General features: G+C 65.1%; 56 protein-coding genes and 1 riboswitch (2 of these 57 only partly in view). Of the genes, 35 read left to right on the forward strand and 21 right to left on the reverse strand.

Going from position 1 to position 54,978, the window contains the following annotated elements; all coding sequences use genetic code 11:
• A protein-coding gene (locus GEV02_RS10845) for a DUF2461 domain-containing protein (RefSeq protein WP_152837981.1) crosses the window boundary here: on the forward strand, nucleotides 1–169 show its final stretch. The gene continues 521 nt to the left of window position 1, outside the view; 169 of the gene's 690 nt are visible here — the last part of the coding sequence; its start codon lies off the left edge, out of view; its stop codon occupies nucleotides 167–169.
• 88 nt (nucleotides 170–257) lie between these two features.
• On the opposite strand, the gene GEV02_RS10850 is transcribed toward GEV02_RS10845, so the two are convergent.
• From GEV02_RS10850 to GEV02_RS10870, 5 genes are all read right to left on the reverse strand, one after another.
• The gene (locus GEV02_RS10850) at nucleotides 258–1,298 is read right to left on the reverse strand and encodes an NAD(P)H-dependent glycerol-3-phosphate dehydrogenase (RefSeq protein ID WP_152837982.1); all 1,041 of its coding nucleotides are present in this window, start codon (nucleotides 1,296–1,298) and stop codon (nucleotides 258–260) included.
• Between the two features lie 38 nt (nucleotides 1,299–1,336).
• On the reverse strand, nucleotides 1,337–1,780 hold the full coding sequence (locus GEV02_RS10855) for an SH3 domain-containing protein (RefSeq protein WP_152837983.1): 444 nt from the start codon (nucleotides 1,778–1,780) through the stop codon (nucleotides 1,337–1,339).
• Between the two features lie 111 nt (nucleotides 1,781–1,891).
• Nucleotides 1,892–2,374, reverse strand: a complete 483-nt coding sequence (gene secB, locus GEV02_RS10860) for a protein-export chaperone SecB (RefSeq protein ID WP_152837984.1) — start codon at nucleotides 2,372–2,374, stop codon at nucleotides 1,892–1,894.
• Nucleotides 2,375–2,526: 152 nt separating this feature from the next.
• Nucleotides 2,527–2,787, reverse strand: coding sequence for a glutaredoxin 3 (gene grxC / locus GEV02_RS10865; RefSeq protein ID WP_008443950.1), 261 nt, complete (start codon nucleotides 2,785–2,787; stop codon nucleotides 2,527–2,529).
• Nucleotides 2,788–2,797: 10 nt separating this feature from the next.
• Complete coding sequence (locus GEV02_RS10870; RefSeq protein ID WP_408014846.1) at nucleotides 2,798–3,334, reverse strand: rhodanese-like domain-containing protein; 537 nt, start codon at nucleotides 3,332–3,334, stop codon at nucleotides 2,798–2,800.
• Between GEV02_RS10870 and gpmA the strand changes: the two genes are divergently transcribed.
• The 18 genes from gpmA to GEV02_RS10960 all read left to right on the forward strand — a co-directional run bounded on the left by gpmA (nucleotide 3,308) and on the right by GEV02_RS10960 (nucleotide 23,437).
• Nucleotides 3,308–4,054, forward strand: a complete 747-nt coding sequence (gpmA, locus tag GEV02_RS10875; RefSeq protein ID WP_070360583.1) for a 2,3-diphosphoglycerate-dependent phosphoglycerate mutase — start codon at nucleotides 3,308–3,310, stop codon at nucleotides 4,052–4,054. The genes GEV02_RS10870 and gpmA overlap by 27 nt on opposite strands.
• Nucleotides 4,055–4,115: 61 nt before the next feature.
• Nucleotides 4,116–5,564 carry a peptidoglycan DD-metalloendopeptidase family protein gene (locus tag GEV02_RS10880; RefSeq protein ID WP_152838087.1) on the forward strand — a complete coding sequence of 483 codons (1,449 nt, stop codon included), beginning with the start codon at nucleotides 4,116–4,118 and terminating at the stop codon, nucleotides 5,562–5,564.
• Nucleotides 5,565–5,578: 14 nt separating this feature from the next.
• On the forward strand, nucleotides 5,579–7,147 hold the full coding sequence (locus GEV02_RS10885) for a S41 family peptidase (protein WP_152837985.1): 1,569 nt from the start codon (nucleotides 5,579–5,581) through the stop codon (nucleotides 7,145–7,147).
• 28 nt (nucleotides 7,148–7,175) lie between these two features.
• On the forward strand, nucleotides 7,176–7,931 hold the full coding sequence (locus GEV02_RS10890; RefSeq protein ID WP_152837986.1) for a HesA/MoeB/ThiF family protein: 756 nt from the start codon (nucleotides 7,176–7,178) through the stop codon (nucleotides 7,929–7,931).
• Nucleotides 7,932–7,952: 21 nt separating this feature from the next.
• Entirely contained in the window at nucleotides 7,953–10,082 is a 2,130-nt protein-coding gene (locus GEV02_RS10895) for an amidohydrolase family protein (RefSeq protein WP_152838088.1), read from the forward strand.
• Between the two features lie 143 nt (nucleotides 10,083–10,225).
• The gene (gene gspG / locus GEV02_RS10900; RefSeq protein WP_152837987.1) at nucleotides 10,226–10,669 is read left to right on the forward strand and encodes a type II secretion system major pseudopilin GspG; all 444 of its coding nucleotides are present in this window, start codon (nucleotides 10,226–10,228) and stop codon (nucleotides 10,667–10,669) included.
• Between the two features lie 20 nt (nucleotides 10,670–10,689).
• Complete coding sequence (locus tag GEV02_RS10905) at nucleotides 10,690–11,157, forward strand: GspH/FimT family pseudopilin (protein WP_008443966.1); 468 nt, start codon at nucleotides 10,690–10,692, stop codon at nucleotides 11,155–11,157.
• Complete coding sequence (gspI, locus tag GEV02_RS10910; RefSeq protein WP_070271480.1) at nucleotides 11,158–11,529, forward strand: type II secretion system minor pseudopilin GspI; 372 nt, start codon at nucleotides 11,158–11,160, stop codon at nucleotides 11,527–11,529.
• Entirely contained in the window at nucleotides 11,526–12,149 is a 624-nt protein-coding gene (locus GEV02_RS10915; RefSeq protein WP_152837988.1) for a PulJ/GspJ family protein, read from the forward strand. The genes gspI and GEV02_RS10915 overlap by 4 nt, the downstream gene beginning before the upstream one ends.
• On the forward strand, nucleotides 12,149–13,075 hold the full coding sequence (gene gspK, locus GEV02_RS10920) for a type II secretion system minor pseudopilin GspK (RefSeq protein WP_152837989.1): 927 nt from the start codon (nucleotides 12,149–12,151) through the stop codon (nucleotides 13,073–13,075). Before GEV02_RS10915 ends, gspK begins: the two co-directional genes overlap by 1 nt.
• 27 nt (nucleotides 13,076–13,102) lie before the next feature.
• Nucleotides 13,103–14,353, forward strand: coding sequence for a type II secretion system protein GspL (gene gspL / locus GEV02_RS10925; protein ID WP_152837990.1), 1,251 nt, complete (start codon nucleotides 13,103–13,105; stop codon nucleotides 14,351–14,353).
• The gene (gene gspM / locus GEV02_RS10930; protein WP_152837991.1) at nucleotides 14,350–14,868 is read left to right on the forward strand and encodes a type II secretion system protein GspM; all 519 of its coding nucleotides are present in this window, start codon (nucleotides 14,350–14,352) and stop codon (nucleotides 14,866–14,868) included. Before gspL ends, gspM begins: the two co-directional genes overlap by 4 nt.
• Before the next feature lie 16 nt (nucleotides 14,869–14,884).
• Complete coding sequence (locus tag GEV02_RS10935) at nucleotides 14,885–15,658, forward strand: type II secretion system protein N (protein WP_152837992.1); 774 nt, start codon at nucleotides 14,885–14,887, stop codon at nucleotides 15,656–15,658.
• Nucleotides 15,659–15,679: 21 nt separating this feature from the next.
• Nucleotides 15,680–17,926, forward strand: a complete 2,247-nt coding sequence (gene gspD / locus GEV02_RS10940; protein ID WP_152837993.1) for a type II secretion system secretin GspD — start codon at nucleotides 15,680–15,682, stop codon at nucleotides 17,924–17,926.
• Between the two features lies 1 nt (nucleotide 17,927).
• Complete coding sequence (gene gspE, locus GEV02_RS10945) at nucleotides 17,928–19,349, forward strand: type II secretion system ATPase GspE (protein WP_152837994.1); 1,422 nt, start codon at nucleotides 17,928–17,930, stop codon at nucleotides 19,347–19,349.
• Between the two features lie 10 nt (nucleotides 19,350–19,359).
• Entirely contained in the window at nucleotides 19,360–20,580 is a 1,221-nt protein-coding gene (gene gspF, locus GEV02_RS10950; protein ID WP_152837995.1) for a type II secretion system inner membrane protein GspF, read from the forward strand.
• Nucleotides 20,581–20,599: 19 nt separating this feature from the next.
• Nucleotides 20,600–21,175 carry a type II secretion system protein N gene (locus tag GEV02_RS10955; RefSeq protein ID WP_152837996.1) on the forward strand — a complete coding sequence of 192 codons (576 nt, stop codon included), beginning with the start codon at nucleotides 20,600–20,602 and terminating at the stop codon, nucleotides 21,173–21,175.
• Between the two features lie 9 nt (nucleotides 21,176–21,184).
• Nucleotides 21,185–23,437, forward strand: a complete 2,253-nt coding sequence (locus GEV02_RS10960) for a patatin-like phospholipase family protein (RefSeq protein WP_152837997.1) — start codon at nucleotides 21,185–21,187, stop codon at nucleotides 23,435–23,437.
• Here the strand turns inward: GEV02_RS10960 and GEV02_RS10965 are convergent.
• The 10 genes from GEV02_RS10965 to GEV02_RS11010 all read right to left on the reverse strand — a co-directional run bounded on the left by GEV02_RS10965 (nucleotide 23,427) and on the right by GEV02_RS11010 (nucleotide 32,472).
• Nucleotides 23,427–24,185, reverse strand: a complete 759-nt coding sequence (locus tag GEV02_RS10965; RefSeq protein WP_152837998.1) for a helix-turn-helix domain-containing protein — start codon at nucleotides 24,183–24,185, stop codon at nucleotides 23,427–23,429. The genes GEV02_RS10960 and GEV02_RS10965 overlap by 11 nt on opposite strands.
• 186 nt (nucleotides 24,186–24,371) lie before the next feature.
• Nucleotides 24,372–24,578, reverse strand: coding sequence for a hypothetical protein (locus GEV02_RS10970; protein WP_152837999.1), 207 nt, complete (start codon nucleotides 24,576–24,578; stop codon nucleotides 24,372–24,374).
• 12 nt (nucleotides 24,579–24,590) lie between these two features.
• On the reverse strand, nucleotides 24,591–25,931 hold the full coding sequence (gene hslU / locus GEV02_RS10975) for an ATP-dependent protease ATPase subunit HslU (RefSeq protein WP_174999051.1): 1,341 nt from the start codon (nucleotides 25,929–25,931) through the stop codon (nucleotides 24,591–24,593).
• Nucleotides 25,928–26,470 (reverse strand): ATP-dependent protease subunit HslV, encoded by a 543-nt coding sequence (gene hslV, locus GEV02_RS10980; RefSeq protein WP_152838000.1) that lies wholly within the window; start codon nucleotides 26,468–26,470, stop codon nucleotides 25,928–25,930. The genes hslU and hslV overlap by 4 nt, the downstream gene beginning before the upstream one ends.
• A 70-nt stretch (nucleotides 26,471–26,540) precedes the next feature.
• Nucleotides 26,541–27,890, reverse strand: a complete 1,350-nt coding sequence (locus tag GEV02_RS10985) for an STAS domain-containing protein (protein WP_152838001.1) — start codon at nucleotides 27,888–27,890, stop codon at nucleotides 26,541–26,543.
• A 55-nt stretch (nucleotides 27,891–27,945) separates the two neighbouring features.
• Nucleotides 27,946–28,392 (reverse strand): RNA polymerase-binding protein DksA, encoded by a 447-nt coding sequence (dksA, locus tag GEV02_RS10990; RefSeq protein ID WP_152838002.1) that lies wholly within the window; start codon nucleotides 28,390–28,392, stop codon nucleotides 27,946–27,948.
• A gap of 89 nt (nucleotides 28,393–28,481) precedes the next feature.
• Entirely contained in the window at nucleotides 28,482–29,546 is a 1,065-nt protein-coding gene (locus tag GEV02_RS10995; RefSeq protein WP_152838003.1) for a CobW family GTP-binding protein, read from the reverse strand.
• Between the two features lie 132 nt (nucleotides 29,547–29,678).
• The gene (locus tag GEV02_RS11000) at nucleotides 29,679–30,614 is read right to left on the reverse strand and encodes a tyrosine recombinase XerC (RefSeq protein ID WP_152838004.1); all 936 of its coding nucleotides are present in this window, start codon (nucleotides 30,612–30,614) and stop codon (nucleotides 29,679–29,681) included.
• Nucleotides 30,615–30,625: 11 nt separating this feature from the next.
• On the reverse strand, nucleotides 30,626–31,294 hold the full coding sequence (locus GEV02_RS11005) for a DUF484 family protein (protein WP_070271462.1): 669 nt from the start codon (nucleotides 31,292–31,294) through the stop codon (nucleotides 30,626–30,628).
• A gap of 122 nt (nucleotides 31,295–31,416) precedes the next feature.
• On the reverse strand, nucleotides 31,417–32,472 hold the full coding sequence (locus tag GEV02_RS11010; protein WP_152838005.1) for a porin: 1,056 nt from the start codon (nucleotides 32,470–32,472) through the stop codon (nucleotides 31,417–31,419).
• Nucleotides 32,473–32,895: 423 nt separating this feature from the next.
• Here GEV02_RS11010 and GEV02_RS11015 point away from each other — a divergent pair, with 423 nt between their 5' ends.
• The gene (locus GEV02_RS11015; protein WP_174999053.1) at nucleotides 32,896–34,473 is read left to right on the forward strand and encodes an SEL1-like repeat protein; all 1,578 of its coding nucleotides are present in this window, start codon (nucleotides 32,896–32,898) and stop codon (nucleotides 34,471–34,473) included.
• Nucleotides 34,474–34,491: 18 nt separating this feature from the next.
• Here GEV02_RS11015 and dapF read toward each other — a convergent pair whose 3' ends face one another.
• From dapF to GEV02_RS11030, 3 genes are read right to left on the reverse strand one after another with little or no spacing between them, the layout of a single operon-like run.
• The gene (gene dapF / locus GEV02_RS11020) at nucleotides 34,492–35,355 is read right to left on the reverse strand and encodes a diaminopimelate epimerase (protein WP_152838007.1); all 864 of its coding nucleotides are present in this window, start codon (nucleotides 35,353–35,355) and stop codon (nucleotides 34,492–34,494) included.
• Between the two features lie 13 nt (nucleotides 35,356–35,368).
• Entirely contained in the window at nucleotides 35,369–36,247 is an 879-nt protein-coding gene (locus tag GEV02_RS11025) for an LpxL/LpxP family acyltransferase (protein WP_152838008.1), read from the reverse strand.
• Nucleotides 36,244–37,107 (reverse strand): lysophospholipid acyltransferase family protein, encoded by an 864-nt coding sequence (locus tag GEV02_RS11030; RefSeq protein WP_152838009.1) that lies wholly within the window; start codon nucleotides 37,105–37,107, stop codon nucleotides 36,244–36,246. The genes GEV02_RS11025 and GEV02_RS11030 overlap by 4 nt, the downstream gene beginning before the upstream one ends.
• Before the next feature lie 195 nt (nucleotides 37,108–37,302).
• Between GEV02_RS11030 and metK the strand changes: the two genes are divergently transcribed.
• Nucleotides 37,303–38,469, forward strand: coding sequence for a methionine adenosyltransferase (metK, locus tag GEV02_RS11035; protein WP_070271456.1), 1,167 nt, complete (start codon nucleotides 37,303–37,305; stop codon nucleotides 38,467–38,469).
• Between the two features lie 58 nt (nucleotides 38,470–38,527).
• On the opposite strand, the gene GEV02_RS11040 is transcribed toward metK, so the two are convergent.
• On the reverse strand, nucleotides 38,528–38,833 hold the full coding sequence (locus GEV02_RS11040) for a hypothetical protein (protein WP_152838010.1): 306 nt from the start codon (nucleotides 38,831–38,833) through the stop codon (nucleotides 38,528–38,530).
• A gap of 122 nt (nucleotides 38,834–38,955) precedes the next feature.
• A riboswitch (S-adenosyl-L-homocysteine riboswitch) is annotated at nucleotides 38,956–39,024 on the forward strand.
• Nucleotides 39,025–39,052: 28 nt separating this feature from the next.
• Between GEV02_RS11040 and ahcY the strand changes: the two genes are divergently transcribed.
• From ahcY to metF, 3 genes are all read left to right on the forward strand, one after another.
• A complete protein-coding gene (gene ahcY, locus GEV02_RS11045) occupies nucleotides 39,053–40,480 on the forward strand; it encodes an adenosylhomocysteinase (RefSeq protein ID WP_152838011.1) in 1,428 nt (475 codons plus the stop codon).
• A gap of 77 nt (nucleotides 40,481–40,557) precedes the next feature.
• Entirely contained in the window at nucleotides 40,558–40,908 is a 351-nt protein-coding gene (locus tag GEV02_RS11050; RefSeq protein WP_008444023.1) for a phage holin family protein, read from the forward strand.
• Nucleotides 40,901–41,728 carry a methylenetetrahydrofolate reductase [NAD(P)H] gene (gene metF / locus GEV02_RS11055; RefSeq protein WP_152838012.1) on the forward strand — a complete coding sequence of 276 codons (828 nt, stop codon included), beginning with the start codon at nucleotides 40,901–40,903 and terminating at the stop codon, nucleotides 41,726–41,728. The genes GEV02_RS11050 and metF overlap by 8 nt, the downstream gene beginning before the upstream one ends.
• On the opposite strand, the gene GEV02_RS11060 is transcribed toward metF, so the two are convergent.
• Nucleotides 41,720–42,259, reverse strand: a complete 540-nt coding sequence (locus GEV02_RS11060; RefSeq protein ID WP_152838013.1) for a 5-formyltetrahydrofolate cyclo-ligase — start codon at nucleotides 42,257–42,259, stop codon at nucleotides 41,720–41,722. The two genes, metF and GEV02_RS11060, sit on opposite strands and share 9 nt — an antisense overlap.
• Before the next feature lie 92 nt (nucleotides 42,260–42,351).
• Here GEV02_RS11060 and GEV02_RS11065 point away from each other — a divergent pair, with 92 nt between their 5' ends.
• From GEV02_RS11065 to dsbD, 11 genes are all read left to right on the forward strand, one after another.
• Entirely contained in the window at nucleotides 42,352–44,331 is a 1,980-nt protein-coding gene (locus GEV02_RS11065) for a lytic transglycosylase domain-containing protein (RefSeq protein WP_152838014.1), read from the forward strand.
• Nucleotides 44,332–44,356: 25 nt separating this feature from the next.
• The gene (locus tag GEV02_RS11070) at nucleotides 44,357–45,073 is read left to right on the forward strand and encodes a glutathione S-transferase family protein (RefSeq protein ID WP_152838015.1); all 717 of its coding nucleotides are present in this window, start codon (nucleotides 44,357–44,359) and stop codon (nucleotides 45,071–45,073) included.
• Nucleotides 45,074–45,078: 5 nt separating this feature from the next.
• Nucleotides 45,079–46,350, forward strand: coding sequence for a multifunctional CCA addition/repair protein (locus GEV02_RS11075; RefSeq protein ID WP_152838090.1), 1,272 nt, complete (start codon nucleotides 45,079–45,081; stop codon nucleotides 46,348–46,350).
• Nucleotides 46,347–47,018, forward strand: coding sequence for a GNAT family N-acetyltransferase (locus GEV02_RS11080; RefSeq protein ID WP_152807808.1), 672 nt, complete (start codon nucleotides 46,347–46,349; stop codon nucleotides 47,016–47,018). The genes GEV02_RS11075 and GEV02_RS11080 overlap by 4 nt, the downstream gene beginning before the upstream one ends.
• 95 nt (nucleotides 47,019–47,113) lie before the next feature.
• Nucleotides 47,114–47,470, forward strand: a complete 357-nt coding sequence (gene mrtJ, locus GEV02_RS11085; protein WP_152838016.1) for a JDVT-CTERM system glutamic-type intramembrane protease MrtJ — start codon at nucleotides 47,114–47,116, stop codon at nucleotides 47,468–47,470.
• Between the two features lie 33 nt (nucleotides 47,471–47,503).
• Nucleotides 47,504–49,645 carry a choice-of-anchor D domain-containing protein gene (locus GEV02_RS11090; RefSeq protein WP_152838017.1) on the forward strand — a complete coding sequence of 714 codons (2,142 nt, stop codon included), beginning with the start codon at nucleotides 47,504–47,506 and terminating at the stop codon, nucleotides 49,643–49,645.
• Between the two features lies 1 nt (nucleotide 49,646).
• Nucleotides 49,647–50,147 carry a TlpA family protein disulfide reductase gene (locus tag GEV02_RS11095; protein ID WP_152838018.1) on the forward strand — a complete coding sequence of 167 codons (501 nt, stop codon included), beginning with the start codon at nucleotides 49,647–49,649 and terminating at the stop codon, nucleotides 50,145–50,147.
• Nucleotides 50,144–50,359 carry a DUF4266 domain-containing protein gene (locus GEV02_RS11100; RefSeq protein WP_152838019.1) on the forward strand — a complete coding sequence of 72 codons (216 nt, stop codon included), beginning with the start codon at nucleotides 50,144–50,146 and terminating at the stop codon, nucleotides 50,357–50,359. Before GEV02_RS11095 ends, GEV02_RS11100 begins: the two co-directional genes overlap by 4 nt.
• Nucleotides 50,360–50,367: 8 nt before the next feature.
• On the forward strand, nucleotides 50,368–51,510 hold the full coding sequence (locus tag GEV02_RS11105; protein WP_152838020.1) for a DUF3570 domain-containing protein: 1,143 nt from the start codon (nucleotides 50,368–50,370) through the stop codon (nucleotides 51,508–51,510).
• A 7-nt stretch (nucleotides 51,511–51,517) separates the two neighbouring features.
• Complete coding sequence (locus GEV02_RS11110) at nucleotides 51,518–52,414, forward strand: FAD:protein FMN transferase (RefSeq protein WP_152838021.1); 897 nt, start codon at nucleotides 51,518–51,520, stop codon at nucleotides 52,412–52,414.
• Between the two features lie 11 nt (nucleotides 52,415–52,425).
• Nucleotides 52,426–54,204, forward strand: a complete 1,779-nt coding sequence (dsbD, locus tag GEV02_RS11115) for a protein-disulfide reductase DsbD (RefSeq protein ID WP_152838022.1) — start codon at nucleotides 52,426–52,428, stop codon at nucleotides 54,202–54,204.
• A gap of 44 nt (nucleotides 54,205–54,248) precedes the next feature.
• Here the strand turns inward: dsbD and GEV02_RS11120 are convergent, their stop codons facing one another.
• Nucleotides 54,249–54,978 carry the 3' portion of a hypothetical protein gene (locus tag GEV02_RS11120; RefSeq protein ID WP_152838023.1) on the reverse strand. The gene runs 191 nt beyond the window's last position, so the window shows 730 of its 921 coding nt (coding positions 192–921); the start codon falls outside the window, past its right edge; the stop codon is at nucleotides 54,249–54,251.

Raw genomic sequence — 54,978 nt, forward strand, 5'->3', positions numbered from 1 at the left:
CGAGCATATCGAGTACATCAAGCTGAAGAGTTTCTTTGTCTGGACCGAGATCGACCTGCCGCTGAACAAGCCGGAGTTGCTGGTGCCGATGATCGCCAGCGGGTTGAAGGATGCGTTCCCGCTGGTCGAGTGGATGCGCGCTGCCAAGGAAGACGAGCCACAGGAGTAAGCTGGTCATTCCCGCGCAGGCGGGAATCCATATACTGCTTGCCGGCCAGCGTTCTATAGATTCCCGCCTGCGCGGGAATGACGTGACGTCAGCGCTGCACTTTTTCGTCGCGCGGGTCGCGTGCCAGCAGGCGCGAGACCATCACCTGCGGCTGGTCGCCGTCGAACAGCACGCCGGCCACCGCGTTGGTGATCGGCATGTCGACGCCCATGCGGGCCGCCAGCTCGCGCACCGCCTTCGAGCACGGCACGCCCTCGGCCACATGGCCCAGCTCGTGCACGATGACATCCAGCGGCTTGCCCTGCGCCAGCCCGAGGCCGACGCGGCGGTTGCGCGACAGGTCGCCGGTGCAGGTCAAGATCAAATCGCCCATGCCGGTCAGACCCATGAAGGTTTCGACATGCCCGCCCAGCGCGGTGCCGAGCCGGGTGATTTCGGCCAGCCCGCGCGTGATCAGCGCGGCGCGCGCGTTCAAGCCCAGGCCCAGGCCGTCGGCCACGCCGGTGGCGATGGCCAGCACATTCTTCACCGCGCCGCCCACTTCCACGCCGACCAGATCTTCGCTGGAATACACGCGGATATTGCCGCCATGGACGGCCGCCACCACGCAGTCGCGCAAGGCGGCCGAGTCGGAAGCGATGGTCAGCGCGCACGGTAAGCCTTTCGCCACCTCCTGCGCGAACGACGGTCCCGACAGCGCGCCGCCGGCCACACCGGCGCCCAGCACTTCGCGCACGATCTGGTGCGGCAGCAGGCCGGTGCCGTATTCGAAACCCTTGCACAGCCAGACCACGTTGGGAATCGAGCGCGACTTCAGCTGTTCCAGCAGCGGCCGCAGGCCGGCCACCGGGCAAGCGGCGATCAGCAGGCTGTCCGGGCCGGCCACATGGGCCAGCGCGGCGTCGAAATCGGCGGCCACCCGCAGGCCGGCCGGGAAGGGATGGCCGGGCAGGTAGGCGGTGTTTTCGCGGGCGCGCGCCATGTCCTGCAGGGCCTCGGGATTGCGGCCCCACAGCATCACATCGTGGCGCTGGGCCAGCGCCATGGCGACGGCCGTGCCCCAGGCGCCGGCGCCGAGCACCGCCACCTGGCGGACGCCGCCAGCGGATTTGTTTGGATTATCTTGCATGGGACCTCATTCGGCGCCGGGATGCGCCGCTACGGCAATTATATGCCCCAGACTTCGGAATTCTTGACGTAACCGACCAGGCCGTCGCGATGACGCACCTTGAGCCAGCCGCCGGCGGCCGCTTCGGTCACTTCCAGCAGCACGCCCTTGTCGGCGGTGAATACGGGCGCGGCGCTGTCTTCCGGCGTGGCGCGGATCTTCAGATTGGGCGTGCGGATGATGACGTTGCGCTTGGCGGTCAGGCCCTTGGCCTCGGTCCAGGCCAGCTCGCCGTTGACGTCGCGAACCTTCAGCCATTCGCCATAGGCCAGCACCACTTCCAGCGGTGCGCCGCGCGGCACGACAAACAGCTTGCCGCCCTTGGTCGATGGCGCGTCGTACAGGATGACGGGTGCGGCGCCCACCGTTTTGAAGTCGAACGCGTGACTGGCGCCTACGGCCAGCATCATGGTCAGACCAGCGATCAAACGGGGAAATGTCATGGCTTACCTTGCAGATGGACAGCGCGCAGCAGGCGCGGCATGTCGGGGTGATACCGCTGCCGGACATGGCGCCCGGCAGCGAAGTACTTCAGTAACGCTTGGTTGTAACGCTTAGTGCGTGGTAGCGGCGCCGTCGGCAGCAGCTGGTGCCTTGGCGGCATCGGCGATGGCTTGCAGACGCTGCTGGTAGAACACTTCGAAGTTGATCTCCGCCAGGTGTACTGGTGGGAAACCGGCACGGGTGATCACGTCAGCGATGTTGGCGCGCAGGTAAGGGTAGACGATGTTCGGGCAACCGATGCCCAGCAGCGGATCCAGCTGCTCGGCAGGGATGTTGCGTGCCTCGAAGATACCGGCTTGCTTGCCTTCAACCAGGAAAGCGACTTTGTCCTTGACCTTGGCGGTCACGGTGATGGTGACGGTCGATTCGAAGATGCCATCGGCCAGCGGCTCGGCGCCGACGTCCAGTGCGACTTCGATGGTTGGCGCTTCCTGTTCCAGGAAGATACCTGGGGAGTTCGGTTGTTCCAGCGACATGTCTTTCAGGTAGACGCGTTGGATTTGGAATACTGGTTGCAGGTTTTCGTCAGACATGGAACGCTTTCGTTATAGTGAAAACGAGCGGCACGGGCCGCTCAGAATAAGTTTGCTTGGTATGGAGCTCAAATCAAACGCGAGGGCAATTGTATCAAAACCATTATGGTTTCAAACTATTTCTGCGGCCCTCTCGTTGTATTTGGGGGTGATTAGCCATTTAACAAGGGGGACAGGCCGCCAGCTTGATCCAGCGCATACAAATCGTCGAAACCGCCGACATGGGTGTCGCCGATGTAGATCTGCGGCACGGTGCGGCGGCCGGTCTTCTGCATCATCAGCACGCGCTGCTCCGGATCGAGGTCGACGCGGATCTTTTCCAGACCGGTCACGCCCTTGGCTTCCAGCAGGCGTTCGGCGCGCACGCAGTACGGGCAGACGGCGGTGGTGTACATGATTACTCGGGCAGTCATCTGATGCTCCTTATTTGGCCAGCGGCAGGCCGGCTTTTTGCCATGCGGCAATGCCTCCGTCCAGATTGACCACGTCGGTAAAGCCGGCTTTGGCCAGTTTGGCGGCCGCCGACGAGGCGCGCGCGCCCGTCTTGCAGACCACGACCACGCTCTTGGCCTTGAACTTCGCCAGCTCGCCTACGCGCTCGGACAACTCGTTCAGAGGAATATTCTTGGCTTCTGGCAAGTGACCAGTGGCAAATTCCGCCGCATCGCGTACGTCTACAATGGTGGCTTTGCTGCGGTTAATCAACAGCGTCACCTCTTGCGCCGAGGCGCGTTTGCCGCGCTGCGTCAGTACCGGCCACAGCAGGGCGCCGCCCGAGAGGAGCACGATGGCGATGATGAAAATATTGTCAATGAAGAATTTCACGGGGTTCCAATGGTTTAAGTCAATCCGCGCATTATAAAATAGAAGCTGGAAGAGTTCTCGCAGTACCGGTATTCCGTTTCGTTCAATCCTTTTTTGAAGATAGTCCACATGTATAAAATCGTATTCATGCGCCATGGCGAGTCCACCTGGAACCTCTCGAACCGCTTCACCGGCTGGACCGACGTGGACCTGACCGAGAAGGGCATCGCCGAAGCCAAGGCGGCCGGCAAGGTGCTGAAGGAGTCCGGCTACACCTTCGACCTGGCCTACACCTCGGTGCTGAAGCGCGCGATCCGCACGCTGTGGCTGGCCATGGACGAGATGGATATGATGTACCTGCCGGTCAAGAACGACTGGCGCCTGAACGAACGCCACTACGGCGCGCTGCAAGGCCTGGACAAGGGCGAAACCGCCGCCAAGTACGGCGACGACCAGGTGCTGGTATGGCGCCGCAGCTACGACACGCCGCCGCCGGCGCTGGAAGCGGGCGACGACCGCGCCTCCTTCAACGACCCGCGCTACGCCGGCCTGGACAAGGCGCAGATCCCGCTGACCGAATGCCTGAAAGACACCGTGGCGCGCGTGATGCCGGTATGGGACGAGGAAATCGCCCCGGCCATCCGCGCCGGCAAGAAAATCATCATCTCGGCCCACGGCAACAGCCTGCGCGCGCTGATTAAGATGCTCGACGGCATCAGCGACAACGATATCGTCGGCCTCAACATCCCGAACGGCCAGCCCCTGGTCTACGAGCTTGACGAGAACCTCAAGCCTATCCGTCACTACTACCTGGGTGACGCCGACGCCATCGCCGCAGCCCAGGCTGCCGTCGCCAACCAGGGCAAGGCCAAGTAATTTGTCGCATTCATCCTTCCGAGGCTGGCGCGGCGCCGCCACCAGTGCGGCGCTGTTGCTGATGATGCTGAACGGGGCGCAGGCCGCGCCGTTCAGCAAGACCACCGAGCGCAGCAAGCAGAAAGCGGCGGCCGAGGCTGAACGCGCCGGCCTGCAGCAAAAGCTCAGCACGCTGAAAAAAGACATCGGCAAGACCGAGAGCGCCAAGGACGACGCCGCCGACACGCTGGCCGCGTCCGAACAGGCGATCTCCGACGCCAACCGCTCGCTGCGCGACCTGGCGCAGGAGCAGGGCGACACCAACACCAAATTGCAGCAGCTGTCCGTCGAGCACGACAAGCTGGCGGCCACGGTCGCCACGCAAAAGCAGCAGCTGGCCAAGCTGCTGCGCGAGCAATACGTGGCCGGCAATGAAGACCGCATCAAGCTGCTGCTGTCCGGCGACAACCCCAACCGCATCAACCGCGACCTGCAAATGATGTCCTACGTGTCGCAGGCCCAGGCCCGGCTGCTGGACTCGCTGCGCGCCAATCTGAAGGCGGTCGAGGTCAACCAGGCCGAGGCGCAGAACGCCAAGGACGAGCTACAGGAAATCGCCGCCGAGGAAATGGAACAGAAGGCCAGGCTGGAGCAGGAAAAGACCCGCCGCGCCGCGCTGCTGGCCTCGCTGTCGAAAAAACTGGCGGCCCAGCGCAAGGAAGCCGGCAACGTCGAGCGCGACGAGCAGCGCCTGACCGGCCTGGTCGACAAGCTGGGCAAGCTGATCCAGGAGCAGGCGATCGCCGCCGCCGCCGAGAAAAAACGCCAGGAACAATTGGCCGCCGCCCGCGCCGAGGCCAAAGCCAAGGCCGACGCCGAAGCGCGCGCGCTGGCCAAGGCCAAGGCGGCCGAAGCCGAACGCCAGCGCCTGGCCAAGGCCAACGCCGCCAAGTCCGGCACCATCAAGCCGGTGCCATCGAAACCGGACGCCATCGACGCCGACGAGCCGAAAGTGGCGCAACAGCCGCCGCCGAAACCGGTGGAACCGGCCAAACCGGCGCCGCGCGATGAGGAGCCCGCCAAGCCTGCGGCCAGGGCGGCTGACATCGCGCTGGCGCCGACGGTGCCGTCGGGCGCGCCGTTCGTCAGCCTCAAGGGCCAGCTGCGCGCGCCCGTCAGCGGCAAGATCGCCGCCAAGTTCGGCACCAAGCGCGGCGAAGGGCCGACCTGGAAGGGCGTGTTCATCCGCACCGGCGAAGGCGCCGAGATCCGCGCCGTCGCCGGTGGCAAGGTGATCTTCTCCGACTGGCTGCGCGGCTTCGGCAATATGATTATCGTCGACCACGGCGGCCAGTACTGGAGCATCTACGGCTATTGCGAGTCGCTGCTCAAGCGCGTCGGCGACCCCGTCAAACCGGGAGACTCGATCGCCAGTGCAGGTAACAGCGGCGGTAACGAGGAATCGGGGCTATACTTTGAGCTTCGCCATCAGGGCACGGCATTCGATCCGGCTGGCTGGGTCAAGTTTTAGGGTTTGCGGAAAAAATGGGCAACAAAGTCAAGAGCATCGGCCTGATCGGCCTGGGTATGGTGGCCGGTGTCGCCGCCTCCTTGCAGTTTTCCGCCATCGCGCAAAAAGTCACCGGCTCGCCGCTGCCGCTCGAAGAGCTGCGCCAGCTGTCCGACGTGTTTGGCCTGATTAAGACCGACTACGTCGAAAACGTCGACGACAAGAAGCTGCTGACGGAAGCCATTTCCGGCATGGTGTCCTCGCTCGACCCGCATTCGGTCTACCTCGATAAAAAAGCCTTCCGCGAAATGCGCGAGACCGTCGCCGGCAAGTTCGTCGGCATCGGCATCGAAGTCGGCATGGAAGACGGCTACATCAAAGTGGTGTCGCCGATCGAGGATTCCCCCGCCTTCAAGGCCGGCATCAAGACCGGCGACCTGATCACCCGCATTGACGGCACGCCGGTCAAGGGCCTGTCGCTGGACGAAAGCGTCAAGAAGATGCGCGGCGAGCCGCACTCCAAAGTCACCGTCACCATCAGCCGCAAGGACGAGGACAAGCCCATCATCCTGAGCATCGTGCGCGAGGAAATCCGCGTCCAGAGCGTCAAGGCCAAGATCGTCGAGCCGGGCTACGCGTGGCTGCGCATCTCGCAGTTCCAGGAGCCGACCGTCGAGGACATGGCCAAGAAGATCACCGCCCTGTACGCGCAAGACCCGCACATCAAGGGCCTGGTGCTGGACCTGCGCAATGATCCGGGCGGCGTGGTGCCGGGCGCGATCGGCGTCTCGTCCGCCTTCCTGCCCAAGGACTCGGTGATCGTCTCGACCAACGGCCAGCTGCTCGATTCCAAGCAAACCTTCTACGGCCGCAGCGAGTTCTATGCGGTGCGCGGCAAGGGCGATCCGCTGGCCAAGCTGCCGGCGGCCTTGAAGGACGTGCCGATGGTGGTGCTGGTCAACGCCGGTTCGGCGTCGGCCTCGGAAATCGTCGCCGGCGCGCTGCAGGACTACAAGCGCGCCACCATCATGGGCACGCAGACCTTCGGCAAGGGCTCGGTGCAGACGCTGCGCCAGCTGACCGCCGACACCGCCGTCAAGCTGACCACCGCGCGCTACTACACGCCGCACAACCGCTCGATCCAGGCGCGCGGCATCGTGCCGGACCTGATGGTCGACGAAACCGCCGACGGCGACGGCTTGAACAGCCTGCGCCTGCGCGAATCCGACCTGCAAAAGCATCTGAACAACGACAAGGACCCGGCCGGCGACGGCGCCGCGCAGAAGGCCCTGAGCGCGCAGCGCGACGAGTTGGAAGACGAGCAGCGCCTGGCCAGCCTGGCCAAGAAAGCCAAGCCGGTGGAATTCGGCTCCAAGGACGACTTCCAGCTGGCGCAGGCGATCAACCACTTCAAGGGCTTGCCGGTCAAGCTGTCGAAAGTGGAAGCGACGCCGGCTCCGGGCGGCGAAGTCGGCGAGATCAAGTCGGACAGCAAGGCGGAAAAAAGCAGCGACAAGGGCGCCGCCAAACCTGCCGTCAAGCCCGACGTCAAACCCAAGGCCGGCGACAAAAAGCCCGCCTTGAAACAACCTCTTACCCAGTAACGGCGCGCGCCGCCGCCGGCCCAGGACGATGAACGACTCGCAACTGCTGCGCTATTCGCGCCATATCCTGCTCGACGAAATCGGCATCGAAGGCCAGCAAAAGCTGCTGGCCGCGCATGCGCTGGTGATCGGCGCCGGCGGCCTCGGTTCGCCGGCCGCCATGTACCTGGCCTCGGCCGGCGTCGGCCACATCACGCTGGTCGACAACGACACCGTCGACCTCACCAACCTGCAACGCCAGATCGCCCACACCACGGAGCGGGTCGGCCAGTCCAAGGCCGCATCGGCGCGCATCACGCTGCAGCAGATCAATCCCGACATCGCCGTCACCGCGCTGAACGAACGCGTGGACGACGCCCGCCTGGCCGAACTGGTGGCGCAGGCCGACGTGGTGCTCGACTGCACCGACAACTTCGCCACCCGCCACGCCGTCAACCGCGCCTGCGTCGCGCTGGGCAAGCCGCTGGTGTCCGGCGCGGTGATACGCTTCGACGGCCAGATCAGCGTGTTCGATCCGCGCGGCGGCGCGCAGCCCTGCTATTCCTGCCTGTTCCCGCAGGACCAGCAGTTTGAAGATGTGGCCTGTTCCACCATGGGCGTGTTCGCGCCGCTGGTGGGCGTGGTGGGCGCCATGCAGGCGGCGGAAGCGCTCAAGCTGCTGATGGGCGTGGGCGCCTCGCTGGCCGGGCGCCTGTTGATGTTGGACGGTCTGCACATGGAGTGGACCAGCATAGCGGTGGGGCGCAACGGCGATTGCCCGGTCTGCGCGACGAAAAAATACTAATCCGAGGAGACGGTCTTGTTGATGAAACGCTGGTCGATGAAACGATATGCTGTACTGCCGCTGGCATTGGCCGCGGCCTTCGCTGCGCAGGCAGCCACCACCACCAAGTACCTGATCATCGCCGAAAACGGCAAGCAGATCGGCGAGCAGGTGGCCGAGCATCAGGACGATGGCCTGACCAAGGTGCGCTTCATCTACAAGAACAACGGCCGCGGCCCGGAGCTCACCGAGCAGTTCCGCATGGGCGCCGATGGCCTGATGACCGAATACAGCGTCAAGGGTAACTCCACCTTCGGCGCCGTGGTCGACGAGCGCTTCGAACGCAAGGGCGGCCAGGCCGAGTGGAAGTCCACCTCGGAGCAGGGCAAGAAGGCCGTCAGCGGCCCGGCCGGCTACCTGCCGCTCAACAGCTCCTTTGAAATCGTCTCGGCCTACATCACCGCGCTGGCCGCCGCGCCGGAGCACAAGCTGGCGCTGCTGCCATCGGGCACGCTGTCGCAGACCGTGCTCGATACGCTGGAAATCAGCAGCGCCACCGGCGCCAAACAAACCGTGCAACTGGTGGCGCAGACCGGCGTCGGCCTGTCGCCGGCGTTCTACTGGGCCACCTCCGGTTCCGCGCCACGGCTGTTCGGCGTCATCATCCCCGGCTTCGCCAGCATGCTGGAAGACGGCTGGCAGGGCGCCGCCCCGGCGCTGGCCGCGCGTCAGAAGCAGGCCGAGAGCAAGATGCTGGAAAGCCTGGCCGCCAAGCTGCAGCATCCGCTGACCGGCGTGACCCTGGTGCGCAACGCCCGCGTGTTCGACAGCGACAAGGCCACCGTCGGCGCGCCATCCGACATCTACATGCTGCGCGGCCGCATCACCGCCGTGGTGCCGGCCGGCTCGCCGTCGCGCGGCGCCGACAACACCATCGACGCCGGCGGCCGCATCGTGCTGCCTGGCCTGTTCGACATGCACGGCCACGTCGACCGCTGGTCCGGCGCATTGAACATGTCGACCGGCGTGACCAGCGTGCGCGACATGGGCAACGACAACAAGCAGCTGCAGGCGATGCTGGACGAAACCGCCGCCGGCAAGCTGCTGGCGCCGCAGGTGGTGCCGGCCGGCTTCCTCGAAGGCGAGAGCCCGTTCAGCGCCAATAACGGCTTCATCGTCAAGGATCTGCAGGGCGCCAAGGACGCGGTGGACTGGTACGCGCAGCGCGGCTATCCGCAGCTGAAGATCTACAACTCCTTCCCGAAAGCCATCCTGAAGGATACCGTGGCCTATGCCCACAGCCGCGGCATGCGCGTGTCCGGCCACATCCCGGCCGGCCTGCGCGCGCAGGAGGCGCTGGACGCCGGCTACGACGAAATCCAGCACATCAACCAGGTGCTGCTGAACTTCCTGGTCAAACCGGACACCGAAACCCGCAACCTGAACCGCTTCCTGCTGCCGGCCGAAAAAGTCGCCGACATGGACTTCAAGTCCAAGCCGTTCAAGGACTTCGTCGCCGGCCTGGCGAAGAAGCAGATCTCGATCGACCCGACCATGTCGGCCTTCGCCTTCATCCAGCAGAAGGACGGCGACATCAACCTGCCGTACGCCGCCTTCGCCGCCAACATGCCGCCGGACGTGGCGCGCAGCTTCGCCGTCGGCGCGATGAAGATCGAGGGCGACGCCACGCTCAAGCGCTACCAGAAGTCCTACGCCAAGATGGTGGAATTCGTCGGCATCATGTACAAGGCCGGCGTGCCCATCGTCGCCGGCACCGACGACATCCCGGGCTTCACGCTGCATTCGGAACTGGCGCTGCTGGTCAAGGCCGGCCTGACGCCGGCCCAGGCCTTGCAGGTGGCCACCCGCAACGGCGCCCGCTACACCCGCACCAGCAATGAGCGCGGCAGCATCGTGGCCGGCAAGCTGGCCGACCTGGTGCTGGTGGACGGCGACCCGACCAGGGATATCGCCGACCTGCGCAAGGTGTCGGCGGTCATCACGCGCGGTTACGTCATCTATCCGCAGGAGATCGACGCCGCGCTGGGCATCGCACCGTTCGTCAAGGATGCGCCGCAGGCCGCCAGAACCTCTGCCGTGGCGGAGATCGATGGCGGCGGCAACGACGGCGCGCTGCGCCGCATCGACGCCACCGCCCGCCAGCGCGACTAAGCCAAGTAAAACGCGGTAAAAGCCGGGCGTGCGGAGCGCCCGGTTAAGCCCTGGTTAAGCCTCCCGGCGCAAAAATCGTATTGGGGTGTCGCTGGCACCGATTCGGCCTTATACTCTGCACTCACTTTAATTTGTTATCGAATATGAAAAAACTCTCCATCCCCCGTCGCGCCGCGCGCGGCTTTACGCTGATTGAAATTATGGTGGTGGTGGTCATCATGGGCGTGCTGGCCGCGCTGGTCGTGCCCAAGCTGCTCAGCCGCACCGGCGAGTCGAAAGTCGCCGCCGCCAAGGTCGATATCGCCACCGTGATGCAGGCGCTGAAGCTGTACAAACTCGATAACCAGCGCTACCCGACCACCGAGCAGGGCCTGCAGGCGCTGCTGACCAAGCCGACCGCCGGCCCGGCCGCCAACGGCTGGAAAGCCGGCGGCTACCTGGAAAAAATGCCGAAAGACCCTTGGGGCAATCCATATCAGTTCCTGTCGCCCGGCATCAAGGGCGAGGTCGACGTGTTCTCCTACGGCGCCGACGGCGCCCCGGGCGGCACCGGCGATGACGCCGACATCGGCTCCTGGGACAACTGATCGCACGGGGACCACGGCTCATGCGCGCCGGCCGCGGGCGTGGCTTCACGCTGATCGAACTGCTGGTGGTGATGGTCATCCTGGGCATCACGCTGGGGCTGGTGTCGCTCAATGCGCTGCCGGGCCAGCAGCAGTTCCTGCGTGAGGATGCGCAGCGCGTCGCGCTGCTGTTGCAACTGGCGCGCGACGAGGCCATCGTGCGCAACCGCCAGATCGCCTTCGAGGCGGGCACGGACGGCTACCGCTTCCTGATCCGCAACGACAAGCAATGGGACCTGGTGGTGCAGGACGACCTGCTGCGCGAACGCGAATTCAAGCACGCCCCCGTCACGCTGATGCTGGATCCTCCGCCCAGCGTGCCGTCGGCCAACCTGCGCATCGTCTTCGGCCGCGAGCCGGTCGACAAACCCTTCGTGCTGACCCTCAGCGGCGGCGACGCCAGCGTCGCCATCCGCGCCGACGGCATCGGCCATTTCACGGTGGACTAGATGCGCACATCCCGACAACGCGGCTTTACCTTGCTGGAAGTGCTGGTGGCGCTGGTCATCGTCGGCACCGCGCTGGGCGCGTCGCTGCGCGCGGTCGGCAGCCTGGCGTCCAACAGCAGCGGTTTGCGCAGCGCCATGATGGCCACCTGGTCGGCCGAGAACCGGCTGGTGCAGCTGCGCCTGACGCGCCAGTTCCCGGCGGTCGGCAAGCAGACCTTCGAATGCCCGCAGGGCGACATGAAGCTGATGTGCGAAGAGGAAGTGATCGCCAGCCCCAACCCGCGCTTCCGCCGGGTGGAGGTCAGCGTCTACGACCAGGCCGCGCCGGAGCGCCGCATCATCAAGCTGGTCCAACTGGTACTGAATCAATGACGCGCCGCTTGCACCGATGGCGCCGCGCACGCGGCTTCACGCTGATCGAACTGCTGGTGGCGATTTCCATCCTCGCCATCGTCGCGGTGCTGGGCTGGCGCGGATTGGACGGCATCATCCGCTCACGCGGTGCGCTGACCGCGCAGATGGAGCAGACGCGCGGCCTGCAACTGGCCTTCGCGCAGCTGCAAAGCGACAGCGCCAACCTGGCGCCGCAATCGCTGATCGGCACCCGCCCGCTGCTGCGCGCCGAAGACAACCGCATCACGCTGATGCGCGTGGTGCTGGCCGAGAACGACGCCACGCGCTTGCAGGTGGTGTCCTACCGCGTGCGCGACGGCGTGCTGACGCGGCGCGAATCGGCCGGCACGCGCGACCTGGCGCAGCTGGACGCGCTGTGGGAAGCGGCCAACAGCGATATCGATCCGGCCGCCAGCGTGGCGTTGCAGTCGGGCGTGCAGCGTATGGTGATGCGCTTCTGGACGAACCAGGGCTGGGTGCAGGCAGCCGGAGTGATGGCGACACCGGCCGCCGGTGCGCCCAGCGGCCTTGAGGTGTCGATGGTGCTCGACGGTCAGGAAGTGCCGATGACGAAATCCTTCCTGCTGGGGGCGCTGTGATGCGGCGGCGCCAGGGTGGCGTGGCCGTCGTCACGGCGCTGCTTCTGACGACGCTGGCGGTGACGATTGTCGCCAGCCTGTTCTGGCAGCAGCAGGTGCAGGTGCGCTCGATGGAGAACCAGCGCTTGCAGCTGCAAACCCGCTGGATCGTGCGCGGCGCGCTGGATTTGAGCCGGCTGGTGCTGTTCCAGGACTATATCGACACGCAGAATCAGGCGTACACGCAGCTGGGCGGTATCTGGGCCATGCCGCTGGAAGAAACGCGGCTGGACGACTACATCGAACGCGAACGCGCCGAGGCGGAAAATTTCAACGCCACCCTGTCCGGCAGGATGATAGACGCGCAGTCGCGTTACAATCTTGCCAATTTGGCTGACAAGGGGCAGCCGACGCCGAGGGAAGTGATGCTGTTCGAACGCCTGCTGACCAATCTGCGGCTCGATTCATCGCTGGCGCAGGCGGTGGCCAGGCAGGTGGCGGATGCGCAGCCGCAGCAGCTGGGGCAGCAGAGCGTGCCGGCGAAGGTGATTGGCCTGATGCGGGTCGAAGACTTGCTGGCGGTGAGCGGCTTTACGCCGCAAACGATAGAGAAGCTGCGCGACTTCGTCATCGTCCTGCCCAAGCGCACGAAGTTGAACGCGAATACCGTGTCGGCCGAGTTGATGTCGGCGATGATGGACAAGATGTCGATGTCGGATGCGGCGGCGATAGTGAACACGCGCAAGCGCGCCTACTACCGCGATAAGCCGACCTTCGATACGAGTCTGCCGGCCGGGGTGACGGCATTGACGGATTACGACGTCAATAGCAACTTCTTCCTGGCCTACAGCCGGGTGAGGCTGGACCGCGCGGCGCTGGACACGCAGTCGCTGCTGGAGCGGGCGGGGAACGGCATCACGTCGGTGGTTTGGATACGGGAAAACTAGAACAGCTATGAACGAAAGCGAGACCCTTTGACTACACTACTTATCCGCTATCCGGCCAAGGCCAGCGTCGACAGCGGCGCGGCCCAGACCTGCCCGTTCGCGCTGGTGGGCGATGGCGGCAATCTGCTGCAACAGGGCGCCTCCGCGCTGGGTAACCTGGCGGACCTGGTGGCCTCGTCGCGGCGCGTGGTGCTGCTGCTGGCCGCCGCCGACGTCACCCTGCTGCGCGTGGTGGCGCCGCCCTTGTCGGCCGCGCGCCTGAAGGCCGCGCTGCCGGCGCTGGTGGAAGAACAGGTGCTGGGCGACCCGGCCGACTGCGTGCTGGCGGCCGGCGCTGCCGACGCCGAAGGCGGCCGCACGGTGGCGGTGGTGCAGCGCAGCTGGATCGAGGTGCTGGTCAAGGCGCTGCTGGCGCAGGGCGCGCACAACGTCTCGGTGCTGCCGGCGCAACTGTGCCTGCCGTTCCAGCCGGGCTCCGTCTCGGCCGCGCTGAGCACCGGCGACAGCGGTTTCGAACTGATACTGCGCCAGTCGCAGACCATGGGCCTGGGCCTGACGCTGCCGGCGCAACCGCAGGCCGCGTTGCAGACGCTGCGGGCGATGGCGGGCGACGAGCCGGTCACGCTGTACCTGGCGCCGGCGCAGATGGCGCAGTTCGCGCCGCTGGTGGCCGGCATCGAAGCTGGACATGGAATCACACTGATGGAAGACCACTGGGCGCACTGGGTGGCCGCCTCGCGCACGGCGGGGCTGGACCTGGCGCCGGCGCTGGGCGCCAGCGGCGCCAACGCGCGCCAGTGGCAGCGCTGGCGCTGGCCGCTGCGCATCGCCGTGCTGGCGCTGCTGGTCAATGTGGCGGGCCTGAACATCGAATGGCTGCGCCTCAAGCGCGAGGCCTCCGCCATCAGCCTGTCGATGCTGCAGACCTTCAAGGCCGCCTATCCGAAAGAGGCGGTGATACTCGACCCGGCCGCGCAGATGCGCAAGAATATCTCGCTTGCCAAGGCCGACGGCGGCCAGCCGTCGGCCGATGAATTCACCGCGCTGAGCGCCGCCTTCGGCGAAGCGCTGGGCGTGTTGCCGCGCAAGGACATCATCGCCACGCTGGAGTATCGCGAGCGCGCACTGCAGATCAAGGTCAAGCCCAACACCGTCGACGCGGGCACGCTGGCGCAGCTGCGCACCGCGCTGGCGGCGCGCAAGCTGGACCTGTCGGAAGCGACGCCAGGCACCTGGCAAATACGTCCGCTGAACGGCGCGGGCGGAGGAAAATCATGAACAAGCTGACCCAAACGCTACAAGACTATCGCGGCCGCGCCTCGGCCTTCTGGATCGAACGCACGGAGCAGGAGCGCAAGTTCCTCGGCGTCGGCGGCGCCGTGCTGGGCGTGGCGCTGTTTTATTCGCTGCTGATCGCACCGGCGCTGGACGGCGGCGCCAAGCTGCGCAAGTCGCTGCCGGAACTGCGCCAGCAGGCGGCCGAGTTGCAGGCGCTGGGACTGGAAGCGGCCGCGCTGCGCGGCCAGAACACCATCGCCCCGGCGCCGATGACGCGCGAGATGCTCAACGCCGGCCTGACCGCGCGCGGCTTGACGGCGCAATCGGTGGCTGTCACCGGCGAATACGCCAAGCTGCAGCTGAACGGCGTGCCCTTCCCGGGCCTGATCGCCTGGCTGGACGCGATCCGCACCGAAAGCCGCATCGCCGTGTCGGAAGCGAACATCAGCGCGCAGGATACCGCCGGCATGGTCAACGCCACGCTGACGCTGCGTCAGAATGCGGGCGGCCAATGATGCAAAAAGGCTGTCCATGAAGCGCGCCGTGCTATGGTTGCTGACCATCGCGCTGAGCGTGGCCCTGACGCTGGCGGTGTTCTTCCCGGCGACGTGGCTGGGCTCACTGGTGGAGCAGCGCACGGGCGGCCGTTTGACGCTGGGAGACGCGCAAGGTACGCTGTGGCGCGGCTCGGCCTTTATCGGCGGCGCCGCCAGCGGCAACAGCCCGGTGACGCCGCTGCTGCCGGGCCGTTTCAGCTGGAAGATTTCGCCGCTGGCGCTGATCGGCATGGTCGATCTGCAGCTGGAGAACAGCGAAGCGCTGGCGCAGCCGCTGACCTTCAAGGGCAGCTGGTCGCAATGGCAGCTCAGTCCATCGGCGCTGCTGCTGCCGGCCGAGGGCCTGGCCGGACTGGGCGCGCCGCTGAACACCGTGGCGCCCAGCGGCACGATGCGGCTGTCGTGGACCGCGCTGGAAGTGGCGCTGGTCGACCGCCAGGCGGCCATCAACGGCCGCACCACGCTGGAGATGACGGACATGGCTTCGCGGCTGTCGTCCCTGCGTCCGCTGGGCAGCTACACGCTGGCGCTGGACTGGCACGGCCAGTCGGCGGCGCTGACGCTGAATTCCGCCAAGGGCCCGCTGTTGTTGAGCGGGACCGGCACACTGAATAACGGCCGCCTGCAGTTTTCCGGGCAGGCCGAGGCAGCAAAAGGATTTGAGGAGCAGCTGGCCAATCTGTTGAATTTGCTGGGCCAGCGCAAACCGAATAGTGACCGCAACATCATCGCTTTAGAGTTCCACTAAGTTCAGATAAAAGTTCAGACAATGAAAAAACAGTCCGTGAGCAAATCCAATCTTCCCGCGCTGCGCCGCCTGAGCGCGGGCGCGATGCTGTGCTGCGCTACCGTCGCGCCGGTCGTTACGCCGTTGCTGGCCATGCTGCCGCTTGCTGCCCACGCCGCGGCCGACGACGCCGCGCTGAACTTCGTCGGCGCCGACATCGAATCGGTGATCAAGGCGGTCGGCCACTACACCAACATCACCTTCGTCATCGACCCGCGCGTCAAAGGCACGCTGACGGTGGTGTCGGAGAAGCCCGTCACCAAGTCGCAAGCCTTCGGCCTGCTCACTTCCGCGCTGCGCCTGCAGGGTTATGCGGTGGTCAGCGGCGACGGCTACGCCAAGGTGGTGCCGGAAGCGGACGCCAAGCTGCAGGCCGGGCCGACCCAGGTCGGCGCCAGCCAGGCTTCGGCCAAGGGCGACCAGATCGTCAGCCAGATCTTCCACCTGAATTATGAGTCGGCGGCCAACGTGGTGACGGTGCTGCGTCCCCTGATCTCGCCGAACAACACCATCAACGCCAACCCGGGCAACAACACCGTGGTCGTCACCGACTACGCCGACAACGTCAAGCGCCTGGCCAAGATCGTCGCCGCGCTGGATGCGCCGGCCGTCGCCGACCTCGATGTGATCCCGGTGCGCTACGCCATCGCCAGCGACCTGGCGGCCATGGTCAACAAACTGATGGACTCCGGCGCCGGCGCCGGCGACGCGGGCAAGGTCAGCGTGCTGGCCGATCCGCGCACCAATTCGCTGGTGCTGCGGGCGCCGTCGGCGGCGCGCTCCAACCTGGCCAAGTCGCTGATCGCCAAGCTCGATCAGCCGACCCAGGAACTGGGCAACGTCCACGTGGTCTACCTGAAGAACGCGGAAGCGGCCAAGCTGGCGCAGACGCTGCGCTCGGTGGTGTCCGGCGACACCTCGGCGCCCAACGCCACGGGCGTCAGCGGCGGTGGCCAGGGCGGCCAGACCCAGGGCCAGAACCAGGGCGGACAAAGCAGCAACACCGGCGGCTTCGGCGGCAACAGCAGCGGCGCCGGCAGCAGCAGCGGCCCGACCAATCCGCTGTTGACCGGCTCCAGCCAGACGCCGGGTGGCGGCGGCGGCACGGCCGGCTACATCCAGGCCGATTCCACCACCAACACCCTGATTATCACCGCGCCGGAATCGGTGTACCGCAACCTGCGCGCCGTGATCGACATGCTGGACGTGCGCCGCGCGCAGGTCTACATCGAATCGCTGATCGTCGAAGTCTCGTCCGACAAGGCGTCCGAATTCGGCGTGCAGTGGGTCGGCGCGACCGGCAACGAGAACAGCACCTACCGCGTCGGCGGCCTGCAGTCGTATTCGTCCGGCGGCAACAACATCGGCACGCTGGCGACCCAGCTGCTCAACAAGTCCACCGCCAGCACCAGCGGACCGGCGCTGCCGGGCGCGGGCCTGACCATCGGCGTGTTCAAGCAGGTCGCGGGCGGCCTGGGACTGGGCGCGCTGGCGCGCTCGCTGGAATCGGACGGCAACGCCAACGTGCTGTCGACGCCTAACATGATTACGCTCGATAACGAGCTGGCCACCATCTCGGTCGGCCAGAACGTGCCGGTGCTGACCGGCCAGTTCACCACCACCTCCGGCACCAACAACAATCCGTTCCAGACCATCGACCGCAAGGAAGTGGGCCTGACGCTGAAAGTGCGTCCGCAGATTTCCGAAGGCGGCACGGTCAAGCTGGCGATTTATCACGAGACTTCCAGCGTCGACAAGACCACGCTGACGGCGACCGCCGGCATCACCATCAACAAGCGCGTGATCGAGAACAACGTCATCGCCGACGATGGCCAGATCATCGTGCTGGGTGGCCTGATCGAAGACACCGAAGGCGATGGCGTGAACAAGGTGCGCGGCCTGGGCGACATTCCGGTGCTGGGCAATCTGTTCAAGTACCAGACCCGCAGCCGCAAGAAGACCAATCTGATGGTGTTCCTGCGCCCCGTGGTGATCCGCAACAAGGAGCAGAGCACCTCGCTGGCGACCGACCGCTACGACTACATGCGCGCGCAGCAGGACGCGATCCAGCCGCCGGAGAGCATCCTGGTCAAGGACTATGGCCAGCCGACGCTGCCGGCGCTGAAGGATGGCGCGCCGGTGGGCGGCGTGACGTTGGCGCGTCCTCTGCCGCCTGCGCCGATCCCTGCGCGCGAGCCTGGCGCCGCCGAACCAGCCAAGCAGCAGTGATATGAGCAATCTTCTCCCTTACGCTTTCGCCCGCGACTTCGTGGTGCTGGCGCAGCAGAGCGACGAAGCCGAACACACGGTGGACGTGCTGGTCTGCGGCGCCACCGCGCCGGCCGCCATCGCTGAAGTGTCGCGCCGTTTCGGCCGCATCCAGCTGAAAAGCATGCCGCGCGCCGACCTGGAAACCGCCATCGCCGCGGCCTACGCCAGCTCGGGCGGCAACGCCTCGATGGTGGCCGAGGAATTCGACGCCGACCTCGATCTGACCAAGCTGCTGCAGGACGTGCCGGCCATCGAAGACTTGCTGGAATCGTCCGACGATGCGCCGGTGATCCGCATGATTAATGCGCTGCTGACGCAGGCGCTGCGCGACAGCGCTTCCGACATCCACATCGAACCGTTCGAACAGACTTCGGTGGTGCGCTTCCGCGTCGACGGTTCGCTGCGCGACGTGGTCCGTCCGCGCAAGGCCATCCACGGTTCGCTGATCTCGCGTATCAAGATCATGGCGCAGCTGGACATCGCCGAGAAGCGCCTGCCGCAGGACGGCCGCATTACGCTGCGCATCGGCGGCAAGCCGGTCGACGTGCGCGTGTCGACGCTGCCGACCGGCCACGGCGAACGCGCGGTGCTGCGTCTGCTGGACAAGGAGGCGGGCCGGCTGGACCTGAACCACCTGGGCATGAGCGAGGCGATGCTGCCGCAGTTCGATGCGCTGATCAACCAGCCGCACGGCATCGTGCTGGTGACCGGGCCGACCGGCTCGGGCAAGACCACCACGCTGTACGCCGCGTTGTCGCTGCTGAACGCGGCCACCACCAACATCATGACGGTGGAAGACCCGATCGAGTACGACTTGAACGGCGTCGGCCAGACCCAGGTCAACCCGCGCATCGACATGACCTTCGCCAAGGCGCTGCGCGCCATCCTGCGTCAGGATCCGGACGTCATCATGATCGGCGAGATCCGCGACCTGGAAACCGCGCAGATCGCGGTGCAGGCTTCGCTGACCGGCCACCTGGTGCTGGCCACGCTGCACACCAACGATGCGGCGGCGGCGGTCACGCGGCTGCTGGACATGGGCATCGAACCATTCCTGCTGTCGTCGTCGCTGCTGGGCGTGCTGGCGCAGCGGCTGGTGCGCAAACTGTGCGGCAGCTGCAAGAGCTTCGACGGCCAGCAGTGGCACGCGGTCGGCTGCGAGCATTGCGGCCATACCGGCTACCAGGGCCGGGTCGGCGTCTACGAATTCCTGCAGACGACGGAGCAGATCCGCGCGCAGATCCACAACCGCGCTTCCGAGGCCGAAGTCAAGACGGCGGCGGTGGCGGGCGGCATGCAGACCATGCGCGAAGACGGCGAACGCTGGCTGGCGGCCGGCGTCACCACGCAGGCCGAACTGCTGCGCGTGACCAAAGACTAGGCGAACCACGATGCCCGCATTCCGTTATGAAGCCGTCGACGCCGGCGGCGCCACCAAGAAGGGCGTGCTCAATGCCGACAGCGCGCGTTCGGCCCGCTCCGAGCTGCGCACGCAAGGCCTGGTGCCGCTCAAGGTGGACGCCATCGCCGCGCAGGTCGACGCCGCCGGCGTGGCCAAGAGCCGCGGTTTCGGCGAGCGTTTATCCGCCACCGAACTGGCGCTGTTCACGCGCCAGCTGGCCAGCCTGCTGGAAGCGGGGCTGCCGCTGGAGCAGGCCTTCACCGCCTTGCTGGAACAGGCCGAGCGTCCGTACATGCGCGACCTGATCGCCTCGATCCGCTCCGAAGTGATAGGCGGCGCCGCGCTGTCCGACGTGCTGGGACGGCATCCGCGCGACTTCGCCGAGATCTACCGCGCGCTGGTGGCGTCGGGTGAGCAGATCGGCCAGCTGTCACGCGTGCTGTCGCGCCTTGCCGACTACATCGAGCGCCGCAACGCCTTGATCCAGAAGGTGCGGCTGGCCTTCACCTATCCGGCCATCGTGACGGTGGTGGCGTTCTCCATCGTGATCTTCCTGCTGACCTATGTGGTGCCGCAGATCGTCTCGGTGTTCGCCAACACCAAGCAGAAGCTACCGATCCTGACCATCGTCATGCTGGCGGTGTCGGACTTCGTGCGCAACTACGGCATCGTGGTGGCGATCCTGCTGGTGGGCGCATGGTTCATGTGGCGCCGGGCGTTACAGAACCCAGTGCTCAAGCGCCGCTGGCACACCTGGCTGCTGACCGCGCCGCTGTATGGAAAATTCGAACGCAGCCTGAACACGGCGCGCTTCGCCAGCACGCTGGCGATCACCACCGGTTCCGGCGTGCCGATCCTGCGCGCGCTGGAGACCAGCCGCGATACGCTGTCCAACGTCGCCATGCAGGAGCTGGTGGAAGAGGCCAGCGACGCTGTGCGCGAGGGCGTCAGCCTGGCGCGTTCGCTGTCGGCGCAAAAGCATTTCCCGCCGATGCTGATCCACATGATCCGCGCCGGCGAAATCACCGGCGAGCTGCCGGCCATGCTGGACCGCGCCGCCGCCGCGCAGGAAGCCGACCTGGAACGCCGCACGCTGACCATCGCCGGCCTGCTGGAACCGGCGCTGATCCTGGCGATGGGCGTGGTGGTGCTGCTGATCGTGCTGGCGGTGCTGATGCCTATCATCGAAATTAATCAGCTGGTACGCTGACAGAGGAAGCAAGAGAATCATGAAGCGTTTGCCATTAGTCGTTACCGTTCTTGCCGTGGTGCTGTTGTCGGCGTCGCTGGCTTACTGGGGGCTGCAGTTGTTCAAGCCGCAGCAGCGCGCCATCGCCGCGCCGCCGCTGCAGGTCGCCGCGCCCTTGAACATCGAGGCCGCCAAAGGCCTGTTCGGCGGCCAGATCACCGTCGCCGCCGTCAGCAACTACCAGCTCAGGGGCGTGATCGCCGCGCGCGGCGAAGACAGCGCCGCCATCATCGTGGTCGACGGCCAGCCGCCGCTGGCGCTGGGCGTGGGCCGCGAGGTGGTGCCGGGCGTGACCGTCAAGGAAGTGCATGCCAAGTATGTGGTGTTGTCCGAGGGCGGTGCGCTCAAGCGCGTGGAGCTGGCCGCCGATACCGGCGCCAGCGCCGCGCCGCCGCCATCGCTGCTGCCCGGCGCTCCGGGCCAGCAGCCGTTGCCGCAGATCGCGCCGCCGCAGGCGCCGCCTTCGCAGCCGCCACCGCCGCAGCAACCGCCGCAGCGGTCCAGCGTTTCGTCCACCACCATTGCTCCCGGTCCCGGTTCCGACCGTACACAATAGGACATCCCCATGGTCATTCCCCGTACCCTGGCCGCAGCTTTTTGCTGCGGTTTTTTGTTGGCGGCCGCAATCGGCCTGCCTGCCGCCGCGCAAACCCCCACATCCACCGCCACCTCGGTCGCGCCGGACGCCTCCATCAAGCCGCGGCCCAAGGTCGCGCTGGTGCTGTCCGGCGGCGGCGCGCGCGGCTTCGCCCATATCGGCGTGCTGCGCGCCTTGCAGGAGCTGCGCGTGCCGGTCGACTTCGTGGTCGGCACCAGCATGGGCAGCGTGGTCGGCGGCGCCTATGCTGCCGGCAGTTCGGTCGAACAGCTTGAGCAGCTGGTGCGCCGCACCGACTGGAACTCCGTGGTGGCGGATCGTCCACCGCGCGATGAGCTGGTGTATCGCCGCCGCGAAGAGGATTTGCTGCTGCCGTCGCGTATCGAGTTCGGCGCCAAGCTCGATGGCATCTCGCTGCCGCCTGCCGCCGCCGGCAACGAGGCGCTGGAGCTGGCGCTGACCCGCGTGCTGCCGCACGGCGCGCGCGACAAGCCGGTCAATCTGCTGCAGCTGCCGTTCCGCTCGGTGGCCTCGGACCTGGTGACGGGCGAGCTGGTGGAACTGAACGATACGCCGCTGTTCCTGGCGATGCGCGCCTCGCTGGCGGTGCCGGGCGTGTTCGCGCCGGTGCGGGTCAATCAGCGCTTGCTGGTGGACGGTGGCCTGGTGCGCAACCTGCCGGTCGACGTGGCGCGCGAAATGGGCGCGGACATCATCATCGCCGTCAACGTCGGCACGCCGCTGGCGCAGGAGAAGGAACTGATCAGCGCGGTCAGCGTGGCGCAGCAGATGCTGCAGATCCTGACCGAACAGAACGTGCAGCGCTCGCTCAAGGAGCTGCGCCCCAGCGACGTGCTGCTGGCGCCCGACCTGGGCGGCATCGGCTTCCTCGATTTCGCCCGCCACGACCACGCGATGAAGGCCGGCGAGGCGGCGGTGCGCTCGATGAGCGCGCAGCTGGTCAAGCTGGCGTTGCCGGAGGCGCAGTATGCGGCGTATGAAGTCAAGCGCCTGTCGGCGCCGGTGGGCATAGACCAGCCGGTGCGGCTGGCCAAGCTGGAGGTGGCGCCGAGCGGCCGCATCAATCCGAAGGAACTGGAAGTGCAGTCCGGGCTGCAGGTCGGGCAGCTGGTCACGAACGAACAGGCGCAGGCGGCCGGCAACCAGCTGTTCGGCCGCGGCGACCTGGCGCGGGTGGAAACCGAAGTCCATGACGACAAGGATGGCCGCAGCGTGCTCATCAAGCCGACCGAGGCCGACTGGGCGCGCAGCCGCCTGCGCGTGGGCCTGGAGCTGACCAGCGATTTCACCGAGAACAATGCGTTCGAGCTGAAGGTGATGCATGTGCTGTCGTCGCTGAACGACTGGGGCGCCGAGCTGCGCACCATCGGCCGCGTCGGCACCGAGCGCGCGCTGGGCGTGCAGTTCTGGCAGCCGCTGGGCGCGGGCTCGCAATGGTATGTGGCGCCGTCGCTGCAATACAATTCGGCGGCGGTCGATATCTTCAACCAGAGCGGCTTCCGCCAGGCGCGCTACGCCTACAACAGCCAGAGCGGCAGCGTGGCGCTGGGGCGCCAGCTGGGCCATTGGGGCGACATCCGCTACGGCGTGTCGCGCGAGAAGCAAGTCTTCCACCAGAGCATACCGGAAGACCGCACCGAGCTCAGCGAGATACAGACCGTGCAGCAGCTGAGCTTCAATATCGACAGCCTCGACACGGTGGCCTTTCCGACGCGCGGCACGCTGTTCTCGCTGGACTGGCAGCGCCTGATGCACAGCGGCTCCAGCGGCGCCGTGCCGACGCGCCAGAGCGTGCAGGGCTTGCAAGCCTTCCATGTGGACCGCTGGGCCGGCCATGTGTATGCGGAATGGTCGCGCAGCCAGGGCGGCGGATCGGCGAATAACCTGGGCGGCTTCCTGCGCCTGTCCGGTTCGACGCCGCAATCCATCATCGGCGACCGCACCCTGCTGGGACGGGTGGTGATGGCGCGCAGCATAGGCGCGATGCCGGCCGCGCTGGGCGGCGATGTGCGGCTGGGCTTTTCGCTGGAGGCGGGCGGCGCGTACAGCCCGACCAGCCCGTTGCGCTGGGGTTCGCTGCACCAGGCGGCCAGCGGCTTCTTCGCGGTCGATACGCGTTTCGGCCCGCTGTACCTGGGCGCCGGCACCACCAAGGGCGGCAACAGCAGCGCCTATCTGTTCCTCGGTCCTATCTGGTAGCAGGCGGTGCAGGCGGCGCGCGGCGCAGCGCGGTGAAGGCGGCAAATTCCCACGAGCGGAAGCCGACCAGCAGCGTGAAGCCGTCGCGCTCGTGCGGCGCCAGCTTGCGGTCGCTCTGGTGCAGCCGCGCCAGTTCGCCGGCCAGTTGCTGGATGCGGCCCACCAGTTCCTCGGCGCTGGGCAGCGACAGCCGCGCGGGCAGGCACAGCAGCGTTTCGCCGGCGCCGTCGAAGCTGCCGCCGAAATAATCGTGCACCGCGTGCTCGCGGAAGAATTGCTGCACCGGGCCGTCCGGCAGCCAGCGGAAGGCGTTCGACACGCGCAGGCGGTAGCGGTTCATCGGCTTGAGTTCGATCACGCCCAGCCGGTCCAGCTCGGCCAGCAGCAGGATGCATTCGGGTTCGGTCAGGTTGTAGGTTTCCAGCACCTGCTCCAGCGTCCAGTGGCCCAGGCAGCAGATCGCCATCAGCAGCAGGTGGGGCTGCGCCAGCAGCGATTTTTCCTGCGTCAGCGTCAGCGCGTCCGCCTGCGGCGTGGCGTCGGCCGCGCCGCGCAGCACATCCTCCATCGCCACCCCGGCCGCCTTGCAGATCTGCGCCAGCCGCGACAGCGACATATCCTGCTGGCCGAACATGCGCTTGACGCTCGATTCGCTCATGGCGATCCGTTCGGCCAGCATTTTGTAGGTGACGCCGGCGGCCCGCATCTGGGTCCGCAAGACTTGCAGCAGCAATTCCGGTGAGCTCATACCCTGCCTAGCTAAAAAAACAAAAGGTATCGTAACACGGTACCGGATGGCGTGAAAAGCAGAGCCTGGAATAATCGGGTGGTACATCGGGCGGAAGTGGGGGACACTGCGGGCACGCTGTCCCTCGCAGCAGGGATGGCACCGGATAACCCTAGAGCGGGCGCCACTACCGGCGCCCGCTGACGGTTATTTTTCCTCCGGGTCCGGCTTCAGGCTGATCTTGGCCAGCAGGCGCTTGGCCGCCTGGCGGTCGACCGACTGCGGCTTGGCATGCGGACCGGCGCCACCGGCGCGCGCCTTGGCCGCCAGCGCCACCGGATTGCGCGGCGGTTTCTGCGATGGTTCGACGCGCATCGTCATCTTCTGCCGCGTCGCCAGTGCCTTGTTTGCCATGCCCCGGCCTCCTTACAACACGTAGCGCGACAGGTCTTCGTTGACCGCCAGCGCATCGAGCCGCGCGTTCACGTAGGCCGCGTCGATGGTGATGACCTTGCCGCTGTCTTCGCTGGCCGTGAAGGACAGTTCTTCCAGCAGCTTTTCCATCACCGTGTACAGGCGGCGGGCGCCGATGTTCTCGGTGCGCTCGTTGACCGAGTAGGCGATTTCCGCCAGCCGCGTGATGCCTTCCGGCGCGAACGCGATGGTGACGTTCTCGGTCGCCAGCAAGGCTTCGTACTGCTTGGTCAGACAGGCGTCGGTGCTGGTCAGAATGCGCTCGAAATCGGCGATCGACAGCGATTCCAGTTCAACCCGGATCGGGAAGCGGCCCTGCAGCTCGGGGATCAGGTCCGACGGCTTGGCCAGGTGGAAGGCGCCCGAGGCGATGAACAGGATGTGGTCGGTCTTGATCATGCCGTACTTGGTGTTGACGGTCGTGCCCTCGACCAGCGGCAGCAGGTCGCGCTGCACGCCGGCGCGCGAAACGTCGGCGCCGCCCACTTCCGAGCGCGAGGCGATCTTGTCGATCTCGTCGAGGAAGACGATGCCGTTCTGCTCGACGTTCTGGATGGCTTTCTGTTTCATCTCGTCGTCGTTGACCAGCTTGGCGGCCTCCTCGTCGATCAGCACCTTCATCGCTTCCTTGATCTTGACCTTGCGCGCCTTCTTGCGGCTGCCGCCGATGCCGGAGAACATGGACTTGATCTGCTCGGTCATTTCCTCCATGCCGGGCGGGGCCATGATTTCCATCTGCGGGCCGTTCTCGGCCAGCTCGATCTCGATTTCCTTGTCGTCCAGCTCGCCCTGGCGCAGGCGCTTGCGGAAGGTCTGGCGGGTGGTGTCGACTTCCTTCGGCGCATCCGACGGCGCGGCCTGGTGGAAGCCGAAGTCGCGCGCCGGCGGCAGCAGGATGTCGAGCACGCGGTCTTCGGCCGCATCCTCGGCGCGCGCGCGCACCTTGGCCATCTCGGCCGAGCGGGTCTGCTTGACGCCGATGTCGATCAGGTCGCGGATGATGGTGTCGACATCGCGGCCGACGTAGCCGACCTCGGTGAACTTGGTGGCTTCGATCTTGATGAAGGGCGCGTCGGCCAGCTTGGCCAGGCGGCGCGCGATCTCGGTCTTGCCGACGCCGGTGGGGCCTATCATCAGGATGTTTTTCGGCGTGATCTCGTGGCGCAGCGGCTCTTCCACCTGCTGGCGGCGCCAGCGGTTGCGCAGCGCGATGGCGACGGCCTTCTTGGCCTTGCCCTGGCCGACCACATGTTTGTCGAGCTCGCCGACGATTTCCTGCGGGGTCATATTCATGCTGGGTCCAGTGTCTCGATGATGTGGTTCAGATTGGTGTAGATGCACAACTCGCCGGCGATGGTCAGTGACTTTTTGACGATTTCCGACGGCGACAGTTCCGTATTTTCCACCAGCGCCTTGGCCGCCGACTGCGCGTAGGTGCCGCCGGAGCCGATGGCGCCGATGCCGTCTTCCGGCTCCAGCACGTCGCCGTTGCCGGTGATGACCAGCGTCGATTCGCTGTCGGCCACCAGCAGCATCGCCTCCAGGCGGCGCAGCACGCGGTCGGTGCGCCAGTCCTTGGCCAGCTCGACCGAGGCGCGCAGCAGGTTGCCCTGGTGTTTTTCCAGCTTGCCTTCGAAGCGGTCGAGCAGGGTGAAGGCGTCGGCGGTGCCGCCGGCGAAGCCGACCAGCACCTTGCCCTGATAAACCTTGCGCACCTTGCGGGCCGTGCCCTTCATGACGATATTGCCCAGCGTGACCTGGCCGTCGCCGCCCAGCGCGACTTGCTTGCCGCGACGTACGCACAGGATGGTGGTGCCGTGAAATTGTTCCATAGTTACCTCAAAGTAATGACGCGAACTGCTCAAGACTGAAAAATGGGGCTGGACCTGGAAATTACAAGTTTCAGTATTTGTGCGGGTAGATGCGGGCGATGTCGGCGTAGCCCAGCAGGCGCAGCAGCGCCGTCACCAGGTGGTTGACGTCGCGGAATTCGATCTTCTTGCCCAACTGTAGCAGGCTGGCGTGCAGCTGGTTGGCGCAGGCGTAGTCGATGCGCGTCAGGCGCGAGCAGTCGAACACCAGGGTCTGGTACTGATCTGCATAGTGCTGGATCTGGCCGAGTAAAGGGCCGAGCTGGCCTTCCAGTTGCGGCGGCAGCATGAAGCGGTCGGGCGCGGCCGATACCGACGCCGACGGCCGCTGCGCCGTGGCGGTGGCCACCTTGTGCGGCGCCACGAAAGAGGGCGGCGACACTTCGAAGGTGACGCAGTAGTCCATGCCGGTTTCCTCGAATTCCTTCTCGCGGTTCAGCAGTTGCAGCAGTTCCAGCAGCAGCAGCCACGGCGCCTCGGTATCGTCGCGGCGGCCGATGGCGATGCCGTCGCGTATCAGCGCGGCCAGGCCGTCGGCGCCCACCAGGATCAGCTCGCGCTGCTGGGCTTGCAGCTTGCGCAGGGTGTCGAGCAGCAGCGCGCAGCCGCCGGGCTCGACCGCCGTGACGCGGCTGAACTCCAGCCGCAGCAGCGGACTGTCGGCGGCGGCCAGGCGCAGGCGGTCCAGCTGGGCGGCGATGTGCGCATCCAGCGTGCCGGCGAAGGCTTCGGTCGGCGTCAGGCCGGCCCAGCCGGGCGAGGCGGCGGCCAGCGCGGCCGGCGCGTTCCACGGTGGCGGCGAGGTTTCGAAGGTGCTGGCGTAGTCGATCGACAGATTGTCGAAGCGGTCGCGCTGGCCATCGACCTGGTAGAGGTCGAACAACATCCACCAGACGGTGCGGTCGCCGTTGGCCTCGGCCAGGCTGGCGTTGAGCAACTGTTCGGCCACGGCGGCCTGGCCGTTGGCGTACAGGATGGCGATTTCTTCCACCACCGGCGCGGTTTCGGCGGCCACGGCCAGCTGCGGCAAGTCGTCGTCGCGCAGCAGCAGGGTGGTGGGGATGTCGGCCTGGGCCTGGGTGTCGGGGCCGCCGTCGGCGTGGGCGGCGGCTTTGGGTCTGGCGGGCCGGGCGGCGCGCTGGCTGCCCCAGGCCGGTTCGGGTTCGTTGAAAATGTCGAAGGTCATCGCCGATTCGATGGCGTCGATCTTCATCGCGGTGGCGCGGGCGATCTCGCGCTGGCGGGCTTGCTGTTGCTGGCGTTCGAGCTCGCTGTTGGCGGCCATCCGCGCGGCCTCGTCATCGTCGCCCGGGGCGGGCTGGGTGGTGGCCGGGGCGTCGGTCTTCTTGAAGATGGAGAACAGTCCCACGCTGATCCTCATGGTTTGCCGTAAAAAAAAGCACGCGGCTGCGTGCTTTTTTTAACGTCATCGCGAATTAATCGCCGTACAGTTTCTGCTTCAGTTCGCGGCGTTGCTGCGCTTCCAGCGACAGCGTCGCGGTCGGACGGGCGATCAGGCGTGGAATGCCGATCGGTTCGCCGGTTTCTTCGCACCAGCCGTAGTCGCCGCCGTCGATGGCAACGATCGATTGCTGGACCTTTTTCAGCAGCTTGCGCTCGCGGTCGCGGGTGCGCAGTTCCAGCGCGTGTTCTTCTTCGATGGTGGCGCGGTCGGCCGGGTCCGGCACCAGCACGGTTTCGCGCAGGTGTTCGGTGGTTTCGCCGGCATTTTTCAACAGCTCTTTTTCAAGCGCTTGCAGCTTGGCTTTGAAAAAGGCCATTTGCGCCGGATTCATATAATCCTTCTCATCCATCTTCAGAATTTCTTCTTCGGTCAGGATGCGCTCGGCGGCTGCGGGGGTCGATTTATTAGTTTTGGTCATAACTTCGCTTACCTTCGATACGACAGAGTTTTCAATTAATCAGCCCGGATTTCGTGGCTATTTAGCCATCCCCACAAAACCCGGATAGTTTATACCAGACATTGTTCTAAACCGCTAATAAAGATATCTTTCGGCAGATTTTTACCGATAAATACCATTTTGCTGCCTCGAACGTCGTTTTCTCCCCATTTGGCGCCCAGGTCGCTGCCCATGATCTGGTGCACGCCCTGGAACACGACCTTGCGGTCGGCGTCTTTCATGAACAATACGCCTTTGTAGCGCAGCATGCGAGGACCGTAGACATTCACCAGGCCGCCGAGGAACTCGTCGAGCTTGGCGGTGTCGAACGGGCGTGTACTTTTGAACACAAAAGCGGCGATATCGTCGCTGTGGTGGGCGTGGTGGTGGTTGTGGCCGTGTTCCTCGTGGTGGTGGCCATGGTCGTGATTGTGGCCGCAGTGCTCGTCATGCACGTGGTCGTCGTCGTGGGCCTGGTCGGTTTCCAGGAAATCCGGGTCCAGCTCCAGCTTGTCGTTCAGGTTGAAGCCCTTCAGGTCCAGCACCTCGGACAGCGGTGCGCGGCCGAAATCGGCCGTGCTGACCGGTGCGCGCGGGTTGATGCGCTTGAGGCGGGCGGTCAGCGTGGCGACGTCGTCGGCGCTGACCAGGTCGGTCTTGGACAGCAGCAGCTTGTCGGCGAAGCCGACCTGGCGCTGGGCTTCCTCGTGCTGGTCCAGCTGGTCCATGGCGTGGCGGGCATCCACCACCGTGACCACGGCGTCGAGCATGTAGTGAGTGCCCACTTCCTCGTCGACGAAGAAGGTCTGCGCCACTGGCCCGGGATTGGCCAGGCCGGTGGTCTCGATGACGACGCGGTCGAAGTGCAGTTCGCCGGCTTCGCGCTTCTGCGCCAGGCCGCTGAGGGCAACGATCAGGTCGCCGCGCACGGTGCAGCAGATGCAGCCGTTGTTCATTTCCACGATCTGTTCGCCGCTGTCCTGCACCAGGATTTCGTTGTCGATGTTTTCCTGGCCAAACTCGTTTTCGATGACGGCGATACGCATGCCATGCTGTTCCTGCAGGATGCGGTTCAGCAGGGTGGTTTTGCCGGCGCCGAGGAAGCCGGTGAGGATGGTGGTCGGTATCAGTGCCATGGTGCTTACCAGTCTGGTCTAGGAGGAAACCCTAGATGGGGATCAAATGCAGAAATGCAACCGGCCGATTATGCCGGAATTTGGCCCGGGCTAGCAATTCGTCCGATTGAGCAACGTCAGTACGGGTGTGCGTTACTTCACCTTGGCGCGCGGATGGGCCTTATCGTACACCTCGGCAAGATGCTGGAAGTCCAGCGCGGTGTAGACCTGGGTCGAGCTGATGCTGGAATGGCCCAGCATTTCCTGCACCGCCCGCAGGTCGCCGGACGATTGCAGCACGTGCGAGGCGAACGAGTGGCGCAGCATGTGCGGGTGCACATGCACCGGTGCGCCGTGGGCCGCGCCATGGGCCTGCAAACGCTGCTGGATGACCCGTGGCGAGACCCGCGTGCCGCGCGTGCTGAGGAACAGGGCGTTGCCGCCGTCGGCGGGCGCCGGCCGCACGGCGATCCAGGCCGCCAGCGCGTCGAGCGCGGCGGCGCCGACCGGCACCACGCGCTGCTTGTTGCCTTTGCCGGTGACGACCACTTCGCGGTTGTTCAGCGCCACCCAGCCGAGCGCGTCCTTGCCGGCGGTCAAGTCCAGTCCGGCCAGCTCGGAGACCCGCAGGCCGCTGGAATACAACAGTTCGAACATGGCGCGGTTGCACAGCTCGGCCGGCTCGGGGGCGGCGCCGGCCTGCGGCCGCGACGGCGCCACCAGCTGCACGGCGTCGTCCACCGACAGCGCGCGCGGCAGCGTCCTGGCGCGCTTGGGGGCGCGCACGCCCTGCACCGGGTTGGCCGCCAGCGCGGTCTGGCCGCCCAGCCAGTCGAAAAAGCCGCGCCAGCTGGACAGCTTGCGGGCGATCGAACGGGGATCGAGGGCGCGCGCGTGCAGCTTGGCAGTCAGGCGGCGGATGGTGAAATGGTCGAGCTGCTGCCAGTCCTGGCCGGCGGACAGCCCGGCCAATTCCTGCAGATCGCGCGCGTAGGCGCTGACGGTGTGGGGCGACAGCCGGCGCTGGTCGCGCAGCTGGGCCAGGTAGGCGTCGATCCAGGCCAGCTTGCGGTCGGGATCGGCGCTCATGGCGGCGTCGCTCAGGCCAGCAGCCAGGCCAGCGCGGTGCTGGTGGTTTCGCCGATGTGGACCAGGAAGTCGGTGGCCATCAGCGAGGTGAAGCGCGCCGGGTCGGACGAGCCCAGTATCAGCAGGCCGAAGGCGTTCTTGTTGCCCGGCTTGCGCAGAGGAATGATGACGGTGGACGTGATGCCGGTGGCGTCTTCCAGCCAGCGCACCGCTTCGAAATCCTTGTTGGTGCCGCAATACGGCGCCATCAGGCTGTTGGCGAAGATGCGCGCATCTTCCGATACGCCGTTGACGAACCATTCGCCCAGGTAGTCCGGCGCGGTGTCCCAGATGCGCAGCGTGGCCTGCGGTACATCAAAACTCGACTTCAGGCCGCTGACCACCGCGTGTGGCATGGAACCCACATCTTCGGCTTCCAGCAGCACCTTGGTCCAGCGGTGGAACTTGTTGGCGATCGCTTCGTTTTCCGAAGCCAGGCGCATCAAATTGCTCATGCGCAATTCCAGCGCCTTGTACTTGTCGCGCATCACTTCCATCTGGCGCTCTTGCAGCGACACGGCGCGTCCCGTCAGTGGGCTGGCCAGTTTGATTTCTCCCAGCAGTTCAGCATGCTCTTCGAAGAAATTCGGGTGTTCGGTCAGGTATTGCGCGACGAGGGTGTGATCCAGTGGGACAGTCATTGAGGTACTTTATTTGCGAAGGTGGAAAGGCATAGTCATTCTAAACGAAAAAAAACGGACATGGTTGCCCATGCCCGTCATTCCCCAACCCAAGCGCCGGCAGTTCTTGCCGACTGCGCGGCTTAGAAGTTGTGGTGGATACCGAGGCTGTAGAAATTCAGCGTGGTGGCTGCCTTCTTGTTCGAGGCATCGACATACAGGTAGGTGCGGGCCGACAGATTGTAGTCGTAGCCGATCGACGCTTGCTTGGTCTTGACCAGGGCCGGGTTGTTCAGGCTGTTGTCCGGGGTCTTCTGGCCGTAGCCGAAGCGCACCAGGCCGGCGCCGACGGTGTAGTTGGCGCCCAACAGCCAGGCTTTGGTGATCGGGTTGATCAGCGTGCTGTTGGCCTGGTCCTGCTTCTGGTACGAACCCATCAGTTTCAGGTCGTTGATCGGTTTGAACGATGCGCCGACCGACCACAGTTTGGTTTCGATGGCGTTTTTCTCGTAGGCGGCGTAGGCGGCGAACGGGCCGTTGGTGGCGGTGGCGCTCAGCGAGTAAGGCGTGGTCAGCGGTGCGGCGTTGGCGGCGAACTGCGGCGCTGCGGCGGTGCCCTTGCCGATGATGGCCGGGCTGTTGTTGGCTTCCTTGGCGGCCACGGTGGCGTTGAACTGGAAGATGCCGCCGATCACAGGGGTGTTATAGAACACGGCGTTCGAGAAGCGGTTGGCCGAGTTGCCGACCTGGCTCAGCGGATCGCTGGTGTAGCCGGCCACTTGCAGGTCGGTCTGGTAGCCGGCGATGGCCGGCATGCCGCTCCATGGCTCGAAGGCGGTGCTGGTTTCCTGGAAGGCGGTCAGGCCGCGGCCCAGACGCACGGTACCGAAGTCGCCCTGCAGGCCGACGCGGCTCTGGCCCTGGAACAGCGGACGGCTGTTGGCGCCGGAAGTGTTTTCGATGGTGCCGGTGTCCGGCTCGTAGCGGATTTCCAGCTGGAAGATGGCTTTCAAGCCGCTGCCCAGGTCTTCGACGCCTTTGAAACCGAGTTTGTTGTTGTCGCGTTTGCCGACCAGGGTGGTGGTGCCAGTGCGCTTGGAAATGCCTGCATCTACAGTGCCATAGATGGTCACGGACGATTGCGCGTATGCGCCAGCAAAAACGCCCATGAGAGCCAGAGCCACTAAAGATTTTTTCATTTGAGTTATTCCTTTATGAGTGAACGTGCATACTTCCAAAGCTTGCGGATCGCGTACTTCGACCCTCGGATGATAGGAACCTTAATATCTGACCGGGCGGAACACGCTGGATTGGTTGATTATGACGGCTAGTTTTGGTCGAAAGCCAAAGAAACCGGGCTTCTTGTTGTATTTTTGAAACGCTTGATTCACAGGCCATTCGTGCCTGTTTTCCTATTATTTCCTTTCATTCAGGCATCAAAACAGCTCTAGCGTACAGGGCGGAGCGGGGTGGGGCGCTTGTGCCAAATCAAAGTCGTCCGCAGATTATTTAGGGTGTGGCGCGGATCGCACGCTACACTCATAAGTAGCAACGGTCGCCGGAACCTGCACAGACAGCGTAGCTGCACCGCCCGCTCCATGAATCGGACTAATAGTGAGACGATGGCTAATCGCGAAGAATTAGGGATCATCAGGGGGGCCCGCGCGGGAGATGCGGTATGCCAGCTGGCATTGGGCAAGCTCTACCTGTTCGGCGGCGCCAGCTTGCCGCTCAGTCTGCCTACGGCGCTGCACTGGCTCAACCGCGCCGCCCTGCAGGAGCAGGATGAAGCCTGGATGTTGATCGGCAGCTACGTTCCCTTTGAGCACGCCCAGCACTGCCTGCCGGCCGTGCTGTCCTGGTACGACCGCGCCTACGATGCCGGCGTCGAACAGGCCGGCCTGGTGCTGGCGCAACTGGTGTTAAATCAAGCCGCGTCGCCGGCGTTGCGGAACGAAGCGTCGCATTTGCGCGACAAGGCCCTGCAGGCGCTGGAGACGGCCGCCCGCGCCGGTTCGGCCGAGGCGCAATGGCTGCTGGCGCATCAGTCCGGCGCGCAGCCGCCGACGGCCGCGTCGCCGGCGCCGCAACCGTCCAGGCGCGGCCAGGGTAGTCCACCGTCGCACCGGGGCAGCGCCCGCCAGCAGTGGCTGGCGCGGGCGGCCGACAGCGGCCTGGCCGCCGCCCAGTACGCGGTGCTGGAACAAGCCTGGCACGGCGACCGCGCGGCGTTTTTACAACGGGCGTTGCCGCTGGCGCGCAAGTTGCTGGCCGATGCCCCGGCCGATGCCGAAGCGGCCCGCGCGGCCGACTGGCCGCTGGCGGCCGCCCAGCTGACCTTGCTGGCGCGCTGCGCCGAGCTGTACGACCACCATCCCGAGCACCGCGCCGAATTGCACCACTGCCGCGAACTGGCCGCCTACGGCGGCGAACGCCACGCCCAGCTGGCGCTGGGGCTGTGGTTCGCCCGCATGGACGGCGACGGCAAGCGGCAGGCAGAAGGCATTGCCGCCGTCAACTTCAAGCGCGCGATACGCTGGCTGACGCAGGCCGGCGAGCAGGGCCTGGCCGAGGCCTGGTACGCCTTGTCGCGCATCTATCTGAAACCGGAGTTTTCCCAGCGCAGCGTGGCGGAAGCCCAGGGCTACCTGGAGCGGGCGGCCGACATGGGCCACGGCCTGGCGCAGCTGGAATGCGGCATGTATGCATGGCGCAATCGCCGCACCGATGAAAACAGCGACGTGCGCGCCGCCTACTGGCTGCAGAAGGCGGCGGCCCAGGGCTGCGGGGAGGCCGAGGCGGCGCTGGCGCGCGTGGGCGCGGAGCCCAAGACGTCGGCCTGGGCCCACGCCATACTCAATGGCATGCCGCGTGAAGTATTGGAAAGCCAGCCTTTGCTGGCGGCGCGGCTGGAGTTGGCCGAGCTGTTCGGCCTGAGCCGGGCGGAAGCGTTGCTGCTGGATGTGAAGGCGGCCGACCAGGGCCATTGCCTGGTGGTCGACATCCGTGCCAGCTACGGCCGCAGCAAGCGGCGGCTGGTCTTGCTGCGCACCGCGCGCGAACGGCAGGCGCTGGACCGCATCGGCCGCCTGTTCGAGCAGCTCGACAACGGCCCGGAGGGCCTGGAAGGGAATTACCGCCAGCGTCTGTACCGGCTGAAAACCTGGGTGCCGCCGGCCGAGGACCGGCTGGCGGCCTGAGCCGGCGCAGGGGCCGGCTTAAATCTCGATCTCGCCTTCGAACACCGTTACCGCCGGGCCGGTCAGCAGCACCGGCTGGCCCACGCCCGCCCAGCTGATCGACAACTGGCCGCCGCGCGCATCGACGCGCACCGGGCTGTCGAGCAGGCCGCGGCGGATGCCGGCCACCACGGCCGCGCACGAACCGGTGCCGCAAGCCAGGGTTTCGCCGACGCCGCGCTCGAACACGCGCAGGCGGATGTGGCCGCGGTCGACGATCTGCATGAAGCCGGCGTTGACGCGGTTGGGGAAGCGCGGATGATGTTCGATCAGCGGACCGGTCAGCTCGACCGGCGCGGTGTCGACATCGTCGACCACCTGCACCGCGTGCGGGTTGCCCATCGAAACCACCGACATCAGCACGCTCTCGCGCGCGCCGCCCAACTCCAGCACCAGCGGCCACAGCGTATCGTCGGCCAGGCGCTCGCCGTGCAGGCCTTCGGCGTCGAAGGGCACGCGCTGCGGTTCCAGCACCGGGGCGCCCATGTCGACGGTGATGCTGCCATCCAGCTCCAGGCGTGGCGCGATCACGCCGGCCTTGGTTTCCACGGTGATGCTGCGCTGCGCGGTCAGGCCTTTTTCCGAGACGAACTTGACGAAGGCGCGCGAGCCGTTGCCGCACTGCTCGACCTCGCCGCCGTCGGCGTTGAAGATGCGGTAGCGGAAGTCGCAGCCCGGCTGGGTAGGCTTTTCCACCAGCAGGATCTGGTCGGCGCCGACGCCGAAGCGCCGGTCGCCCAGCAATTTCCATTGCGCGGGCGAGAAATCGATGTGCTGGTTGATGCCGTCGATGACCACGAAGTCATTGCCGGCGCCGTGCATTTTGGTGAATTTGAGTTTCATCTGTGCCTGTGTTTTATTCGGAACGCTGGTACAGCGAAGGTTCGCCGTTCGGGCGCGTCTTGAACCGTTTGTGCGTCCAGAAATATTCGGCCGGCGCTTCGCGCACGCGTTCCTCGATGAACTCGTTCATGCGGCGGGTGGCGGCGACCATGTCGGGACCAGGGTAATTGTCCCACACCGGATAGAATTTCACACGCCAGCCCTGGTAATCGGGCAGGAAGGTGGCGATCACCGGCATCACCTGGGCGCCGGTGGTGGCGGCGATGCGGGCGGTGGCCGTCAGCGTGGCCGCCTCGATGCCGAAGAAGGGCACGAACTCGGCATCCTTCTCGCCGAAATCCATGTCCGGCAGCATGAAGTAGGGCAGCTTGTCGCGCAGCGCGCGCAGGATGGGCTTGATGCCATCCTGGCGAGTGAACAGCTTGACCGGCTGGAAGCGGGCGCGGCCGGCGCGCAGCACCTTGTCGAAGGTGGCGTTCTTTTGCTGCACATACATGGACGAGGCGCTGGTCACCATGGCGATCGAGGCGCCGGCCACGTCCAGGCAGACGAAGTGCGGGCACAGCAGGATGGTCGGCCTGGACGTCATTTCCTCCACCGGCACCGGACCCGGCTCGACCTTGATCAGGCGCTTCAATCTTTCCTCCGACGCCCACCACAGGATGCCGCGCTCCCACACGCTGCGCGAATAGGCCTGGAAGTGGCGGCGGGCGATGCCGATGCGCTCGGCCTCGCTCAGCTCCGGCATGCACAGGCGCAGATTGGTCAGCGTGATATGGCGGCGCGAACGCATCACCAGAAACAGCAGGCTGCCGACGGCGTCGCCGAAACGGCCCAGCACCGGCAGCGGCAGCCAGTGCAGCAGCCACATAATCCCCAGCAGCAGCTTCATGCCTGTTCTCCCGCCGTTGGCGCCGGGGTCGGCGCGTCTATGCCGGCCGGCACCTTGTAGCGGTTGTAGCTCCAGAAGTACTGGCTGGGACTGCGCGCGATCAGGCGCTCCATGGCGTGGTTGATGGTCTGGGCCTGTTCGGCGGCGCTGCCGTCCAGCGTGCCGTCGAAGGGCACGAAGCGGATCACATAGCCTTTACCGCCAGGCAGGCGCTCGGCGTAGGTGACGATGATGGTGGCGTCGCCCAGCTGCGCCAGCTTGGCGGGCAGCGTCATGGTGTAAGCGTCGCGGCCGAAGAAGGTGGCCCACACGCCTTCGCCTTCCTGCGGCACCTGGTCCGGCAGCAGGCCGATCGGCTTGCCTTTCTTGAGGCATTTGGCCAGCATGCGTACGCCGGACATATTGGCCGGCGCCAGCAGCAGGTTGTCGCGCGCGCGCGCGCCCTCGATCAGCGGCTTCAGCGCCTCCTTTTTTGGCGGACGGTACATCACCATCAACTCGGTGCGCAGGGCGATTTCCTGCGCGACGATTTCAAAACAGCCCAGGTGGGGCGTCAGGAAGACGATGCCGCGGCCGGCATCCAGCTCGGTCTGGACGATGGCCCAGTTCTCGTCGCTGGCGTGGCGCGACACGCGCTCGGGCTTGGCGCACCAGATGAAGGGCAGTTCGACGATGCTCTTGCCGGCCTCGGCGATGGCGGCCGACAGGTGCCGGGAATAGCCCGCCTGCGCCAGGTTATCGCGCATGCGGCGGCGATAGGAAGGCGAGCTCAGGTAGACCAGCCATCCCAGCACGGTCCCCATCGCGTGCAAAAACGGCAATGGGAAGATTGAAAAAAATCGAAAAATTGGAACAAGCATGAGTAATTCGTCTAATAGAAGGAGCTTTTGGCCTCTGTTGCCGTGCCAAAATTTTTTAAGAAGCGTAAAATACCACGTATGGAGTATCCGCTGAGTTAACAGACAACTTGCGAAGCGGAATATAAATGTCGCTAAAGCGTCGCAAGCCGTATTGGTTAGCGACAAAACATTCTCAACCAGTATCAGGAGCTTGCGATGTCAAACGATTATCTTTTCACTTCCGAATCCGTATCCGAAGGTCACCCGGATAAAGTAGCCGACCAAATTTCCGACGCGATTCTGGACGCCATCCTGGCGCAGGATCCGAAAGCCCGTGTTGCCGCCGAAACCTTGTGCAATACCGGCCTGGTCGTGCTGGCCGGTGAAATCACCACCCACGCCAACGTTGATTATATTCAAGTCGCACGCGAAACCATCAAACGCATCGGCTACGACAACACCGACTATGGCATCGACTACAAAGGTTGCGCCGTGCTGGTGGCCTACGACAAGCAGTCGCCGGACATCGCCCAGGGCGTGGACGAAGGCGCGGGCATTGATCTGGATCAAGGTGCTGGCGACCAGGGCCTGATGTTCGGCTACGCCTGCGATGAAACGGCCGAGCTGATGCCCGCCGCGATCCACTACGCGCACCGCCTGGTCGAGCGCCAGTCGCAGCTGCGCAAGGATGGCCGCCTGCCATGGCTGCGTCCGGACGCCAAATCGCAGGTCACGCTGCGCTACGTCAACGGCCGTCCAGTGTCGGTGGACACCGTCGTGCTGTCGACCCAGCACGCGCCGGAAATGCAGCACAAGCAGATTGAAGAAGCGGTGATCGAAGAGATCATCAAGCAGGTCCTGCCGCGCGAGTGGCTGGTCGACACCAAATACCTGGTCAACCCGACCGGCCGCTTCGTCATCGGCGGTCCTCAGGGCGATTGCGGCCTGACCGGCCGCAAGATCATCGTCGACACCTACGGCGGCGCCAGCCCGCACGGCGGCGGCGCGTTCTCCGGCAAAGATCCTACGAAAGTGGACCGTTCGGCAGCCTACGCCGCCCGCTACGTGGCCAAGAACGTGGTGGCCGCAGGTCTGGCGCGCCAGTGCCAGGTGCAGGTCAGCTACGCCATCGGCGTGGCGCGTCCGATCAACATCACGGTCTACACCGAAGGCACGGGCGTGATCCCGGACGACAAGATCGCCGCGCTGGTGATGGAGCACTTCGACCTGCGTCCGAAAGGCATCGTGCAGATGCTGGACCTGCTGCGTCCGATCTACGCCAAGACCGCCGCTTACGGCCACTTCGGCCGCGAAGAGCCGGAATTCACGTGGGAGCGCACCGACAAGGCCGCCATCCTGCGCGCCGCAGCCGGCCTGAAGTAATCGGCTAGCAGTCAACGACAACGCCCCGCATGCCGGGGCGTTGTCGCATCTGGATCGCTTATGTCGGCCGCTTCGGCGGCGGCGGGATGGGATTGGGCGGTTCGTATCTGCGGCGGGGATCGTCTTTGTGCATCATGGTTTCTCCTGCTCTTGGCGGCCATAAAAAAGCATAGTCGCTATTTTTCCAGAATACGAGGCCGGCCAGCGCCGCACCACCCGAGGAAATCGCCACCGCGACCTTGGTGACGCTGTCCAGCCATACCCAGCGCGCCAGCAAGGCCGTCTTGAGCTCGCTGGCATAGCTGGCGCGGTAGAGCAGATCCTGGGCTTCATTCCAGATCGCATCGCGCGAATCGATAGTCATGATGGATCACCGCCTGAAAAATCCAGCGTAGCGGGGCGTGCTTGTCGCCGATTTGATGCGCCTCAAACGACACTTTATTGGCGGGGCAGTTCACCATTCCAACGCAACGGTGCTAAAATGCGCCTTCCGAGGAGCGTTGCGACGAATCATGAATTCGCCAGGCTCGGAGTCCCAAACCGCGCTCACGTTACTTTTTTCAACACATGAAAGGAGGGCGTGATGAACGCCGTACTCAAATCCGCACAAGACTACCTGGTAGCCGACATTTCCCTGGCCGCCTGGGGCGACAAAGAAATCAAGATTGCTGAAACCGAAATGCCGGGCCTGATGGCGATCCGCGAGGAATTCGCCGCATCCCAGCCGCTGAAGGGCGCGCGCATCACCGGTTCGCTGCACATGACCATCCAGACCGCCGTGCTGATCCAGACGCTGGAAGCGCTGGGCGCCAAGGTCCGCTGGGCTTCGTGCAACATCTACTCGACCCAGGACCACGCCGCCGCCGCCATCGCCGCCGCCGGCACCCCGGTGTTCGCCATCAAGGGCGAAACCCTGGACGAATACTGGGACTACACCCACCGCATCTTCGAATGGCCAGCCGACGCTTCGGGCAACGCGGTCTACTCGAACATGATCCTGGACGACGGCGGCGACGCCACGCTGCTGCTGCACCTGGGCGCGCGCGCTGAAAAAGATATCTCGGTCCTGGCCAACCCAGGCTCGGAAGAAGAGATCTGCCTGTTCAACGCCATCAAGGCCCACCTGGCCATCGATCCGTCGTGGTACTCCAAGCGTCTGCCGCAGATCCTGGGCGTGACCGAGGAAACCACCACCGGCGTGCACCGCCTGTACCAGATGCATAAAGAAGGCAAGCTGGCCTTCCCTGCGATCAACGTCAACGACTCCGTCACCAAGTCCAAGTTCGACAACCTGTACGGCTGCCGCGAATCGCTGGTCGACGGCATCAAGCGCGCCACCGACGTGATGATCGCCGGTAAAGTCGCCGTGATCGCCGGCTACGGTGACGTCGGCAAGGGTTCGGCCCAGGCCATGCGCGCACTGTCGGCGCAAGTGTGGGTCACCGAAATCGATCCGATCTGCGCACTGCAGGCCGCGATGGAAGGCTACCGCGTCGTGACCATGGACTACGCTGCCGAACACGGCGACATCTTCGTCACCTGCACCGGCAACTATCACATCCTGACCGAGAAGCACATGCTGGCCATGAAGGACCAGGCCATCGTCTGCAACATCGGCCACTTCGACAACGAGATCGATGTCGCCGCGCTGAAGAAGTACACCTGGGAAAACATCAAGCCACAGGTCGACCACGTGATCTTCCCGTCGGGCAAACGCATCATCCTGCTGGCCGAAGGCCGCCTGGTGAACCTGGGTTGCGGCACCGGCCATCCGTCGTACGTGATGTCGTCGTCGTTCGCCAACCAGACCATCGCCCAGATCGAGCTGTACGCCAACACCGACAAGTACCCGGTCGGCGTGTACGTGCTGCCTAAGCACCTGGATGAAAAAGTCGCGCGCCTGCAGTTGAAGAAACTGAACGCGCAGCTGACCGTGCTGACCGAAGAGCAAGCGGCCTACATCGGCGTGACGCAAGCCGGTCCGTACAAGCCAGACCACTACCGTTACTAATCTGCCGGTATGAAGCGGGGCCGGCAAATTAGCCGGCCCCGTTTTTATCCAGTCCTTTTTTGCAGCGAGTTCCTCATATGCGTTTGGTCCTTACCTGGTTAATCAATGCAATTGCCTTGCTGGCAGTTCCCTACCTGATGCATTCCGTCGATGTCACAAGCATAGGCGCAGCCCTCGTCGCGGCTCTTGTACTGGGCCTGGTCAATACGCTGATACGCCCCGTGCTGCTGTTGCTGACATTGCCCGTGACCCTGGTGTCGCTGGGCCTGTTCATTTTCATCATCAACGGCTTCATGTTCTGGCTGGTCGCCCAATGGGTGGACGGCTTCCACGTCGACAGCTTCGCTTCGGCGATCGGCGGCGCACTGTTGTACAGCGTGATTTCCTGGGCCCTGTCTACCTTACTTTTGAAGAAGTCAGATGGCTAATCATAATTTCAGTATCGAGTTCTTTCCGCCCAAGACGGCGGAGGGTGCGGAAAAGCTGCGCGTCACGCGCGCCAAGCTGTCCGAGCTCAAACCCAAATATTTTTCCGTGACCTTCGGCGCCGGCGGCAGCACGCAGCGCGGCACGCTCGACACCGTGGTGGAAATCCTCGCCGCCGGTGAAGACGCGGCGCCCCACCTGTCATGCGTCGGCGGCACGCGCGAGTCGATCCGCGAGATCCTCACGGAATTCAAGGCCCACAACATCAAGCGCATCGTCGCGCTGCGCGGCGATCTGCCGAGCGGCTACGGCGCGGCCGGCGAGTTCCGTTACGCGAACGAGCTGGTGGAGTTCATCCGCCAGGAGACCGGCGAGTGGTTCCACATCGAAGTGGCGGCCTACCCGGAAGTGCACCCGCAGGCCAAGTCGCCGCAGGACGACCTGCTGGCGTTCGAACGCAAGGTGAAGGCCGGCGCCAATGCCGCCATCACCCAGTACTTCTACAACGCCGACGCCTACTTCCAGTTCGTCGAGCAGACCCGCAAGATGGGCATCGACGTGCCTATCGTGGCCGGCATCATGCCGATCACGAACTACACGCAGCTGATGCGCTTCTCGGACATGTGCGGCGCCGAGATTCCGCGCTGGGTGCGATTGAAGCTGGCCAGCTTCGGCGACGACAGCGCCTCGATCAAGGCCTTCGGCCTGGACGTGGTGACGGCGTTGTGCGAACGCCTGCTGGCGGGCGGCGCGCCCGGTCTGCACTTCTACAGCATGAACCAGGCCGCGGCTACCACCGCGTTGTGGCAGCGCTTAGTTTAATTCGGTGACGATGCGGTCCAGCGCCACATCGTGACCGTCGCTGTCGAACCGCACCTGCAGGCACTGGTAGGCTATGCCCAGTGTCTGCGGGCGCGGTGAGCGCGCCAGCGTGCGGTCGTAGAAACCGCCGCCATATCCAAGCCGGTAGCCTTGCGGGCTGAAACCCAGGCAAGGCACCAGCAACGCCGGCGGATACGCCTGCTGCAAACGCAGGTCGGCCGGCACCGCCACTCCCATCGCATCCTTGACCATGTCCTCGCCGATGCGCCATTCGGCAAACTCCAGCGCCGCATGTTTTTCCACCACCACCGGCAGCAGCAGCCGCGCGCCCAGGCGCTCCAGCTGCGCGTAGGCCGGCTGCAGATCCGGCTCGTCGCGCAGCGGCCAGTACACGCCCAGCGCCGCCGGTTGCGCGGCCTGCCACCATGCGATCACCTGTTCGCCGATCTCGCGGTCCCACGCGGCGCGCGTGGACGCATCCAGCGCGCGCCGCGCGGCCAGCAGCTGCTTGCGTAAATCAGCCTTCGCCATAGGGGCCGGGGCTGGTGGTTCCGTCGTGGCGCGTGGTATTCTAGGGTCGCTGGTCATAGGTTCAGATTTTCAAGACTATAGAGAGTTGCACATTGATTTCCGCTTTGAAATGGATAGCCGGCGCCGCCGCGATGACCGCCGTGGCATTCACCTCCCTGGCCCATGCCGACGACCTGGGTGACGACGGCCGCAGGGCGGACGATTCCTTCCTGCTGCTGCGCGACGCCGTGCGCCAGGACGACGCCTCCAAGGCCGACTTCTACGCCGCCCGCCTGGGCGATTATTCCATTCCGTCTTACGTCGATTATTATCGGCTGAAACCGCGCCTGAAGGATGCTTCGTCCGCTGAAATCCGCGATTTCATGAAGCGCTACGAAGGCCAGGCCATCGTCGACCGCCTGCGCAACGACTGGCTGCTGGACCTGGGCCGCAAGCGCGACTGGGCCACCTTCGACGAGCAGCTGCCGCTGTTCGTGTTGAACGACGACACCCAGGTCAAATGCTACGCGCTGCAATCGCGCGCGCTCAAGGGGCAGAAGGTGGCCGGCGAAGCGCGCGAGCTGCTCACCGCGCCGAACGGCTACGGCGAGCCATGCGCCGGCCTGATCGCCACGCTGTACCAGGCCGGCCAGTTCAACATCGACGACCTGTATGCGCAGCTGCGCCTGTCCGGCGAGTACAACGCCACCGGCCAGGCGCGCCGCATCGTCGCGCTGTTGGGCGGGAACGAGAAGAAGGCGGTGCAGGCGGTCGACCTGCCGGCCATCGCGCTGGCCAAGGGCGTGGGCAGCGGCCGCGTCGAACATGAGATCTACGTGGTCGCCATCGGCCGCATGGCCAAGACCAGCACCAAGCTGGCGGTGCTGGCGCTGAACAAGGCCGCCTCCAAACTGAGCCCGCAGGAACAGCAGGAGGCGTGGGCCGCCGTGGCGCTGCAATCGTCGTATTCGCTGTCGCAGGACACCACCGAGTACTGGCAGAAATCGAACGGCGCCGCGCTGTCCATCGACCAGATTCAATGGAAGACCCGCATCGCGCTGCGCAATGGCGACTGGAAGCAGGTGGAGAAGAACATCCGCTCCATGCCGTCGTCGCTGCGCGCCGATCCGGCCTGGGTCTACTGGCTGGGCCGCTCGCTGATGGCGCAGTCGGGCGCCATCCAGGCCACCGGCGAAGCGGCGCAGCTGTTCCGCAGCATCGCCGACCAGTCCAACTTCTACGGCCAGCTGGCGCTGGAAGAAACCGGCAAGCTGATTACCATCCCGCTGCCTGGCCTGCCGATCGGCCAGTCCGAAATCGCGCCTATCGCCGCCAACCCCAACTTCCAGCGCGCCATCAAGTTCTTCAGCATGCGCCTGCGCTTCGAAGGCACGCGCGAATGGAACTGGGGTCTGCGCGGCCTGAGCGAACGCGAACACCTGGCCGCCGCCGAATTCGCGCGCCAGAACAATATCCTCGACCGCATGGTCAACACCTCGGACCGCACGCGCATCCAGGTCGACTACACGCAGCGCTTCCCGTCGCCGCACATCGACATCATGCACCCGACCACGCAGACGCTGGGCCTGGACAAGGCCTGGGTGTACGGCCTGATACGGCAAGAGTCGCGCTTCATCATGGACGCGCAGTCGCACGTCGGCGCTTCGGGCCTGATGCAGGTGATGCCGTCCACCGGCCGCTGGGTGGCCAAGAAGATCGGCCTGGCCGACTTTGCGCAGGACATGCTGAGCGACGTGCGCACCAACATCCTGCTGGGCGCGAACTACCTCAACATGGTGCTCGGGAATATGGACGGCTCGCAGGTGCTGGCCACCGCCGCCTACAACGCCGGGCCGGGCCGCCTGCGCTCGTGGCGTTCGACGCTGGTCAAGCCGATGGACAGCGCGGTCTTCATCGAATCGATCCCGTTCGTCGAAACCCGCACCTACGTCAAGAACGTGATGTCGAATACGACCTACTACGCGGCCCTGTTCGAAGGCCGCCCGCAGTCGCTGAAGGCGCGGCTGGGCACCGTCGCGCCGCGCGGCTACACCGAACAGGAACAGCAGGAGTCGAGCTTTGGCTCGCGCTAAACACCACACCAACCTTGGACGCATCATGCAGACCACACAACTAGATCCCAGCCTGTCGCAAACCCTGGCCGCCGCGCGCGAGCCGGGCCTGACGCTCGTCATCGGCAACAAGAACTATTCGTCGTGGTCGATGCGTCCGTGGGTGGCGATGACCGCCTTCGGCATTCCGTTCCAGGAAGTGCGCGTGCTGCTGGACCAGGACGACACCGCCAACCGCATCTGTGGCTACTCCGCCAGCGGCCGCGTGCCGGTGCTGCTGGCCGGCGAGATGACGATCTGGGACAGCCTGGCGATCTGCGAATACCTCGCCGAGCAGTTCCCGGAACTGCACCTGTGGCCGCAGGACGTGGCCGCGCGCGCGATGGCGCGCTCGGTATGCGCCGAGATGCACGCCGGCTTCGCCGACCTGCGCACCTCGATGTCGATGAACATCCGCGCCAGCTATCCGGGCAAGGGCCGCACCAACGGCACCCAGGCCGACATCGGCCGCATCAGCGAAATCTGGGAAGAGTGCCTGTCCCGCTTCGGCCACCACCAGTTCCTGTTCGGCGATTTCTCCATCGCCGACGCCTACTACGCTCCGGTGGTGCTGCGCTTCCGCACCTACGGCGTATCGCTGGCGCCCGCGCTGGACGCCTACTGCCAACGCGTGCTGGCCCATCCCGCCGTGGCGCGCTGGGTCGAAGAGGCGATGGCCGAAACCGAAACGGCGCCCAAGCACGACGCCGAAATGCCGGACTGACGATGATGCGGATTTATGTAGTCGGCGGCGCCGTGCGCGATGAACTGCTTGGCCTGCCGGTCAAGGACCACGATCACGTCGTCGTCGGCGCCACGCCGGACGACATGCTGGCCAAGGGCTTCCGCCCGGTCGGCAAGGACTTCCCGGTGTTCCTGCATCCGAAGACGCAGGAAGAATATGCGCTGGCCCGCACCGAACGCAAGACCGCGCCGGGCTACAAGGGTTTTGTGTTCCACACCTCGCCCGATGTCACGCTGGAAGACGACCTGGTACGCCGCGACCTGACCATCAACGCCATCGCCCGCGCCGACGACGGCACGCTCACCGACCCATACGGCGGCAGGCGCGATCTGGAGCTGCGCATTTTCCGCCACGTCTCCGAAGCGTTTGCCGAAGACCCGGTGCGCATCCTGCGCGTGGCCCGTTTCGCCGCCCGCTTCAGCGACTTCCGCGTGGCGCCGGAAACCAATGCGCTGATGCGGCAGATGGTGGAGCAGGGCGAAGTCGACGCGCTGGTGCCGGAGCGCGTATGGCAGGAGCTGGCGCGCGGCCTGATGGAGCACAAGCCCTCGCGCATGCTGGAAGTGCTGCGCGACTGCGGCGCGCTGGCGCGCATCCTGCCGGAGCTGGACGTGCTGTGGGGCGTGCCGCAGCCGGAGAAGTGGCATCCCGAAATCGACACCGGCATGCACATGCTGCAGGTGATCGACTGCGCGGCGGAAGCGGGCCACGAACTGGCCACGCGCTTCGCCTGCCTGATGCATGACCTGGGCAAGGGCGCCACGCCGCCGGAAAACTGGCCTGCGCACCATGGCCACGAAGGCCTGGGGGTCAAGCTGGTGGAGCAGGTGTGCAAGCGCCTCAAGGTGCCGACCGAATGCCGCGACCTGGCCGTGATGACGGCGCGTGAGCATGGCAACGTCGGCCGCGCCTTGCAGCTGCGGCCCAACACCATCGTCACTCTGTTCGAACGCTGCGACGCCTTCCGCAAGCCGGCGCGCTTCTCGCAGATGCTGTTGGCGACCGAATGCGATTCACGCGGGCGCATCGGTCCGAGCGCCAGCTTCCGCGACGCGCCCTTCCCGCAATTGGCTTACCTTGAAATGGCGCTGGCTGCGGCACGCGGCGTCAATGCCGGCGAGATCGCGCAAGGCTGCGCGGCCAACCCGCAGCGCATTCCGGAGCTGGTGCATCGAGCACGGGTGATGGCGGTGAAGGTGGCGCTGCGTGCCGGCGACGCCGACGGCGAGGACGAGGGGGGCATGCCGATACCATGAGCTCCATCGACCTGTTCCAGAATCCGCTGCGCCGTTGGGGCAAGGATGGCAAGCGCCGCCCGACGGTGCTGGTCAAGGAACTGCGCGAGCGTGATAGGCGGCGCATGGTCAAGCACTTCATCGGGCTGGAAGACAGCGACCGCCTGCTGCGCTTCGGCACCGTGCTGCCTGACGAGCAGGTGGAGAACTACGTCAACCGCATAGCCTTCTCGCGGGACATGGTGTTCGGCGTGTACAACCGCATGTTCAAGCTGGTGGCGGTCGGCCACCTGGCGTTCGCGCCGCGTGATGAGTCCAAGAGCGCCATCACCGAGAAAGACAGGGTCGCGGAGTTCGGCGTATCGGTCAGCCGTTCTGCGCGTGGCCTGGGCATCGGCTCCAAGCTGTTCGAACGCGCCGCCATCCACTGCCGCAACAACGATGTCGACACGCTGTACATGCACTGCCTGTCGTCCAACAAGACGATGATGCACATCGCGAAAAAAGCCGGCATGGAAATCCATCGCGACTACGGCGAAGCGGACGCCTATCTGAAACTGCTGCCGGCCAATCCGGCCAGCATGCTGCAGGAAGCGCTGGACGAGCAATTCGCCACGCTGGACTACACCCTCAAAGCCAACAAGCGCATCGCCGCGAAATGGTTCGACCGTCTCACCGGCCGAAAATAAATCTCTCCCCGCTAGAACCTTTGCTGCGCGGCCGGGTATGAACGGTCGGACAAGATACGCAACCGGCAGCAAAACCCACTAATCCCGTGTCGTCGATGACTTATTTTTGCAGCACGCAGTTGCAGCAGCCGGACTTCGCCGTCTGCTTACGCTTGCTGTTGCTCTCGCCTGCGCTGGAGGAGTGTGTGGTCAGGGCCGGGCTGCAGGAGTGGATGACGCGCCAGCTGGCGGCCAACAACGGCGGCCTGCCTTTGACGCGCGCCGGCCCGGTACTGGTGTCGACGGCGGTTTTCGGCCTGCTGCACCTGGGCTCCGGCTGGCAGCATGCGCTGGCGGTGCTGGCGCCGGGACTGGCGCTGGCGCTGCTCTACCAGCGCAGCCGAAGCTGGACCTGGTGCGCGCTGGCGCACAGCGCCATGAATGCCTTTGCGATCTCTGTCTGCGGCTTATAGATCAATTTTCAGATCAAACTTCAGGAGAGTGTCATGACAGGCTTGTTATCAAGGGTATTCCGGCTGCGATGGACTGCGGTTCTGCTGGTCGGTGTGATGGGGCTGGGCGCCAACGCGGCCGATGCCTTGAACGGCAAGAGCCTGTATCTGAGCGGGCCGGTGGGCGGCGGCGCCTCGTGCGCCACCTGCCACAGTGCCTCGCCGGCGAATAACGTCAACGGCATCCTGGCTGCGGCGAACCAGCCGTCCGTGATACAGAACGCCATCGCCAACAACAAGGGCGGCATGGGTGGCCTGTACAACGGCAAATTCAGCGCGGCGGAACTGGCCGACCTGGCGGCCTTCATCGGCAACCCCAATGTGGTCGCGGCGCCGGCAGCCTCGCTGGCGCCGGCCAGCCTGACCTTCAGCGGTACCACCATCGGCCAGACGGCAGGCCCGTTGGCAGCCACCTTGAGCAACACCGGCAATGCCGCGCTCAATATCGGCACCATCTCCATCGGCGGCGCGGCGGCGGGCGACTTCAGCGTCGCCGGCGGCACTTGCGCCAACGGTCTCGCCGTCGCGGCGGGCGCCAGCTGCACCGTGCAAGCCAGCTTCAAGCCGACGGCTGCGGGTGCACGCGCGGCGTCGCTGACCATTACGCACAACGCCACCGGCGGCAGCAGCAGCGTTGCGCTTAGCGGCACCGGCAACGCCACGCCGCAGGCCACCATCGCGCTGTCTGCGGCCAGCGTTAATTTCGGCACGCTGTTGACGGGCACTCCGTCGCTCGTATCGACTATCACTGTCAGCAACAGCGGAACGGCTGCGTTGAACTTCACCTCCATCGCGCTGGGCGGCGCCAATGCCGGCATCATTACGCAGGGCGGCAGCTGCGCGGTCGCAGCGCCGGTGCCTGCAGGCGGAAACTGCACGGTCACGCTGCAAGCGCTGCCCGTGGCTGCGGGCGCGTTCACCGCCAGCCTGACGCTAGCTTCCAATGCATCCAACGGCAATGCGACGGTCGGTGTGTCCGGCGTGGCCGCCACGCCTGCACCGGCGTTGACGGCGACGCCGTCGGCCATCGCCTTCGGCACGCAGACCATCGGCGCGGCCGCCGTGTCGCAGACGGTCACGCTGGCCAACACCGGCAACGTGGCCATCAGCTTCAGCAAGATCGGTTTGAGCGTCGCGAGTGCAGCCAGCTTCAGTCTGGGTGCCAGCGATTGCGGCTCAACCCTGGCGGTGGGCGCCAGCTGCGCGGTGCCGGTGCGTTTCGCGCCGACGGCGGAGGGCGCGGTATCGGCTGCGCTGGCAGTCAGCTCGAATGCAGCGGCGCTGCAAGTGGGCATCACGGGTACCGGCACCAAACAGGCCACCGCGACGCCGCTACTGTCCGAAGCCGGCCCGATTGTTTTCGCCGATACGCAGGTAGGCAGCAGCGCGGCGGTACATACGACGACGCTGTCCAACAGCGGCAATGCGTCGCTGACCATCTCCACGCTGACGCTGGGCGGCAACCAGCCAGGCGACTTCGTCCTCGGCGGCAGTTGCGTTGCTGGTGGCTCGGTCGCTCCCGGCGGCAGCTGCACGCTGACCACCGCGTTGAAGCCCACCGCCGCGGGCGCGCGCAGCGCGGACCTGTTGCTGGTGACGGACGGCGGCGCGCAATTCCACCTGGCCTTGAGCGGCAACGGCGTCGCTGTCGTTATCACCACTCCGTCGCTGACGATTGCGCCGCAGAGTTTTGATTTCGGCGCCGTCGTTATCGGCGCCACTACGCCGACGCGCCGCTTCACGCTGACCAACAGCGGCAGCACCGCCGTCACGCTGGCCAGCGCCGACTACACCGGTCCCTTCGCGGCCGTGGCGGACAGCACCGGCTGCGCGGCCTTCCCGGTCACGCTGGCCCCTGGCGCTTCCTGCGATCTGGTGGTGGGCTACACGCCGGTGAATGCAGGCAGCAGCAGCGGCAACGTGGCGATACAGTCCAGCGTCGCAGGCAGCAGCTGGACCATCGCGCTGAGCGGCCAGGGCACGGCAGCAGCGGCCAATGCCGCGCCGTCGAATCGGGGCGGCGGCGGTTGCTCGGCATCGGATGACGTCAACGATCCGATGATGGTGTTCCTGGTGATCGCAGCGGCTATCGCCATTGGCTGGCGCCGCAGGCAGTCCAAACGTGTTGGAGGCTGAGATGAAATCGCAATCGATCGTCATGCTGCTGGCCGTGGCCGCAGCGTTGAGCGCCGCTCCTGCCTGGGCGCTGGAGAAGGGCGCCGCCGCACCGCAGTTCGACCTGCAAGGATTGGACGGCGCGGTGAAGCTGGCCAGGCTGCAGGGCAAGGTGGTGTACGTGGACTTCTGGGCCTCGTGGTGCGGTCCGTGCCGGCAGTCCTTCCCGTGGATGAATGAGATGCAGGCCAAGTACGGCGCCAAGGGCTTGCAGATCGTCGGCGTCAACGTCGACGCCAACAGCGCCGACGCGCGCCAGTTCCTGAGCACGACGCCGGCGCGCTTCGCCATCGGCTTCGACCCGCAGGGCGCTACGCCGCGCAGCTACGGCATCAAAGGCATGCCGAGCAGCGTGCTGATAGGCCCCGACGGCAAGGTGCTGCTGGAGCATTCCGGCTTCCGCGATGCCGACCGCGCCGAGCTGGAAAACAAAATCCAAAACGCACTGGGAGCCGTCAAATGAAAACGCTGCTGTTGATCGCGCTTGCGGCCGGCCTTTCCGGCTGCGCCTCGCTGGGTAATGTGCAGCCGTGGGAAAAGGGCACGCTGGCGCGCACCGAGATGACGTTTAACGACGGCCATATGTTCACACGCTTCGACGACCATATCTACACCAGCCGCGAGGCTTCGTCCGGCGGCGCCGGTGTGGGTGGCGGCGGTTGCGGCTGCAATTGAGGACCACCATGACGAGCAACGAAGACAAGGCATCCGGGCGTGGCCTGGCCGCCTCCATCATGACGGCGGCGATGCTGCTGCCCGGTGTGCAGGCACATGCCGAAACGCCGCCGGCCAACGGCAGCATCACGCTGGGCTATTTGAACTACAAGGACAGCCAGTCCGGCCTGGACCGCATCAACGTGCATTCGCCGTCGGTGGCGATTACGGCGCCGGTGTCGGGGGTGTGGAGCATCGGCGCATCGCTGGTGTCGGACGATGTGTCGGGTGCTTCGCCGCGCTATCACACGGCCATCTCGGGCGCTTCGCACATGCAGGACCACCGCATTGCGGGCGATGCGTCGGCCACGCGCTATTTCGAGCGGGGCACCGTGACCGTCGGCGCGGCGTATTCGACCGAGCATGACTATGTGTCGCGCGCGCTGTCGTTGCAAGGCAGCCTGGAAAGCGAAAGCAAGAACACCACGTGGACCGTCGGCATAGGCCACGCGGATGATCGCATCGACCCGGTCAACAAGATCGTCAGCAACGAGAAGAAGCGCACCAACAGTCTGCTGCTGGGCGTGACGCAGGTGCTGACCGCCAACGACATCGCCCAGCTGACGCTGACGCACGGCCAGGGTGAAGGCTATTTCTCCGATCCGTACAAGGCGCTGGACAATCGCCCGCGCAGCCGCAACGAGACTACGCTGCTGGCGCGTTGGAACCATCATCTTGCATCGACTGGCGGCACCAGCCGGCTGTCCTACCGCTACTACAGCGACAGCTTCGGCGTGCGTGGACATACGCTGGACGCCGAGTATGTGCAGCCGCTTTCGCAGGGCTGGACGGTGACGCCGGAGGTGCGGTTGTATTCCCAGAGCGCGGCAAGCTTCTACTACGATCCTCTATACGACGCCAAGCTTGGGGCGCCGTTCCCGCCCGGGTACAACGGCACCGGCTATATGTCGGCCGACCAGCGCCTTTCCGGTTTTGGCGCTGTGACGTTGGGGCTCAAGGTCAGCAAGCAGTTGGACAAGCTGTGGTCCATCGATGTGAAGGCATCGGTGTATCAGCAGCGTGGTAGCTGGAGGCTGTTTCATGACGGCAGCCCGGGCCTGGATGCGCTGCGGGCGCAGACGATACAGATAGCGATCAACCGGCAGTGGTAGACGCAAAATGGTAGACGCAATTCATCGCACCACGTTCGAAGCAATGGCCAGCCGTTGCGAGTTGCGGTTTTCCGCTCCGGACGCGCACATGGCGGCGCTGCTGGCGCAGCAGGCCATGGACGAGGTGCGGCGTATCGAGACCAAGTATTCGCGCTACCGGCCGGACAGCATCGTCTCGCGCATCAATGCTGCGGCAGGCAAGGAGGCGGTGCGCTGCGACGACGAGACGATGTCGCTGATCGGATACGCGGCGGCGCTGCACGGCGCCAGCGAGGGACTGTTCGACATCACCTCCGGTGTGCTGCGGCGGGCCTGGGATTTTCGTAAGCCCGTGGTGCCGCGCAAGGAGGTACTGGAGCCCTTGCTGGCGCTGGTCGGCTGGGACAAGGTCGATTGCGGCGTCGAGCATGTGTATCTGCGGCGGGCCGGAATGGAGATCGATTTCGGCGGCTTCGGCAAGGAGTATGCGGCGGACCGCGCAGCGGCGCTGCTGGCCGATGCAGGCGTGCGGCATGGCTACGTAAATCTGGGCGGCGACATGCGCTTCATCGGCCCGCGTCTGAACGGGCAGCCGTGGAGTATCGGCATCCAGGATCCGCGCGATCCAGATAGTGTGATCGCCAGCATTCCGGTCAGCCATGGTGCGCTGGCCACCAGCGGCGATTACGAGCGTTACTTCGAACTGGGTGGGCAGCGCTACTGTCACATCCTCGATCCGCGCGATGGCATGCCGGTGCGTTACTGGCGCTCGGTCAGCGTGCTGGCGCCGATGGCGACTGCGGCCGGCAGCTGTTCGACCATCGCGATGCTGAAGCAGGAAGATGGTTTGAGTTTTTTGAATGCGTCGGACATGGGGTATCTGGCTGTGGACGATCAGGGGCAGATGCTGTTCAGGGATGTTTGAATAGGATAGAGATGATGAACAATTGGAGGACGCGTCTGATGGCGATGCTGGTGGCGGTGATCGCGCTGGCTACCGGCGCACGGGCGGATGATTTTCTGGAGCCGGAGCAGGCTTTCCAGCTCAAGGGCGAGTTGGTGGATGCGCATACTGTGCGGTTGTCGTGGGCAATCGCGCCGGGGTATCACCTGTACCGCGACCGTTTGAGTTTCAAGGCGGATGGCGCGCAGATTGCAGCACCGGCGCTGCCGGCAGGGCTGCGCAAGTTCGACGCCAACTTCAACAAGGAGATGGAGACTTACCAGGATAGCCTGGTGGTCAGTCTGCCGCTGACGGCTGCTGCTGCGTTCACGCTGCAAGTGGGCTATCAGGGCTGCGCGGATGCGGGCCTGTGCTACTCGCCCGCGACGCAGAGTTATCGCGTCGATCCGTCGGCGCCGGGCAAGCTGGTGGCGGTTGATGCACCTGCCGCAGCGCCCGCCCATGAAGACGATAGTTCTCTCGCCCAGCGCACGCTGCAAAGCGGCAGCGCGTGGCGCATCGGCCTGGCCTTCCTCGCCTTCGGCCTGCTGCTGTCGTTCACGCCGTGCGTGCTGCCGATGGTGCCCATCCTGTCTTCGATCATCGTGGGCGAGGGGGCGGTGTCGCGTGGCCGTGGCTTCTCGCTGGCGCTGGCTTATTGCCTGGGCATGGCGCTGGTCTACACCTCGCTGGGCGTGGCTGCTGGTTTGGCTGGCGAAGGGCTGGCCGGTGCGCTGCAAAAGCCGTGGGTGCTGCTGACCTTTGGCGCGCTGCTGGTTGGCCTGGCCTTGTCGATGTTCGACGTCTACCAGTTGCAGCTGCCGAGCGCCCTGCAAAGCCGCTTGAGCGCCACCAGCGGCAACATGGGCGGCGGGCGGTTCGCCGGCGTGTTCGTTATGGGCGCGTTGTCGGCCTTGATCGTTGGGCCGTGCGTGGCTGGGCCGTTGGCCGGTGCGCTGCTCTACATCAGCCAGACGCGCAATGTCTGGACCGGTGGCTGGGCCTTGTTCTCGATGGCGGTCGGCATGAGCGTGCCGCTGCTGCTGACGGGGATTTCGGCCGGCAGCCTGCTGCCGCGTGCCGGCGCGTGGATGAACGGTGTGAAGAAGATCTTCGGCCTGCTGCTGATCGCGGTCGCCATCTGGATGGTGACGCCGGTGTTTCCGGTGACGGTGATGATGGCATTGTGGGGCGTGTTTGCGTTGCTGTGCGCCGTGTTCCTGCATGTGCTGGAGCCGCTGTCCGCCAGCGCCAAGGCGGGCCTGGGCGCATACGTCGGCAAGACGCTGGGGCTGGCGTTCCTGGTCGGTGGTTTGTTTGAACTGGCGGGCGCCGCCAGCGCCGGCCGCGATGTACTGCAACCGCTGGGGCATCTGAGCCTCGCCCGCACCGAGGGCGCGGCTCCGGCCGGAGATGAGATCCGCTTCAGCCGCATCAAGACCGTGGCCGAGCTGGATCAGGTGCTGGCGTCGAGCACCACGCCGGTGATGCTGGATTTCTACGCCGACTGGTGCGTGTCCTGCAAGGAGATGGAGCGCTTCACTTTCTCCAAGCCGGCCGTCAGCGGCAAGTTGAAGCAGGTGCGTTTGATACAGGTGGATGTCACCGCCAACAGCGCCGACGATAAAGCGTTGATGAGGCGCTTCGGCTTATTCGGGCCGCCGGGCATCATCCTCTTCAACGACGGCAAGGAGATTCCGAACAGCCGCGTGATCGGGTTCCTGGCCGCCGATCCCTTCCTGCAGCACCTGGCACGTCATAACATTTCCTGAAGTGCATCAAACACCAGGACATTAACGCGCTGTCGATCAAGAGTCTAAGAGGGATCTGAGATGTCGATGAGTAATCGTCTGAACACATCTCTCTTAGCAATTGCATCTCTATACTTAGTAGTACTCACGTGAAGATTAGTGAGCTTTGCTATCGATAAATGCTGAACTTTTTCAGTGAGGTCGAGAGGAAATCGCACCATCACCTTGCCCTCAAAAGTTCGAAGCTCAAGTTTCCCCGTGTCGGTTATCCCGGACACGCTACCCGAGATATTTTCTGTGTACGTTACCGGTTCTGCTACAGCAGCAAGTAGAGTTCGGATTCGCTTAATTTCATCAGAGCTGCCTTGCCAAGTATGTTTGCCAGCCAAGGAGTGCCAAGTAAATTCTGCAGACATGCCCGCACCGCTAATTTCACGCATCGCATCGCCAAAATAGTGGGCAGCCTTACCACCAACAGCGTCAACGGCGTCATAAAACTCGTCGTTTTTTGCTGTGAGTAGTCGAAAAGTCTGCTGCAAGGTGGACTGTAGAAGGCTTTCTCCGGAAAGGTCTGTGGTTGTATTTCCGGTTACCAATACACGAGTTGAACCACCTGCGATGCCTGCTAGTTTAAGATTTAATATATCCGCTATTTCCTTGCCAACGCGTCCTTCAGACAAACCGTGCCGAATACGATAGGCTGCGGCCTTCCAGGCTTTAGATAAGGGATCTGCGATCTTGATAAAGGCGTCTAGAGAAATCGATCCATTTGCTCGCGGGCCAATAAATCGCAGA

The organism is Rugamonas aquatica, assembly GCF_009380215.1.
Taxonomy (GTDB): Bacteria; Pseudomonadota; Gammaproteobacteria; order Burkholderiales; family Burkholderiaceae_D; genus Rugamonas; species Rugamonas aquatica_B.

What these genes read in the sequence shown, in the direction of transcription:
- GEV02_RS10850 (WP_152837982.1), bottom strand. Translation starts at nt 1,298, where the DNA reads ATGCAAGATAATCCAAACAAATCCGCTGGCGGCGTCCGCCAGGTGGCG.
- GEV02_RS10855 (WP_152837983.1), bottom strand. Translation starts at nt 1,780, where the DNA reads ATGACATTTCCCCGTTTGATCGCTGGTCTGACCATGATGCTGGCCGTA.
- secB (WP_152837984.1), bottom strand. Translation starts at nt 2,374, where the DNA reads ATGTCTGACGAAAACCTGCAACCAGTATTCCAAATCCAACGCGTCTAC.
- grxC (WP_008443950.1), bottom strand. Translation starts at nt 2,787, where the DNA reads ATGACTGCCCGAGTAATCATGTACACCACCGCCGTCTGCCCGTACTGC.
- gpmA (WP_070360583.1), top strand. Translation starts at nt 3,308, where the DNA reads ATGTATAAAATCGTATTCATGCGCCATGGCGAGTCCACCTGGAACCTC.
- GEV02_RS10870 (WP_408014846.1), bottom strand. Translation starts at nt 3,334, where the DNA reads ATGGCGCATGAATACGATTTTATACATGTGGACTATCTTCAAAAAAGG.
- GEV02_RS10880 (WP_152838087.1), top strand. Translation starts at nt 4,116, where the DNA reads ATGATGCTGAACGGGGCGCAGGCCGCGCCGTTCAGCAAGACCACCGAG.
- GEV02_RS10885 (WP_152837985.1), top strand. Translation starts at nt 5,579, where the DNA reads ATGGGCAACAAAGTCAAGAGCATCGGCCTGATCGGCCTGGGTATGGTG.
- GEV02_RS10890 (WP_152837986.1), top strand. Translation starts at nt 7,176, where the DNA reads ATGAACGACTCGCAACTGCTGCGCTATTCGCGCCATATCCTGCTCGAC.
- GEV02_RS10895 (WP_152838088.1), top strand. Translation starts at nt 7,953, where the DNA reads ATGAAACGCTGGTCGATGAAACGATATGCTGTACTGCCGCTGGCATTG.
- gspG (WP_152837987.1), top strand. Translation starts at nt 10,226, where the DNA reads ATGAAAAAACTCTCCATCCCCCGTCGCGCCGCGCGCGGCTTTACGCTG.
- GEV02_RS10905 (WP_008443966.1), top strand. Translation starts at nt 10,690, where the DNA reads ATGCGCGCCGGCCGCGGGCGTGGCTTCACGCTGATCGAACTGCTGGTG.
- gspI (WP_070271480.1), top strand. Translation starts at nt 11,158, where the DNA reads ATGCGCACATCCCGACAACGCGGCTTTACCTTGCTGGAAGTGCTGGTG.
- GEV02_RS10915 (WP_152837988.1), top strand. Translation starts at nt 11,526, where the DNA reads ATGACGCGCCGCTTGCACCGATGGCGCCGCGCACGCGGCTTCACGCTG.
- gspK (WP_152837989.1), top strand. Translation starts at nt 12,149, where the DNA reads ATGCGGCGGCGCCAGGGTGGCGTGGCCGTCGTCACGGCGCTGCTTCTG.
- gspM (WP_152837991.1), top strand. Translation starts at nt 14,350, where the DNA reads ATGAACAAGCTGACCCAAACGCTACAAGACTATCGCGGCCGCGCCTCG.
- GEV02_RS10935 (WP_152837992.1), top strand. Translation starts at nt 14,885, where the DNA reads ATGAAGCGCGCCGTGCTATGGTTGCTGACCATCGCGCTGAGCGTGGCC.
- gspD (WP_152837993.1), top strand. Translation starts at nt 15,680, where the DNA reads ATGAAAAAACAGTCCGTGAGCAAATCCAATCTTCCCGCGCTGCGCCGC.
- gspE (WP_152837994.1), top strand. Translation starts at nt 17,928, where the DNA reads ATGAGCAATCTTCTCCCTTACGCTTTCGCCCGCGACTTCGTGGTGCTG.
- gspF (WP_152837995.1), top strand. Translation starts at nt 19,360, where the DNA reads ATGCCCGCATTCCGTTATGAAGCCGTCGACGCCGGCGGCGCCACCAAG.
- GEV02_RS10955 (WP_152837996.1), top strand. Translation starts at nt 20,600, where the DNA reads ATGAAGCGTTTGCCATTAGTCGTTACCGTTCTTGCCGTGGTGCTGTTG.
- GEV02_RS10960 (WP_152837997.1), top strand. Translation starts at nt 21,185, where the DNA reads ATGGTCATTCCCCGTACCCTGGCCGCAGCTTTTTGCTGCGGTTTTTTG.
- GEV02_RS10965 (WP_152837998.1), bottom strand. Translation starts at nt 24,185, where the DNA reads ATGAGCTCACCGGAATTGCTGCTGCAAGTCTTGCGGACCCAGATGCGG.
- GEV02_RS10970 (WP_152837999.1), bottom strand. Translation starts at nt 24,578, where the DNA reads ATGGCAAACAAGGCACTGGCGACGCGGCAGAAGATGACGATGCGCGTC.
- hslU (WP_174999051.1), bottom strand. Translation starts at nt 25,931, where the DNA reads ATGAATATGACCCCGCAGGAAATCGTCGGCGAGCTCGACAAACATGTG.
- hslV (WP_152838000.1), bottom strand. Translation starts at nt 26,470, where the DNA reads ATGGAACAATTTCACGGCACCACCATCCTGTGCGTACGTCGCGGCAAG.
- GEV02_RS10985 (WP_152838001.1), bottom strand. Translation starts at nt 27,890, where the DNA reads ATGAGGATCAGCGTGGGACTGTTCTCCATCTTCAAGAAGACCGACGCC.
- dksA (WP_152838002.1), bottom strand. Translation starts at nt 28,392, where the DNA reads ATGACCAAAACTAATAAATCGACCCCCGCAGCCGCCGAGCGCATCCTG.
- GEV02_RS10995 (WP_152838003.1), bottom strand. Translation starts at nt 29,546, where the DNA reads ATGGCACTGATACCGACCACCATCCTCACCGGCTTCCTCGGCGCCGGC.
- GEV02_RS11000 (WP_152838004.1), bottom strand. Translation starts at nt 30,614, where the DNA reads ATGAGCGCCGATCCCGACCGCAAGCTGGCCTGGATCGACGCCTACCTG.
- GEV02_RS11005 (WP_070271462.1), bottom strand. Translation starts at nt 31,294, where the DNA reads ATGACTGTCCCACTGGATCACACCCTCGTCGCGCAATACCTGACCGAA.
- GEV02_RS11010 (WP_152838005.1), bottom strand. Translation starts at nt 32,472, where the DNA reads ATGAAAAAATCTTTAGTGGCTCTGGCTCTCATGGGCGTTTTTGCTGGC.
- GEV02_RS11015 (WP_174999053.1), top strand. Translation starts at nt 32,896, where the DNA reads ATGGCTAATCGCGAAGAATTAGGGATCATCAGGGGGGCCCGCGCGGGA.
- dapF (WP_152838007.1), bottom strand. Translation starts at nt 35,355, where the DNA reads ATGAAACTCAAATTCACCAAAATGCACGGCGCCGGCAATGACTTCGTG.
- GEV02_RS11025 (WP_152838008.1), bottom strand. Translation starts at nt 36,247, where the DNA reads ATGAAGCTGCTGCTGGGGATTATGTGGCTGCTGCACTGGCTGCCGCTG.
- GEV02_RS11030 (WP_152838009.1), bottom strand. Translation starts at nt 37,107, where the DNA reads ATGCTTGTTCCAATTTTTCGATTTTTTTCAATCTTCCCATTGCCGTTT.
- metK (WP_070271456.1), top strand. Translation starts at nt 37,303, where the DNA reads ATGTCAAACGATTATCTTTTCACTTCCGAATCCGTATCCGAAGGTCAC.
- GEV02_RS11040 (WP_152838010.1), bottom strand. Translation starts at nt 38,833, where the DNA reads ATGACTATCGATTCGCGCGATGCGATCTGGAATGAAGCCCAGGATCTG.
- ahcY (WP_152838011.1), top strand. Translation starts at nt 39,053, where the DNA reads ATGAACGCCGTACTCAAATCCGCACAAGACTACCTGGTAGCCGACATT.
- GEV02_RS11050 (WP_008444023.1), top strand. Translation starts at nt 40,558, where the DNA reads ATGCGTTTGGTCCTTACCTGGTTAATCAATGCAATTGCCTTGCTGGCA.
- metF (WP_152838012.1), top strand. Translation starts at nt 40,901, where the DNA reads ATGGCTAATCATAATTTCAGTATCGAGTTCTTTCCGCCCAAGACGGCG.
- GEV02_RS11060 (WP_152838013.1), bottom strand. Translation starts at nt 42,259, where the DNA reads ATGGCGAAGGCTGATTTACGCAAGCAGCTGCTGGCCGCGCGGCGCGCG.
- GEV02_RS11070 (WP_152838015.1), top strand. Translation starts at nt 44,357, where the DNA reads ATGCAGACCACACAACTAGATCCCAGCCTGTCGCAAACCCTGGCCGCC.
- GEV02_RS11075 (WP_152838090.1), top strand. Translation starts at nt 45,079, where the DNA reads ATGCGGATTTATGTAGTCGGCGGCGCCGTGCGCGATGAACTGCTTGGC.
- GEV02_RS11080 (WP_152807808.1), top strand. Translation starts at nt 46,347, where the DNA reads ATGAGCTCCATCGACCTGTTCCAGAATCCGCTGCGCCGTTGGGGCAAG.
- mrtJ (WP_152838016.1), top strand. Translation starts at nt 47,114, where the DNA reads ATGACTTATTTTTGCAGCACGCAGTTGCAGCAGCCGGACTTCGCCGTC.
- GEV02_RS11090 (WP_152838017.1), top strand. Translation starts at nt 47,504, where the DNA reads ATGACAGGCTTGTTATCAAGGGTATTCCGGCTGCGATGGACTGCGGTT.
- GEV02_RS11095 (WP_152838018.1), top strand. Translation starts at nt 49,647, where the DNA reads ATGAAATCGCAATCGATCGTCATGCTGCTGGCCGTGGCCGCAGCGTTG.
- GEV02_RS11100 (WP_152838019.1), top strand. Translation starts at nt 50,144, where the DNA reads ATGAAAACGCTGCTGTTGATCGCGCTTGCGGCCGGCCTTTCCGGCTGC.
- GEV02_RS11105 (WP_152838020.1), top strand. Translation starts at nt 50,368, where the DNA reads ATGACGAGCAACGAAGACAAGGCATCCGGGCGTGGCCTGGCCGCCTCC.
- GEV02_RS11110 (WP_152838021.1), top strand. Translation starts at nt 51,518, where the DNA reads ATGGTAGACGCAATTCATCGCACCACGTTCGAAGCAATGGCCAGCCGT.
- dsbD (WP_152838022.1), top strand. Translation starts at nt 52,426, where the DNA reads ATGATGAACAATTGGAGGACGCGTCTGATGGCGATGCTGGTGGCGGTG.